This window comes from Paenibacillus sp. ALE3, assembly GCF_054113405.1.
On sequence record NZ_CM134214.1, the window covers coordinates 1,852,746 to 1,910,277 of the forward strand.

Sequence of the window (57,532 nt, forward strand, 5' to 3'; positions counted from 1 at the left end):
TGATGTCAATCCGCCGGTACATCGACTGCTGGATATGTCAGGCTTATTTAAAATCATGCCCATCTATGACAACGAGGGAAATGCGCTCACGGAATTGGAGGTTGTGTCATGAGAGAAGGCACGGGGAACAATTTCATGAGCTTGCAGTTTGCCGCCAAATCGGAAAATGAAGCATTTGCCCGCGTGGCTGTGGCAGCCTTTATTTCCAGGCTTGATCCCACGATGGATGAGCTTAGCGATTTGAAGACCGTCGTGTCTGAAGCGGTGACAAACAGTATTATTCACGGTTATGACAGCGATCCGTCAGGTGTTGTAACGATTAAAGTTGGGATTGAAGCGGACGTGATCACGTTAGTCGTTGAGGATGCAGGACGGGGAATTGAGGATCTGGAGCTGGCCAAGCAGCCTCTCTATACGTCCAAGCCTGAATTGGAACGCTCCGGCATGGGCTTTACGATTATGGAAAATTTCATGGATGAGTTCGAAGCAGTCAGTGAGCCGGGCGGAGGCACGTCGGTCCGGATGAAGAAAAGGATTGAATCCAAGAAAGCTTTATATAATTAGGAGTTGATCCTATGGAAGCAGGAGGAAAAAAAACTTCGCACAGCTATTTGGAGGATACAGAGGTCAAGCGGCTTATTGCACTGAGCCAATCTGGTGATAATGATGCTCGTGAGACACTGGTCAATAGTAATATCCGGCTCGTCTGGTCTGTCGTGCAGCGCTTTATGAACCGGGGGTATGAACCTGACGATCTTTTTCAAATTGGTTGCATCGGATTGTTAAAATCGGTGGATAAATTCGATCTCAGCTACGAAGTCAAATTTTCAACATATGCGGTACCGATGATTATCGGTGAGATTCAACGGTTCCTTCGAGATGACGGTACACTCAAGGTTAGCCGTTCCTTGAAGGAAACAGCCAATAAGGTTCGCAAAATGAAGGACGAGCTATCCAAACGGCTCAATCGCCTGCCTACAGTCAAGGAGGTTGCTGATGAGCTTGGAGTGACACCGGAGGATGTTGTTTTTGCGCAGGAGGCGAATAAGCCTCCTACCTCGATTCACGAAACAGTGTTTGAAAATGACGGGGACCCGATTACACTTATGGATCAGATTGCCGATGAATCACAGGAAAGATGGTTCGACAAGCTGGCGCTTAATGAGGCTATTGACGGATTATCTGAGCGGGAGCGATTGATTGTGTACCTGCGTTATTACCGGGATCAGACTCAATCAGAGGTTGCAAGTCGTCTTGGTATTTCCCAGGTGCAGGTATCACGATTGGAAAAAAAGATTTTACAACTGATCCGCGATCAGATTGCCCAATAATAAAGGGCAGGATTTTAGTAAAACTTTATGCTTACGCATTTTGAAGGGTATTCCAAAGCCATTTTAATGGCCAGGAGTACTCTTTTTTGCGTGCGACAAAAGACAATACACAGAATAGGTTTGCTTGCTTCACTCCATACTAATCGGTAATTACGAGGATAAGGAGGGAATCGGATGAATCATAGTCCGGCTCCTATTGTCTACTTGCGGCTCCGCAGCCGTGTGCGTATGATCCAAGGGCAGGATTTACATTTGGGCGATGTAGCCCATCTGCTGACGGAGCCCGAATGGGAAAAGGATCTGCTTGAACTTGTTCTCAAGCGGCCGCAGAAGCAGGACGGTAACCTGATACTGGTGGACATGCTACAGATCATATCAAAAATTAGAGATCATATTCCGGGAGTTGTAATTGAATCTCTCGGGAAACCGCATGTACTTGTGGAACTCGTGGAGAGACCCCGTAAGCCATCCAAAATACTGTTCGTGTTGGTATGGTTGCTCCTGTTTTTTGGCTCTGCGCTGACGATTATGAACTTTCATGCTGACGTTAGCATGATGGAGGTGCAGGTTCGGATTGTAGAAATGATTACGGGACAAAAGGATGAGCACCCGTACTTGTTCCAAATTGCTTACTCGATCGGCATCGGCTTTGGTATGATCGTATTTTTTAATCACTTGTTCAAGAAAAAATGGAATGAGGAGCCGACGCCACTGGAGGTGGAAATGTATCTGTATCAGGAAAATGTGGATCAGTATGTTGTGGCAGAGGAGTATGAAAAGATGGCTCGTTTGCAGCCAAAGGATAAGAAACCATGATATTTGTACAGGCTGCACTTCAGATTATTTTGGGTATCGCTGGGGGGCTGGCGGTAGGTAGCGGTGTGATTGCTTTTTTTATTGTGCTGGATATTATGCCGCGATTAGCACAACTCACCCGGACGTATAAAAAATCACGTGCATACGAAAAGGCGATGATTTTAGGTTCAGTGGTGGGAACCGTGGCCGATTTTTGGAATATCTGCTTGCCATTACCGGGCATATTTACATGGATACCTGGGTTGTTTTGCGGAGTATTTATTGGTTTGCTCGCCGCGGCTCTAACAGAGGTGCTGAATCTCCTACCCATTCTGGCCAAGCGACTCCATATGACCGTATACATGTTCGGTCTGTTAATGGCAATGGTGCTTGGCAAGGTAACGGGTTCCTTATTTGATTGGTTTGTATACAACCGTTAATAGTGAAATAGAAGGGGGCAAGAAGTATGGATCATAGAACGGATCAGGATCAGCAGGAGCATTATCATGGAGACGGAGCAATTGGAAGGGAAAATCATACTGACGGGGAAAGTTTGGGCTCCTGGAAGCAAAAGCAGGAGCAGGAAGCCGCCCGTCTTAAGCACAAAAAAGAAAGCGAGCGTTCTGATAATGTAGAGGAATCCATTCGTTATTGGCAGATTGAGGATGATATTTCGCCAAAGATGAAGGAAAATCGTGAAACCCTTAAGATGGTATTGGGTTTGGGAGAAACCTTTGATGTTGTATTTAGGGAAATGACAACAGGTGGCCGCCATATCGGGTATTTGTTCTTGAATACCTTTGCCAAGGATCAGATCATGCTTGAGGTGCTAAAGCGGCTCACCTATCTGACGCCGGATGACATGACTTCAGCTGGACTTCAAGCGTATTTCGAAAATTTTATTCCACATATACAGGTGGAGAAGACGGATAAGATGTCCGTTGTTATAAACAAGGTACTGACGGGAATGAGTGCTCTCTTCATGGAAGGCGAGCGTTTTGCTGTTATTCTGGATACTCGTAATTACCCTGTACGGAGCCCAGAAGAACCTTCCTTGGAGAGAGTTGTGCGCGGTGCACGTGATGGTTTTACTGAAACGATGCTTACAAATGTAGGTTTAGTGCGTCGGCGTTTGCGAGACCCCGGACTTAAATTCGAGGCCATGCAGGTCGGACGCCGAACTCGAACAGATGTATGCTTGGGCTACATTGATGATATTGTGGATAAGGTTATGGTGGATACGGTACGAGACAAAATTAAAAATGTTAATCTGGATGGTATTCCACTGGCTGATAAGCAATTAGAGGAGACGATTATCAATAAAGGTTGGAATCCATATCCATTAGTACGATATTCAGAGCGACCAGATGTTGTAGCTTCGCATATTATGGAAGGAAGGCTCGTTATTTTCGTTGATACCTCACCCAGCGTAATGATTTTGCCTACCACTTTTTTTGACCTGTGCCAGCATGCAGAAGAGAATCGGCAAACCGCTTTTATGGGTAGCTATTTACGCTGGGTACGTTTTATAGGCATATTCGCCTCGATGTTTCTGCTTCCGATGTGGCTGCTAATGGTTATCAATCCCGAATTAAAACCGGCGTTTCTCGATTTTATCGGCCCTCAAAAGGAAGCGCATCTTCCGCTAATTGCCCAGTTTATCATTGTGGAACTAGGGGTCGATCTTATGCGAATGGCAGCTGTGCATACTCCGACACCATTGGCTTCCGCCATGGGGTTGATTGCAGCGATTCTGGTTGGTGATATAGCGGTTAAGACGGGGCTGTTCGTAAATGAAGTCGTATTGTACATGGCTGTTGCTGCCATAGGAATGTTCGCAACACCAAGCTATGAGCTGGGGCTCGCGAATAGACTGATTCGACTATTCCTGCTGATTGCTGTTGCTATTTTTCACGTACCAGGCTTTGTCGTGGGCACGACACTGATCATTTTGATGCTGACGCTGCATCGGTCATATAATTCTTCGTATTTGTGGCCGTTTATTCCTTTTAATGCCAAAGCGTTAGCTTCCATCTTGTTCCGTATGCCTGTACTTGATGCGCCTAACCGCCCGTCATTTAATAAAACGAGGGACAATACGCGTATGCCCCATACGGATGCCAACACCGATTCGAACTCAGGCAATGGACAGGAGCATTAATGTAAATGATCTGCATAAAAATCCATTGTTCTTAATGTTTTTTTTGCTATACTGGTGTAAACATTCGATGGAATATGACTAGCTTGTTCCAGAAAGAGAGGCGCCAGAACATGTATTTGCATGGAAGCAGTAAAATTAACAGCAATGGACATTTGGAGATTGGCGGATGTGATACCACGCTTTTGAAAGAGCGTTTTGGCACGCCGCTATATATTGTAGACGAACAGTTAGTCCGCCGGCGCTGCCGGGAATTTATAGAAGCATTCCGTGAGACCGGTTTAAAGTTTCAAGTGGCTTATGCAAGCAAAGCATTTTGTGTTATGGCCATGTGCGCTTTAGCTGCTGAAGAAGGGATGTCGCTCGACGTTGTTTCCAGCGGAGAGCTGTTCACAGCGCTGCAAGCAGGGTTCCCGGCAGAACGAATCCATTTTCATGGCAATAACAAGACGCCGGAAGAAATTGAAATGGCGTTAGAGGCGCAAATTGGCTGCTTTGTCGTTGATAGCAAGATGGAATTGCATTTGTTACAGGCTCTCGCTTCTGAAAAAGGACAACAGGTCAATATTTTACTGCGGGTTACGCCGGGGGTTGAGGCGCATACGCATGAATATATGGCCACAGGTCAAGAAGATTCAAAATTTGGTTTTGACATTGCGAATGGCACAGCCCGTCAAGCGGTGGAACAGGCTATCAAGCTGGATCATCTTAATCTGCTGGGAGTACATTCTCATATCGGCTCGCAAATCTTCGAAGTCAATGGCTTCCAAATGGCTGCCGAGCGGGTCGCAGTTTTTTGCAGGGAGATTAAGGAACAGCTTCAGTATTCCTTCAAGGTGATTAATCTCGGTGGGGGATTTGGTATCCGTTACACAGAGGAGGACACACCGCTGAAACTATCCACCTATGTACAGGCTATCGGCGAAGCGGTGAAAACTCATTTTTCAGGGCTTTACGATGAACTTCCAGAAATTTGGATTGAGCCGGGACGCAGTATTGTAGGTGATTCAGGTACAACCTTGTATACGGTAGGAAGCATCAAGGATATTCCGCAGGTTCGTAAATACGTTTCTGTAGACGGCGGAATGACAGATAATCCACGTCCTGCACTGTATCAGGCTAAGTATGAAGCAATGCTGGCTAATCGAGCGCAAGATGCGAACGAAGAGACAGTGTCCATTGCAGGCAAATGCTGTGAAAGCGGCGATATGCTTATTTGGGATGTAGAACTGCCTCGCCCGAATAGCGGAGACTTGCTCGCTGTTGCCTCAACCGGAGCTTATAATTACTCCATGGCGAGCAATTATAACCGGATACGCCGACCAGCAGTTGTATTTGTCAACAACGGTGAGGCCGAGCTGGTAGTGCGTCGGGAAACCTACGAGGATATCGTTCGCAATGATGTTTTGCCACAGCGCTTGGTTCGTGATCAAGCCAGTTCAGTGATTCAGCCCAATGCAAAGATTACGGTTTCGTCCTGATTGTGGAATTCTAAAATCAAGCAGGCCATTGCGTCGGTAATAATAGACCGGGGACAATGGCCCCTTTTTTTGGACAAGGCTTTGCTAAGCGCGCCAATTCATAGTAAACTGGAACTTGATGTTATTTAGTTCTCAAAACAGGTTGAAAAGGAGATACAAACAATGAAAAAAGGTAGAATAGATCTTGAAAACGGCGGTATCGTCGAAATTGACTTTTTCCCAGAAGAAGCTCCAAACACCGTTGCTAACTTTGAAAAGCTGGCAAACAGCGGTTACTACAATGGTTTGAGCTTCCACCGTGTCATCCCGGGCTTTGTTGCTCAAGGGGGTTGTCCGATCGGTAATGGTACTGGCGGTCCTGGCTACACCATTGACTGTGAAACAGCTACGAATACAACAAAGCATGCCAAAGGCGTTCTGTCCATGGCTCATGCAGGTCGCAACACAGGTGGCAGTCAATTCTTTATTTGCTACGCTCCACAGCCGCATTTAGATGGAGTACATACTGTATTTGGTAAAGTAACCAAAGGTATGGAATTCATTGATGCTGTAAAACAAGGCGACAAAATGAAAGAGGTTAAAGTATTTGATGTGTAATTTACACATTACATGCATGATTTGAATTCCTTTAAATAGCGTTGCACCTAAGCCGTTCTGTCTTTGGACAGGGCGGCTTTTGTTGTCTTTTGTTTGACGGTTTGCTGATTTTTACAATCACGTAGGTATTACAGTGCGTAAGATCACATTCGAAAAGTAAGTGTTGTGATAGCCTTTTCATAAGAATGCATTTTCCATTTATTTTATATGAGTATTCAAGCTCAGTAAGAGTTGGAAAAGAAGGGGGCTTATCACATTGTCTATTTTAACGCGCACAAATCGACTCGGATTTTTTGAAATCCGGCTGGAATCCATTGGTGGACTCGGCGCAAATCTGGCTGGCAAAATGTTGGCCGAAACCGGGGTACTTGGTCTGGGACTGAATGCTTCAAATTTCTCATCCTACGGTTCGGAAAAGAAGGGATCTCCAGTTAAAAGCTTTGTTCGCTTCTGTGAGCCGGAGGTGGATATTCGCGATCACAGTCCGATCGAGCAACCGCATGTGGTAGGCATTTTCCATGAAACGTTATACAAAACGGTAAATGTAATCAGCGGCCTGCCAGCAGATGGGATTGTAGTGGTAAATTCCACACGTCCGGCAGAAGAAATACGGGCTGATTTGGGACTGGTATCCGGTACATTAGCAGTGGTGGATGCGATGGGTATCGCACTGGAAGAGCGGACCAAACTAAATACGTCCATGCTAGGTGCCTTGTTCCGTGTCTGTGATTTCCTGGACCCGGAAGCAATGAGATCGGTTATTCGCAGTACTTTTGAAAAGAAAAATCCACAATTAGTGGAACCTAATCTGCGTACGTTTAATCGTGGTTTTGAAGAAATGCAACTACATGTATATCCGGTTACTGCTGACGCGCAGGATCGGGTTTTTGAACGTCCGCAGCCTTTGCTAGGGTACGAAACTCAATTGCTGGGGGGCGTTATTGCAACTCAGGGCAACAGCATGACGAAAGATGTTAGTGGTTCACGTCAGGGTTACGTACCTGAGTATGAAGCTGATAAATGTACTCATTGTGCCAAGTGTGATTCGATTTGCCCGGATTACTGCTTTGTATGGGAAGAGCAAGCAGACAAACGCGGAAGAATGATGCCGTTTTTGCAAGGGATTGATTACCAGTATTGCAAAGGGTGTCTGAAGTGTGTAGATATTTGCCCGTCAGGGGCATTAAGCTCGCGTCGCGAACAATGGGGCTGGGCGGAGCAGAATCGCGTTGCCCACCAATTTCCAGTATATGAAGGAGGGCGTGCGTAATGGCAAAGCTGGAGGAAGAACTCAAACAGACGGGCGCCGCACAAGTGACAACATTCGAATCCGGTAATGAAATGGCAGCTACAGCGGCTGCGCAGATCAATTATCATATGATGGGATATTTCCCGATTACGCCGTCGACTGAGGTAGCACAGTATCTGGATCAAATGAAAACGCGTGGTCAGCATAATATTAAGCTGGTTGCAGCAGATGGAGAACACGGATCGGCAGGGATTTGTTATGGAGCTGCGGCGGCCGGAGCACGGGTTGTCAATGCCACCAGTTCGCAAGGTTTCCTGTACATGCTGGAGCAGTTGCCTGTCCAGTCGGGTACCCGTTTTCCTATGGTTATGAATCTGGTGACAAGAGCTGTCAGTGGTCCCTTGGATATTCGGGGGGATCATTCGGACCTGTATTACGGTTTGAATACAGGCTGGGTCATTTTGACGGCAAGTACGCCACAGGCTGTGTATGATATGAACATTATGGCCCTGAAAATTGCAGAGCATAGCGATGTACGGTTGCCTGTAATGGTCGCATACGACGGTTTTTATACGTCCCATCAAAAACGTAAAGTGCAATATTTTGCCGATGCAGAGACCGTGCGCGATTTTGTAGGCCCCAACCCGAACCTAAATTATCCGAATATTACGGATTTTGATCATCCTGTCACTGTGGGTGCGCATATGAACGGCGATGATCTGACGAATAATCACGTTCAACTGTCCGAAGCGTTGAAGCTTTCAGAAGGAGTATATGAGCAGGTAGCAGCAGAATATGCCGCTTTATCCGGTCGGGAATATCCGATTTTGGATCTGTATCATATGGAGGATGCTGAGGTTGCGGTATTTTTGCTGAATTCGGCGGCTGAATCGGCCAAGGATGTGGCAGATCAACTCCGCACGCGCGGCATTAAAGCCGGTGTGATTCGTCCGAATATCATCCGGCCATTCCCAGCTGCACAACTGCGGGAGGCGTTGCGCCATGTCAAGGCGCTGTTGGTGGGTGAACGTGCAGATTCGTACGGGTCAGATGGTGGTAATTTGACGCATGAAATCAAGGCGGCGTTACAAGAGGACCCACTGAACCAAACCATCGTGATAAGCCGTATCTTTGGCTTGGGTGGTAAGGACTTTTATGCGGAAGATGCAGAGGCCTTCTTCCAGCTTGCGATTCAGGCGGCAGAGGCTGGACGCGCGGAGAAGCCTTTTGATTATTACGGGGTTAATCCAGGCTCTCCAGACAAGGTGATGCCGCAAGTCATGCAGCCACCACGTGGCAATGCATACCGTACGGGGCTGATTCAGGTTACGCCGGACGAGGCGACTGGGAAGCTCAAAGTCAAGGTACCACCTCTGCGTTCGTTGACAACCAAACCACGCCGTCTTACACCAGGGCATGGGGCTTGTCCTGGTTGTGGAGCCTTGTCTGCGCTTGAGCTATTTTTTAAAGGAATTGAAGGCGATATTGTCGTACTATTCCAGACTGGCTGCGTTTATGTGGTGACGACAGGGTATCCATATACATCACACAAGCAACCGATGATCCACAATCTTTTTCAAAACGGAGCCGCTACCCTTTCAGGTGCGCTGGAAGCTTACATGGAGATGAAGCGACGTAATGAAATTGAGATATCCGATGATCCAACCTTTATCATGATCAGTGGTGACGGCGGGATGGATATCGGTATGGGTTCTGCAATTGGTGCGGCTCTGCGTAACCATAAACTGATTATGCTGGAATATGACAACGAGGGGTACATGAATACAGGTTCGCAGCAATCGTACTCCACTCCAATGGGGCATATGACCAGTACATCGGGTGTAGGGAAAATGCAAAAAGGGAAGCAAGGGCATCATAAGGATACCGTACAAATCATGGCCGCCTGTAACATCCCGTATGCTTTTACCGCAGCCGAAAGCCATCCGCAGGATATGCTGCGCAAAGCGGCCAAGGCTCAATGGTATGCCAACAACGTGGGTACGGCATATGGTAAAATTCTGTGTGCCTGCCCGCTCAACTGGAAATCCGAAGACAGACTGGGTACTAGCATCGTAGGCGCCGCAGTTGAGTCTTGCTTCTTTCCTTTGTACGAAATCGAACAGGGAAGCACGACGATTACGTACAATCCGGAAGACAAGGGAAAACGGATTCCAGCCTCAGAATGGCTGAAATTAATGGGTAAAACGAAGCATCTTCTCAAAGAGGAAGCAACGCTGGCTACCTTTGAGCAGGAGATTGAGCGTCGCTGGACTATCCTGAAAAAGAAACATGAAATTTCGGAGTTATAATTCTGTTTTTTTGCATAATAATCGTGTAACATTGTTAGCCGCTGTTTCGGCACCAGTTCTATTGAGATTCCTTGCGCTTGCTGCGCAAGGAATCTTTTTTTGCGTTTATGGGTTGAAGCATAAAAAAACAGGTAATGATTTCCGATATAGGAGTGGAGGCCTATAGAAGGCATGTTATAAAGTTTTCTTTTGAATTTTAAGATGCAATGAGGTGCAGGTAATGATTAAGCTGAATACAGTTGAAATAATTGAAATTATAAAGAAGCAAATCCCCAAGATTATGAATATCACGCCAGTGGAACTCAAGTTTACGGATGATTTTGGCCGGGCATCGCTGGCGGCAACTGAACACAAATTCACGCTGACGAACCAGCATTATTCTGCCAAGGTGATGGATTGCGTGTTAGAAACACAAGTGCGCCCTATTTTAATGTGTGAAATTATTTATTTTTTAAAATGCGAGTTTATTGATGGGCATGTGGATGTACGACTGGATTATGAAGCATGTTCTGAGGGAGAGCGAGGACCTGTCGCTTCGGCCGTTATTACCTTTGACCATGATACACAGCTTGGAGTCGACGAACTGGCCGATCTGATTGATCTGGCACTTCATATGAATGATAAAGCCTGGTTTGAAGAACTCTCCAGCCAATATGTCAAAACCAAAGCAGGAGCTTCTATTAGATAACTTGCTTTTTTTTGAAGTCGGTGCTAATATACGTAACAAGTTTAATGTTAATTCAATTAAATAAGAGCAAGATCCTTCGGGGCGGGGCGAAATTCCCCACCGGCGGTGATGACATGTTTGTGAATCGCTTCTGCGAACACAGCATGGCTTAGTCCGTGACCCGGATGCTGAACAATCAGCAGAAGGTGGACCTGGTGTAATTCCGGGACCGACAGTATAGTCTGGATGGGAGAAGGATACGAAGCGCATGTGCATGACGTGGCATGTGCCAATTTTTAGCATACGTAAAAATGCGTACGGCTTATTTCGTTGTAGGACAGTATCGGACGACAGCTTTGATTAAGCTTTCTTTTTGATAACGTTCTGAGCGTAATTGCTGTATCTTCGATCATGCTTTCTTTTGGCAAACCTATGATTTCATGTCATTTTAAGACATACATGAACTGCGCTTGTATACTACATATGTGACTCTCATCACCCCCATGACGGATTGAATCCCGACTGGGGGTTATTTGCGCTTACAGCAGATGAATTAGGGATAAACTGAAATGTAGTGGAAAGGAGTGAAAGCATGTTTACCGGATTGGTCGAGGAAGTGGGTCGCATTCAAAGTATTTCCAAAAGCGGTGAAGCGATGGTGCTGGGGATTTCGGGTTCTGTGGTATTGGGCGATTTGAAAATCGGCGATAGTGTCTCGGTAAATGGTGTTTGCCTGACGGCAATACAGATTGGTACTAAAGATTTTAAGGTTGATGTGATGCCAGAGACTTTTCGCAGCAGTAATCTAAGGGAACTCAGATCCGGCAGCCGAGTCAATCTAGAGCGGGCGATGGCGGCGAATGGAAGGTTCGGAGGACATATCGTACAGGGACATGTGGACGGGACGGGTACGATTCGCGGAGTAACATCAGACCAGAATGCAGTTGTGTTCGAAGTTGAGCCTTCTGATCAAGCATTATTTAAATATGTTCTCATCAAAGGGTCAATTACAATTGATGGTATCAGCCTCACAGTCGCGCAGCGGAAGAGAGATAGCTTTGCCGTATCTATTATCCCCCATACCTTAGCCGAAACAGCCTTACAAGCCAAACGTGAGGGAGACACTGTGAATATTGAATGCGACATATTGGGCAAATATGTGGAGCAGCTTTTACATTACAGAGGTTCAGTACCGATGGAGAGAGCAGATCAAGCTCCTCTTAGTTTGGACTATTTGGCGAAACACGGCTTTGCTTGATACAGCCTGATACAGAATGATAGAAAATTTGGTTCAGGAGCATTCGTGACATAAGACATAAGGAGGAGAGGGTTATGGATAGAGGCATCCAAACAAGTGCGACGACAAATATCATGGAGCAGGGCGAGTTGCACTATGACGAAGAGATTCGATTGGATTCCATCGAAGAAGCATTGGAGGATTTAAAGAACGGCAAAGTCGTTATTGTAGTGGATGATGAACAGCGGGAAAATGAAGGCGACTTTATCGCTTTGGCTGAGAAAGCATCGCCTGAGGTCATCAACTTCATGATTACAGAAGGTCGCGGGTTGGTCTGCGTGCCGATCACACAGCACAGAGCCGAGGCATTGGAATTGCATCCTATGGTAGAGCAAAACACAGATTTTCACGGTACCGCCTTTACGGTATCGGTAGATCATATGAAGACAACAACGGGGATTTCAGCGGCCGAGCGCTCTTTGACTGTTCGCGCCTTAGCCGACGAAGCAATCACGGGCAGCGATTTCCGCAAACCTGGTCACATGTTCCCGCTAATTGCTCGCGATGGTGGGGTCTTGCAACGCGCTGGTCATACTGAAGCGGCTGTCGACCTGGCCCGACTCAGCGGCTTCAAGCCCGTCGGGGTCATTTGCGAAATTATAAAGGAAGATGGCTCAATGGCCCGCTTGCCTGATTTGGCCGTGATCGCCAAGCGACATCAACTGAAGCTGATTAGCATTCAACATTTAATTGAATACCGTCGTCGTTTGTCATTGTAAAAAATTCAAAAAAAAGAGAGGTTGATAAGCATGGCACGTTTTCTGGAAGGTAATCTTGTATCAAGTGGTTTAAAGTATGGTATTGTGGTGGGCAGATTTAATGAGTTTATTACAAGCAAACTGTTAAGTGGTGCGCTTGACGCACTTCAACGACATGGTGCACAGGAAGATGAAATTGATGTAGCATGGGTGCCGGGAGCATTTGAAATCTCACTTATTGCACAAAAAATGGCTGCAAGCGGAAAATATGATGCCGTCATTACGCTTGGCACGGTTATCCGTGGCTCTACTTCACACTATGATATCGTCTGCAATGAAGTGGCCAAGGGTGTGGCGGCAAGCAGTCTGAAAACGGGTGTACCCATTATTTTTGGTGTAGTGACTACGGAAAATATTGAGCAGGCTATTGAACGAGCAGGTACGAAGGCTGGTAATAAAGGTTGGGATTCTGCGCTGGCTGCGATTGAAATGGCCAATCTCGGTAAGCAGTTCTAATGATATAAATGGCTGAAAGAACGGCATAAACTGCAAAGTGGAAAAGGGATTGGATTGTTAAGCAAGGCGATGACGTATATACTACAGAAAGAGGGATTGATAACGTAGAGCATAAGTGCTAATGGGGAAAGGTATTGTTGAATGATGATTGGAGTAAGGCAGGGGGAAGCACATTGACAGTCGTAAATTACAAGCTGGAAACATTCGAGGGTCCGCTGGATCTACTGTTGCATCTGATTGATAAAGCCGAGATCGACATTCAGGATATCCCGATTAGCGATATTACTGATCAGTACATGGCTTTTTTGCACAGTATGCAGGAGCTGGAACTGGACATTACAAGCGAGTTTCTAGTGATGGCGGCGACGCTCTTATCCATTAAGAGTAAATTGTTGCTTCCCAAGCCACCTGTGATGGAATATGACGATTTGGATTATTATGAAGAAGAGGACTATGATCCACGCGAGGAACTGGTTCGCAAGCTGGTGGAGTATCGCAAATACAAAGGGATTGCTCGCCACTTGAGTGAACGTGAGTGGGAACGGAGTCTGATTTATGGCAAGGAGCCGGAAGATTTGAGCGCATTCTTGCCAACCGAACCCGCGAATCCGGTGCATGGGCTGCATGCAAGTGATTTGGTCGCGGCCTTTCAGCGTGCATTGCGCAAAGCTGAACGACGTACGACGGTAACCCGTGTTCATCGGGACGAAATTTCAGTCAAGGACCGTATCCGGCAAGTTATCGGGGCGTTAGAGATGGTGGGGACTGGAGGACGGCTGCTGTTCTCCAAGCTGATGCATGAGGACATGTATCGGCATGAGGTGGTTGTAACCTTTTTGGCTATCCTTGAATTGATGAAAATGAAGCAAATCTTCTGTTATCAGGAGAAGCTTTTCGATGATATTGTAATGGAGTGGAGAGGGGATTTACGGGTTAATGGATTATCTGAAGCTGAAATCAATTATTGAGGGGCTGCTGTTTCTTGCGGGAGAGGAAGGGTTGTCCACCAAGCAGATCGCCGACATTGTAGAGCAGCAGCAAGAGCTGGTTGAAAAGTGTCTGGAGGATATGAAACAGGACATGGAGCAGGGAGGAAGAGGCCTGCAGCTTGTCCGTATTGCTGGTCATTATCAGCTTGCAACCTTATCCGAACATGCACCCTATTTTGAAAAGCTCGCCTACTCTCCGGCACGTGCCTCACTGTCTCAAGCTGCTTTGGAGACACTGGCTATTGTGGCCTATCGCCAGCCCATTACAAGAGTTGAAATCGAAGAAATTCGGGGAGTCAAATCCGAGCGGGCCATACATACACTGGTCAACAAGGAGCTCATTGAAGAGAAAGGTCGAGCTGAAGCCATCGGACGACCAATATTGTATGGAACGACGAAATCATTCTTGGATTATTTCGGTCTAGGCTCTCTCGAAGATCTACCGCAACCGGAGCAGTTCGAGGATTCAGACAATTTGGAAGAAGAGACACAGCTATTGTTCGAGCGTCTGGAGAGCAGCCAGCCTGCGGAGAACGATTCGGATCTGGAATCCTAAGTTCATAAAATTTAAAAGACAGCCAGTCCTTACGTTGTTGAGGGCTGGCTGTTTGGCATTTTAAGATGCATGATTTTCCGCCGAAGGGTCATACTATTTTTGCCATGATATTCTATAGCAAAAGGGTAGGGAGGACTCGCCAGTGTGGAAATGGATCAGTATCGCCACCATCATCGTTATATTCATCGTACTGGCTATTCTGCTCTCTCGTATTCGATTGAAGCTGGAAATTGCCAAGCATGACAATGATGATCGGGCGCATCTAGAGATCAGAATTCTATACGGGTTGGTCAAAATGGATTACGATATTCCAGCCATTCTCATAACAGGTTTGAAAAAAGGGCTTCTCTATCGGCTTGACCGCAATAAAAACATACATAAAACGGATGCTTCTGTGGATAGCGGAAATATTGATATCGAAAAAATCAAGCAATTTATACATGATATACGGGTTTTGCTCAAGGGAACACAATCTTTACAGCGATGGCTGCGACATACATTGGCCCATGTAACAGTGTCCAAAATGGAGTGGTCTACCAATATTAGTCTGGCTGACGCAGCTTATACAGCGACCTCAACTGGTATGTTATGGGGGCTAAAAACGACCTTGATCGGTTTTGCTTCCAGCATTGTGCGCATGGACTGTACCCCAAAGGTGTTTGTTGTGCCTTATTGGGTGGACCGACTACGTTTTACTACCATCTTGAACTGTGAAGCAAAAATATCGCTCGGTTATTTAATCTTTTCCATGCTCAGATTAGCTTTCCGCATATGGCGTGTTCCGGGAGGACCAGAGGCATGGAAGCGGGTTATTTCCAAAAATCCTGAGAATCAACAAGCCAGCAGTGAGGAATAAACAGTGTAGAGGATTGACATACATATTTCCCTGAACCTTTGCGCACAATAGCTAAAGAAAAGCAGTCTACGCTTGAGATAAGCAGAGGAGGAATAAAACATGTCAGATCATCCGATTCAAGGGCTCATGCAAACCGCGATGGAGAACATCAAGGCCATGGTGGACGTGAATACGATTGTGGGAGACGCGGTGGAAACACCCGATGGTTCCGTTATTTTGCCAATCAGTAAGGTAGGATTTGGGTTCGCAGCCGGGGGAAGTGATTTTAACGTAGATGAAGAGGCGCTCCATACTTCCTCAGCATCCGGTAATCATAGTGGGAAGGAAGTACATCCTTTTGGTGGCGGTAGCGGTGGTGGTGTATCTATTCATCCCATTGCCTTTCTAGTTGTCGGCAAACAGGGAGCACAAATCGTTCCGCTGGACAATCAAACGCATCTGTTTGAGAAAATCATCGACTCCACACCATACCTGATCGATAAGGTTCAGTCTATCTTCCAGAATTCAGGCAGCAACATGCAGACTCCACCTCCACAGGTACCTGCAAATGCTAATACTGACCAAAGTCAATCTGGACCGGCTTACTTGTAAAAGTTATTGAAATTAAAAGTGTGCTCTCAAGAAGGTATCCCCAAGCCGAGCGTGGCCTAGGAATACCTTCTTTTTAGTATCAACTCGGCCTCTATTCCTGAATATACTGCCTTCCACCAATGACAGCATGTATACAGTGACTGAATTCTTGGTAATAAAATGTATTCACTGATAGTTCATTTTTTCGGTTTTCTTCGGGTGCGAACTGGGATAGGTAAACGAAGTCAGGGTAGATCACTTCATTCGTCATATAAGCAGATACCGTGGCATCCGGGCGACGATGTCGATTAAGAGAATCAATAATACCTTGAGCCGGCAAGATGCCAATCCCATGGCCATAGAAAGAATCTTCCTTCAGTTTGACGACATTTTCTCCCTTCCATTCCAATGCATCGGACGACACATCTGGATTGTTAAAATACAGAATGTCCCCAGGAACCGCTTTATGGCTGCCTTGCTGTTGTATAAGCCTGAGATCACTGTCATAGTGCCAATCATACAACAGCATATCTGCAAAAATCTGATTAAACTCACTTTCTAGAATGGAATCCAGTACTCCTTTGTACAACACAATAACCATTGCTGTTGCACATTCAAAAGCGTATTGTTGACCGTTTATAAAGATATCTCTGATCCCTTGCGCCGGAGTGACACCTGCTTTGATCCGAAAACCGCCTTTTTCCGTTAACTCCCAAAATTGTGGGTTGCAACGCGCGGTAGCAAAAGTGGCGAAGGATACACCACTTTGATGCAATGCTTGTGCGGACTCTACAATCCGCGATCTTAAAATCATTTCAAACTGTAATCGCTGCATGTTGTAACCCCCGGATTCATATTTAACGTTTAGTAACTAATATTATATGTGTTCAGGAGTGCAAGTTGCTTGGTTAACATAGAAAGAAAGCAAAAGAGGAGCGGCTAATGACTGTCCTGTACAAGGAATTTTCTGTTATAAAGCTGGACATACTTTGAACAGCTTGGACATAGAATGGTACAAGACTTGCTCAAAACCGGAGGAATCCAAATGTTTAAAAAAAAACAACATATCCATGCGGACCACAGCCATTTTAAGAATAAGGCACGCGCATTTGTTTTGCCGCTAGCGCTTATGCTTGTTTTGTCATTGCCGCTTACATTGCTGAGTCCACAGCCTGTTCTGGGAGCGGTGACAACAGAAGCAACACCGCCCGCGTTAGGAACTCATGCACAGGCTGCTTCTTTAATTGATGTCACATCAGGACGGATCATATATTCAGCCGAAGGTGACCGGGAGCTCCGAATAGCTAGCCTAACCAAAATTATGACTGCGATTGTAGCCATTGAACATGGACGCTTGCAGGACCGAGTAAAAGTGAGTTCAACGGCGTATGCCAAAGAAGGATCATCGCTTTTTTTGCAGATGGGTGAACAAATGACGCTGGAAAATATGCTGTATGGCTTAATGCTCCGTTCTGGTAATGATGCAGCTTCTGCCATTGCCGAGCATGTGGGTGGAACAGAAGAGGGATTTGTCCATTTAATGAATGACAAGGCGGTTCAGCTTGGGCTAAACCATACACATTTTGCTAATCCTCATGGGCTGGATGCCGACGGACATTATTCCTCAGCCAACGATATGGCCCGGCTCACCGCTTATGCGCTGCATAATCCAACTTTTGCCCGTATCGTAAAAACAGAACTGAAAAAAGCACCGAACCCCAACGATTCCTGGGACTACTCATGGCATAATAAAAACAAAATGCTGCGGCTGTATGAGGGAGCTGACGGTGTAAAAACAGGCTATACTAAAAAAGCGTTTCGCTGTCTGGTCAGCTCGGCCACACGCGAGGGGCGTCAGCTGGCTGCTGTTACCTTGAATGACGGGGACGATTGGAATGATCATGCCCGTATGCTTGATTACGGCTTCCGCTATTATCCCCTCATTCCGATTACGGACAAGCAGCAGCCTATTGAGGGTTACCCCCTCTTGACAGGTGCGAGTTTTTCTTATCCTTTACATGAGGGTGAGAAGACTCAATTGCACAAAAGACTGGTATTGTTTAAAAATTCCGCTTCGGCAGATAGAGCTGACGTGTCTTTTGGTTTACGAGGACGGATCGAATTTTTACTGGAAGGTAAATTGATCGGTTCCGTTCCTGTATATGAAAAAGGTAGTAAGCTGCCTGCTCAAACTACTGTGCAGCCACAGCAGGAGGCTCCGACTGCACAAGTTCCTGCAAACCATACTCAACAACGAGGTTGGACGAGCAAATGGAATGAAATTCTTGAAAATCTGTTCGGAGCATAAGGCAAGTAGGCTTGATGTTATAAAGCTGCGGTGTCACATCATTGGGAAAAGGGGGAATCAGTCATGATTCATCTCATATGGGTGGCTTTGATTTGTATAGGATTTGTATTTGCAGCCGCACAGGGGAATATAGAGGTGGTGACGAAGGCAGCTTTTGACGGGGCAACTACGGGTGTTACAGTATGCTTTGGACTGATAAGTGTGCTGGTATTCTGGATGGGTATGATGCGGCTGGCTGAAGACGGTGGGCTCTTACAGAAAATATCTAAGCTGCTTTCTCCTTTGGTCGCCTTTCTCTTTCCTGATGTTCCTCGTAATCATCCCGCTATGGGCTACATTTTGTCCAATATGAGCGCCAATCTGCTCGGACTGGGGAATGCAGCAACGCCCATGGGGATCAAAGCGATGCAAGAGTTACAAACACTCAATCCTGATAAGCAAACTGCTACACCTGCCATGTGTACGCTACTCGCGCTGAATACAGCCAGCATTACGCTTATTCCTACTACGTTGATCGCCATTCGGCTAAATTTTCATTCCGCACACCCAGCAGAAATCGTCGGAACGACACTGGTGGCGACCGCAATAGCCACCTTTGCTGCCATTGCGGCGGATCGTTGGTATCGTAGTCGAGAATTGCGCCGCCGTCCTCCAGCGAATCCGCCATCCCAGACCTCCTTGGCGCCACGTACCTCGCAAGCACCAACATCTGTGGCTTCTTCACATGTACCGCCCATATCTTCACCTGCCGTGCCGCGAACAGGAATCACAGCTACCAAGGGCAGGGACACCACTTGGAAAGGATGAGGGAGGCATGCTGAATTTTATTAACCTCGTATCGACTTGGGCCATCCCGGTTATTCTTGCTTTTATTCCTTTATATGCATATGCCAAAAAGGTCCCTGTCTACGATTCTTTTGTAGATGGAGCCAAAGACGGCTTTTCTACCGCCATCAGCATTATTCCTCATCTTGTAGGCATGATGGTGGCGATTAGCATTTTTCGAGCATCCGGCGCTTTGGACTATGTAATATCCTGGGTAACCCCGTGGATTAAAAACTGGGGCGTACCTGGCGAGGTGCTGCCTTTAGGCTTGCTCCGTCCATTGACGGGCACTGGTTCACTTGCGTTCACGACGGATCTAATTCGCACTTATGGTCCCGATTCCATGATCGGTCGGATTGCTTCAACGATTCAGGGCAGCACAGATACGACGCTGTATGTATTAACTGTATATTTTGGTGCGGTAGGTATCCGCAATGGACGATATGCCTTGAAGGTGGGACTATTTTCAGATGTGGTTGGTTTTGTGGCGGCTATTGCCATTTGTTTGCTTGTATTTTGAATTTTGCATCGTTTTTTGAACGGGGGTTGTGATTTTGCTCATGGATGGGTATCATTAGCATGAGGTGAATTAGCGAACATGGAAAGATTGCAGAAAATATTGGCCCAAGCCGGTGTAGCTTCCAGACGTAAATGTGAGGAGCTTATTCAGGCGGGCAGTGTGGAAGTAAACGGGGTTACCGTAACTGAGCTGGGAACGAAAGCAGACCCTGATCAAGATATGATTACAGTAAAGGGACGCCCGATCAAAACTGAGAAAAAAATCTATTTGATGATGAACAAACCCAAAGGGGTCATTACAAGCGCTTCCGATCCGGAAGGTCGCAAAATTGTGTCTGACTATCTGAAAGGCGTCAAGGAACGCGTATATCCGGTCGGACGTCTTGATTACGACACCGAAGGGCTGCTGTTGCTTACCAATGACGGAGAGTTCGCCAATCTGCTCACCCATCCCAAGCATCATGTGCCAAAGACGTATGTGGCTACAGTCAAAGGCGTTCCGCACGGTACTGAGCTGGACAAGCTGAAAAAAGGAATCGTGCTGGAGGATGGCATTACTGCACCGGCCGAGGTAGAATATAAGGATGTAGATCCGGACGGTAAGGAATCTGTGATTCAGATTACCATTTATGAAGGCAGAAATCGCCAGGTAAGACGGATGTTTGAGGCCATTTCGCACCCAGTCATCAGACTCAAGCGGATTGCTTTTGGGGATCTATTGCTGCAAAACTTGAAGCGTGGTCTCACCAGACCCCTAACCAAGGACGAAATCAACCGTCTCATTCAACTTGCCAAATCAGACAACACGAAAAAGAAACGGACAGGACGGGGGTCATAACCCCGGCCTTTTTGGCGTAAAGAGACTATTGGATGAGAGTAAAGTTTGACCAAGCACGGGAAAATAGTAAAATAGAGAGAATGCTTTTTTTAGCGAAGGGGCTGGGAATATGTCAGAACAAAGCAACCGCATATTAATTGTAGATGATGAAGAACGCATTCGCCGCCTTCTGCGGATGTATCTAGAAAAAGAAGGATACGAGATTGAAGAAGCTGAGGATGGCGAGATTGCTCTCCAAAAAGCGACTGCAAGCGATTACAGTATTATTTTGCTCGATGTGATGCTTCCGGGTATGGACGGGATTGAAGTGTGTACACGGCTGCGCCAAACCAAATCTACACCTGTGATTATGCTGACAGCCAAAGGCGAGGAAGTGAACCGCGTGCAAGGCTTCGAAGTCGGAGCTGATGATTACGTGGTCAAGCCCTTCAGCCCGCGAGAGGTCATTTATCGGGTAAAGGCAATTTTACGACGGTCGTCGGAGACTGCTTTTTTAACGAAAGAGGCTGTGCCAAGCAATAGTATTGTTTTTCCAAATCTTATTATTGAGCATGATGCACACCGGGTAACTGCAGGCGGAATTGAAATCAGTCTAACGCCTAAAGAGTACGAGCTGTTGCATTATTTGGCGGTGTCGCCAGATAAAGTCTTCTCACGCGAAGAACTGCTGAAAGATGTTTGGAATTACGAATTTTTTGGTGATCTACGCACCGTGGACACGCATGTGAAACGGCTTCGTGAAAAGCTGAATAAGGTATCGCCAGAGGCAGCGGCTATGATTACGACCGTATGGGGCGTAGGTTATAAGCTGGAGGTTCCAAAATAACGTGAACTTCTGGAGATCGCTGGTAGGCAAGCTGTGGATCACCATCATTTGTCTTGTAGGTTCTGTGCTTATTTTTCTGGGGCTTTTTTTATTGCCGTACATCAACAGAAATTTTGCAGCACATGAATCGACGGAGATCAAGCATTTATTCACCTATACATGTATTGTCGGATTTTTATTGACGACCTTTTTTGCTCTATTTCTTTTTACTAAAATCACACAGCCTATGCAGCTGTTGATTCAGGCGGCGAATGCCATCCGTGAGGGAAGGTATGATACTCGGCTTTCGCTGGTGACCAGCGATGAAATTGGAGAGCTGGCGAAAACTTTTAACCATATGTCTACGGAACTGGAAGCGACGATCCGCAGTCTGAATGAGGAGAAAAACCACTTATCCAGTGTGCTGCGAAGTATGTCTGATGCCGTATTTACCTTCGACAGAAGTGGACAAATCATCTTGACGAATCCGCCTGCACAAAGTTTGCTGGATATTTGGGAAAAGCTGGAGTGGCAGGGGCGTGATCTGGAGGAATTCGGAGCTTCTGTGCCTGAGCCTTTGCTGCCTTTGTTCCATACGGTTATGGACAGAGGCGAGGATGTCGGAGACTACATCCATGTCAAGAAAGGCTCGTGGTCAGTGCAAATGGCGCCGCTGTATACAGATAACGCTATTCGTGGTGCAGTAGCTGTACTTAGAGATATTACGGAAGAAGTAAAACTTGAGAAGATGCGTAGCGATTTTGTAGCCAACGTATCCCATGAAATCCGTACACCCTTATCTATGATGCAGGGATACAGTGAGGCTTTGCTGGACGGCATGGCGGGTTCACCGGAAGAGTCTGAGGAGCTAGTACAGGTTATCCATGATGAATCATTGCGTATGGGAAGATTAGTCAAGGATCTGCTGGATCTGGCCCGAATGGAGGCAGGTCATACAGACATGTACCGTCAGGAAGTGGATGTGAATGAACTGATCGAGCGTGTTCACCGGAAATTTACGGTTCGTTCCAAGGAACGGGGACTGACACTCGATTATTATGAGTCAGATCAACACTTGCTGTTGCCTGAGGCAGATGAAGACCGACTGGAGCAGGTGTTGACCAATTTGCTGGATAATGCGTTCAGACATACACCCTCTGGGAAAAAAGTTACCATTGCGGCGGATCAAATTCGGGGAGAACGGAATGAGTTAATCCGCATTCGTATTAAAGATGAAGGTGTGGGCATTGCCAGTGAGGACCTACCTTATATTTTTGACCGCTTCTACAAGGCAGACAAGGCTAGAGTACGTGGTGAGGACAAAGGGACTGGGCTGGGGCTTGCCATTGTTAGAAACATCGTAGAGGCTCACGGAGGCTCTGTCTCAGCTGCTAGCGTACTGGGAGAAGGGACGGAATTTACTATTTTGCTGCCAATCTCCATCAAAACAAGACAGGGCTCTGTAACAAGCTTATAACGACGGCTCATATGTCCCAGTTTGCAGGCATCCTCGGAAGAGGGTGCTTTTTGTTGAAAAATCAACATTTATCTTGTTCAACGTGGAACATTCAGTTTCAAGATGGATGCTTCTATGTTAGATAAGGGTATAAGAAAAGGCGCCTCGGTAGCCGGGCGCCTCTCTTTATAAATAAAACCAAGGAAGTTTTCACACTGACTGGAACTAATCCAGCACTACTTCTTGGGCAGTATTCAGTTCTGGCAAGCCTACGAGTTGAATCAGCACGTCTTTAGGCACAGCTTTGTCAACGGTCAGGATCATGATAGCTTCACCGCCAACAATTTTACGACCTACTTGCATAGAAGCGATGTTGACGCTGTTCTCCCCAAGCAAGGTGCCGACACGGCCGATAATGCCGGGTTTATCATTGTGTGAGATGAGCAGGAAATGAGCCTCCGGTGCCACATCTACTGGGAACTGGTTCAACCGAACAATACGTTCACCATAGCCTGCGAGCAGGGTGCCGGAAACACGTTGTTCTTCACCGCTTTGCGTTTTGAGCGTAACGGTGATCAGATTGGTAAAGCCCTTGGTGGCAGGCGCCTGAGAGACGATGAGATGAACGTCACGTGTTTTGGCAAGATGCACAGAGTTTACGATGTTCACATCGCTGCCCAGATGACGGCTAAGTACGCCTTTCAAAATATAACGTGTGAGCGGCTGTGTATCCACAGAAGACAAATCGCCAGCGTAATCCACCTGGATTTCACGTACAGCCTGGTTGGTGATCTGAGCGGCAAAGCTGCCCAGCTTCTCTCCGAGTGAGAAATATGGCTGCAATTGCGTCATGACATTGGATGGTACTGGAGGCATGTTGACCGCATTTTTAAACGGCTCATCCCGTAAAATATGCAGCACCTGCTCAGACACGTCGATCGCCACGTTCTCCTGAGCTTCGACAGTCGATGCACCCAGATGTGGTGTAACGATAATTTTTGGATGGCTCAGGAACGGATGATCCTGTGCTGGTGGTTCCGACTCGAATACGTCAAAGGCTGCACCGGCAACGATACCTTCATCAATAGCTTCAACAAGTGCCATTTCATCGATAACTCCGCCTCGGGCACAGTTGATGATGCGCATTCCTTTCTTCATCACTTCAAACTGCGGGCGTGCGATCATATGCTTGGTTTCTGGTGTTAATGGCGTGTGTACGGTCATGAAATCTGCGTTGCGGATAATTTCGTCCACGCTGGCTAGCTTGATGCCCAGCTTCTCAGCGCGTTCTTCAGTCAGAAACGGATCATAACCGAGGATGCTCATGCCAAATGCTTTGGCGCGTTTAGCTACCTCACTGCCGATACGTCCCATGCCGAGGACTCCAAGTGTTTTGTTACGCAGTTCGACACCGAGGAATGTTTTACGATCCCATGTACCACCGATGGTTTTAGCGTAAGCCTGTGGAATATGGCGAGCCAGTGCCATCATCATGGCAAAAGTGTGCTCACATGTCGTAATTGTATTGCCGTCAGGAGCATTAATAACGATAATCCCGCGTTGTGTTGCTGCTTCAAGGTCGATGTTGTCCACTCCGACCCCAGCACGTCCGACAACCTTGAGGTTTTTACCTGCCGCCATGATGCGTTCGGTTACCCGGGTTTGACTTCGGACGAGTAATGCGTCATAGTCACCAATAATTTGAACCAATTCATCCTCGCTGAGACCTGTGTTCTTGTCCACCGTGACATCGTCTGCATCCATCAGCTGCTGAATGCCCAGGTCACTGATTGGATCGGATACTAACACTTTAAACATTTGGTTTCCTCCTCAAAGTTAACTTCTTTTATGGACAGGATGTACTTCAAACTGAAATACATTCCATAAAGAACATGAAAAAACTTGAAATGCTTCTAAAAAGTACAGGAGAGCGGTCGAAACACTAGTGTGATAACGCATTGACGCAGAAAAGGAATAAAATAGTATTTTGCACCAAACTGACAACCAAAGGCCTTATGCGGAGTCGCTTTATGGTTTTCGGGCATCAAAAAAACTCCCGAATCACATACTATCTCCATAGTAAGGGACGAGAGTTATCGTGGTACCACCCTAATTCGCAGCCATTTCGCAATGGACTGCCTTCAGCGGTCATATAATGACCGAAAGGATAACGGTTTTCTGCCGATTGCATCTAATGTCGGAAAATGATTCCCTAGACCTCGATGCAATAACTCAGGAGCGCTGAAAGTAGTTACTTCGCCACCGGCTTCCACCCAAGCACCGGTTCTCTGAGGACGAAATCAATACCTTTTCTCCATCATTGTTGTTGTCGCTAATAATTTTTTCATAATGTATCATGGCTTACATGGGCATGTCAATAGGACATGCGACATGTGTGGATAGACGACTAGATACATAGCTACAGAATGCGGAAAAATTAAGATTTAAGTCTTCTTGAATCCGCCCGACTTTTTGGCTATGATGCTAAAGAAGACTAAGCAGAGGACTAACTAACTATGAAAAAGCTTAAAGTGAAATGGAAAAGAGCGCAAATTCATCAATTGAACGACCGCTTGCTGCTTTACAATTTGTATCTAACTCAGGGTCTGACCCTGCTGATTGGCGTAATCTGGATTATATTTCAGAAAAGAAATGTGTTTGAACTGTTTGCATTGCCCAACACTGTACACGTCTTATGGTGGGGATTGGGACTGGCGGCCGCTATGCTATTAGTGGATCTGCTGCTATCTCGGATCATGCCTGAGGATGCCATGGATGACGGTGGTATTAATCAAATGCTGTTTCAAAATCGACCGGTTTGGCATATTATTTGTATAGCTGCTATCGTTTCCATCTGTGAGGAAATTTTGTTTAGAGGTGCGATTCAGTACAGTTTTGGTCCTTATTGGACAAGCATTTTGTTTGCGGTTATTCATATCCGATATTTACGGCATTGGATTCCCACGGGCTGGGTTTTCCTTAGCAGTTATGGATTGGGATATATATATGTGCAGACAGGCAGCCTGTGGGCACCAATCATTTGTCATTTTGTGATTGACCTTATATCTGGCTTAGCGTTACGTTTTCGGAGGTATGAAGAATGAATCAGGAACTTAGCAGAGTGCAGACCTATGGTAGCCGCCGAAATGGTCGCAAAGGCAAGGAGGAGGACAGGTCAAAGCCCAAACCGGTTCGCTCCCGTGCTTCACGGCCCATGCCAGAATTGGCTAACGTTGCCGCTGCACCAGAAGTTGCTGTGACAATGGAGGAAGACATTCCTGCCAGTGAGTACCGAACACGGACAGAAATGTTTCCGTCCCGCCGTATTCGGGTAAGTAAGTGGTTTTTAAATTTTTTGAGCACTCTTTTTGTGCTTATTACAGCAGCGTTACTATGGTGGGGAATTAAGGGTGCACCACCCATTAGTGAAATGCTGTGGTGATATAAAGGCATTGTGACAGCGTGCGTCTAGTACGTGCGTGCAACGTTACGCTAAAAAGGCTTTCATCTCCCACAAGTTATGTGGAGATGGAAGCCTTTTTACATTATTTATTTTTACGTCATCTACATTTGACCATACGAGGATATGCACAAGTGACTATTAACTGGCAGGAATCTCAATGCTTTGTGGATCGACAAATTGATAACCCTTCTGCTCAAGGCGCGTCAATAGACTGTCCAGTGCCTCCGCTGTCCATGGCAGTTCATGCATCAAAATATTGCTGCCAGGATGAAGTTGTTCTGTTACGTTTTTGAGAAGTGTCTCCGTTTTATGAGGTTGATTTTTTTTCATGGTCCAGTCCAGAGAACCTACGGACCATGTCATATACAAGAGCCCATTTTCCTTCGCCACCTTGCGACCTACGTCTCCACCAGCACCATGAGGCGGACGAAAGAATACGGGTGCTTGGCCTGTAGTATCTTTAACGATTTTTTGTACCGTTTCAATCTGTTTTTTGACCTCAGCCTCAGACTTGTTCTTGAGAACGATGTGGTCCCAGCTATGGTTGCCAATGGGCTGTCCGCGATCATGGATAAGCTTGAGCAAATCAGGATGTTCTTTTACACGATAACCGTTTACGAAGAAAATCGCCTTTGCCTTGTGCTTATCCAATGTATCTATGATTTTGTTAATCATGACGGCTTCCTTCGGACCATCATCAAAAGTCAGCAACACCACTTTTTTTTCGGCACCTTGTTGGTTAGGAATTACATTATAAGCTTTGTCCAAGTGATACATTTTGTTAGTGGTAACCGCAGTTGTCGAAACTGTAGTTCCGTTGCTCCCAACGGCGGTTTTGTCATTTTGTGTATTTGTTGTATTCACTGATTTTTGCTCATCACTGTCTGCTTGCTTACTGCTTCCTTTTGGGGAAGATATACTGCTCTGATCTTTGGCACTGTTACTTGAATCAGAAGTTACTGAATCCTGATGGTTATTGGAATCCGCAGATTCCGGCTTCGTCGCAGTGCAAGCACTAAGCAGCAGACATGCTGTTAGCAAAATGACTGCTGTTTTTGTACCCATTAATTCATCTCACCTTCCTATATTTATACCGTATGAGTTTGTCTCTGCTGACGAACACTATGCTTGATTCTACCACAAAGGGAGGTTCTAATTGTGAAAACATCTTCATTTTTCCTGGGAATCGTCTTGGGGGCTGTCGCAAGCTCTCTGATCTCTCGTAACCGCAATGGTTTGGGCTTATCCATGGACATGGGCGGAAAAAAAGGCGGAAATTTGGTGCAGAAAGCTCGTACAAAAATGATGGACGCCGCTTTTCCAGGCATGGGTGATATTGCGCTGAATACACAAGACACCCACAAGGATCATGATCATCGTTCACAAGCAGATAAAACCGTGCATAACGCCCAAACTGCCAAGAGCAAGGAAGAGAATATGAAGTTGATTAAAGAGTTTATTAGCACAAGTCCCGATGTTAAACGTGAGGTCGAGCAAATACTGAAAGAAACTCATACAGCCGTACCGGGATTGTAACCCGAAACCTCTATTCCGAATCATTTTGCGGCTTTTTTGTTAAAGCCGTTCAAATGATTCTTTTTTTTATCATTTTTATTCGTGCATTTACGATTATAAAATGATAACATGATTACATAGAACCATTTTCATCACAGGCATCATATTTGAATCATAATCTGCTAATAACACTCGGCTGCCAGGAGGAGGGTCCAGTATGAAAATAGAAAGATTAAGTCAGGACAAGATACGGATTTTCCTTACCTTTGACGATTTGAGCGAACGGGGTATCCAAAAGGATGATATGTGGCAAGAAATTCCAAGGGTTCATGAGCTGTTTACTGAAATGATGGATCAGGCATACAGCGAACTGGGCTTCGATGCCACGGGACCGTTAGCTGTTGAAGTCTTTGCGCTTCCTGCTCAGGGAATGGTTGTTATCGTCACTCGGGGAAAATACGATCACCAGCAGTACGGTTCGGGTCCCGATGAGGAGCTTCCAGAGGAAGTCTACGAAATGGAAGTCACAATGGAGCACAGTGATTCCATCGTTTACGCGTTTAGCGATTTCGAAGTACTCATAGAAGCGGCTCATATGCTCCGCAGCAACACTACGGAAGCAGGTAAGCTGTATCATTATAGAGGAAAATGGATTTTGCATTTGGAGCCAGAAGAAGTAGAAGAGTCCAAGCTTGCAGCCTTAATCGCGATTTTGGCTGAATTTGGAGAAGGTTCATCCGTAACACCAGCTATGCTGGAAGAGTATGGAAAGTTGGTCATTCCTGAACAGGCAGTTGCTGTCATCTGCACCCATTTTGACAGCCGTTCTTGATTTGGTTTAGAAAGTGATAATGAAGTTAATTTGTCGGCTCTGCGCTGAAAGCAGGGCCGACTCATTTTTATGGAGGGATGATCGGTGCTTCTGTTTTCTGTTTTAGCGGCAGCTACAGCGCCGGGTCTCGCCTTATTGATGTACTTTTACTTAAAGGATCGCTATGATTCGGAGCCCCTGCACATGGTTATTAAAGTATTTTTGCTCGGTTTTTTAGTGGTGCTACCGGTTATGATTTTTCAACGTGGGCTATTGCTTTGGCTAGGAGATGACACTTTAATTCAGGTGTTCGGTATTTCCGCTGGAGTGGAAGAGTTTTTTAAATGGTTCCTGCTGTATCACATCATCTATAACCATACGGAGTTCGACGAGCCTTATGATGGGATATTGTATGCAGCTGCAGTCTCACTCGGGTTTGCCACGGTTGAAAATCTGCTATATGCCTGGGCGGGGCATGCTTCGATCAGCATGATGTTAATGAGATCATTGCTACCGGTATCCGGTCATGCGATGTTTGGCGTTATGATGGGCTACTATATGGGGAAAGCCAAGTTTTCGGTAGACCTGAAGAGTAAATATATGCTGCTTCTGTCATTAGTGCTTCCATGGTTTTGGCACGGAGTATATGATTTAATTTTAACGAAATTTTCACACGACTGGATATGGTTTATCATTCCACTGATGGCATTTCTATGGTATGGAGGGATGGCAAAAATCAGTCGAGCGAATAATCGTTCTCCTTTTCGAATGTTAAAACGGGAAGAAAAGGTTAATATGTAACGAAATGGGACACACTGATCTGACAAACCTGTTAGAGAAAGAGGTGTCTTTTTTGCGTATAAAAGTAAGAATTCATTGTAAAAGATGCGGAGAACGCTTTGTGCTGAGAGGGCGAATGGAGCAAGGGCAGATTCAGACCGGCTTTAAACGCTGCATTTGCGATAACTGTGAGTTTATTGTTGAAGTCATGGAAAACCATGCATAAGAGAGCTTTCTTCTTGTCACACTATCGGTAGTGTATTTGAAGAAAGGAGACTCCCAATATGTATAAGCGACTTAGTGCCGTATTGTTCCCGGTGGTTACCCTGATTATGATAGGAGCATTTGTGTGGGGTTATCAGCAAAGCCAGATGAGAAGAGAGGTGTCTTCTCAGGCAAATAGAATGTCAATTAAAGCGGAAAATCAATACCAGCGTGCGTTTCACGATTTGTCGTTTCATATGGATCAGCTGCATTCCCAACTCGGTAACGCGGTTGCTGTCCATACTACTTCACACGCGATGCACCGCAAATGCTTGATGAACGTGTGGAGAATTGCAAGTGAAGCCCAAAATGAGGTTAATCAGTTGCCTCTCAATGTAATGCCTTTTAATCATGCTAAAGATTTGCTGTCACATCTATCTGCATTTTCGTATCAAACCGCTGTTCGTGATCTGGATCACGAGCCTTTAAACGAGAAAGAAATTTCGAATCTGAAAACGTTATATAACAATTCCAAAGAAATTTCGAAAAACATGCATGAGGTGCAGCAAAAGGTCATTAGCAAAAACTTGCGTTGGATGGATGTCGATATGGCGGCAGGTTCTCAAACTGGACCGAAGGATAACACCATTATTGATGGCTTCAAAACCGTGGACAAAAAAGTAGAGAACTACAAAGAACTGGATTGGGGACCGTCTGTTGCGAGCATCTATGATAAGCGCTCAGTGAAAAAGTTGAGTCTCCCGGCGGTGGATGCTGGACAAATTAAGCGGAATGCCGCTGAATTTACAGGAAAACCAGAAAGTCAGATTCGTGTGAACGAAAATGGTAAAGGAACAGAATGGGCGTCTTATACGGCTACGTTGTTAAATAAGCAGCAGCCTGTGGCCACGATGGATTTTACGAAAAAGGGCGGCAAGCTCATTTCTTATCATGACATGAGATCAGTAGGTCCTAAAAAAGCAACTCGTAATGAAGCGGTTCGCTATGCAAGTGATTATCTTGAACAAAGGGGCTACAAAGGAATGAAGCCCGTAGCATATGATGAAAGCGGGAATTTAGCTAACATTACATTTGCGAGCCAACAAGGGGATGTGATTATCTATCCAGAAAAAATCACAGTCAGATCAGGCTTAGATAACGGACAAGTGATTGGTTTTCAATGCAGCGATTATGTATATGAGCACAGTCACCTCCGTCGTATTCCTCAGGCAAAACTGAATTTGAATGAAGCACGAGCGAAGTTGAATCCTGAGTTTCGTGAAACCTACCACCGCAAAGCACTAATTGAAAATGAACTGTCGAATGAAGTTCTGTGCTATGAATTTGGCGGTAAAATTAACGGTTCCATTTATCGAATTTACATTAACGCGAACACGGGAATGGAAGAAACGATTGAACAAGTAAAAGATTCAGATGAAGCACAAGTTACGGCAAGTAATGCCTAGTTGATTATACTGAAATGAATCTATAGTCACTCTAAGCCTCCTTTATTAAGGAGGTTTTTTGTGCTTTAGTCATGGTTCTAGCAAATATAATGCTTAATATAGGCACAAAGTCGTGGTATTATATACCTTAATTATAGTCTTGAATGGACAAGGATGGTGAATCGTTTGTTTCCAAAAATTAATGATGTGTTATACATACAACTTGCCGGTACCGATCAGAAGGAGGAATCTTTTGAATATAAGTCGCGTATTGCGGAAGAGGACTCACAGAACTTTCTAATTGAAATTCCCATGTCACAAACAAGCGGACACTTGAAAAAGCTGTTTCTTGGGGAAGAGCTGTCTATATTTTTTATGAGTGAGGGTGGAATTAAAAACTATTTTAATACTCACGTTACGGGCTTTAAAGATGACGTCCTCCGGATGGTTCGTATTCACAAGCCTGCTCCGGACAGCATCAGCAAAATTCAGCGTCGAAACTTTCTTAGAGTAAAGGCCAACTTGGAAATTGCGGTTAAGCATGGTGCAAACGAATCTAGATTTGTAGCAGAGACGCATGATGTGGGAGGTGGAGGCGTATCTTTTCAGACTCAGGGCTCACATCATCTTGAAGAAGGAGAATCATTGTCTTGCTGGATTTTGGTTCCATATAAAAACGGCACTCAAGAGCATGTTCCGTTCCAATCTGAAATTGTACGCATTCAGCAGATGGAAAATGGCCGCGAACTCATTATGCTGAAATATGAGAAAATCGCTGATCAGGAGCGCCAAAAACTGATTAAATATTGTTTTGAAAGACAGTTGGAGTTCCGGGGGAAATCGTAATCATGCGAAGCTTTTCTTTTTTAGTAAACCTGTCGCTTATTTTGCATCGCCTATAAATGTGTGGTATAATTTTCACGTCGCAGGCAATGCCTGCTTTTTTCTTGAGGTTAGGTTAGGAGGAATTCCCTGTTGGCAAGGCAACATGCATCTTCAATTAACAAAATAAATGTAGCCATTGATGGTCCTGCTGGCGCAGGGAAAAGTACAGTGGCCCGCCTGGTGGCGAAAGCACTTTCCTATGTATATGTAGATACCGGAGCCATGTATCGAGCAGCAACGTGGTACATGATGTGCAAAGAAATTCCTGCAGAAAATGTACAAAAAGTGCTTCAGCATGTACCTGAGCTGGTGATTGAATTAGTACCGGACCCCACAGGCCAAAAGGTTTATTGTAACGGGGAAGATGTAACCACTGTGATTCGTTCGATGGAAGTGACTAGCAATGTGTCACAGTATTCGAGTATTGCTGGTTTACGTACACGCTTGACCGAAAACCAGCGTGAAATGGCTGCGCGTAAGGGTGTCGTTATGGACGGACGCGATATTGGAACAACTGTGCTTCCCGATGCGGAAGTTAAAGTGTTCATGACCGCAAGTGTTCAGGAACGTGCCTCACGTCGTTTTAAAGAACTGAGCGAAACTGATGATATCACTCTGGAACAGCTTGAACGTGACATTGCGGCACGTGATAAGTTTGATGAGGAGAGGGAGGTATCCCCGCTTCGTTGCAGTGAGGACGCCATTGTGCTTGATACGACCCATATGGGCATTCAGGATGTCGTTGATACGATCGTATCTTATTGCTTAACGGAGAAGGATGGAGAGATCAGCCAATGATATATACTGTATGCGCCAGTATTTTGCGTCTTATTTACCGCGTTCTGTTTAGGCTTGAGGCGGTAGGCAGGGAAAATGTTCCTGCTGAGGGTGGAGTGCTGTTGTGTTCTAATCATATTAGTAATCTTGACCCTCCTACAGTGGGCATTTTGCTGAAGCGAAAGGTTCACTTTATGGCCAAAGCAGAGCTGTTTAATGTTCCTGTGCTGGGACCACTGATCGACAAACTGGGAGCTTTTCCAGTCAAACGTGGTGGTGTGAGTAAGGAATCCATTAAGCTGGCATTGAACATTTTGCGTGACGGTAAGGTTATGGGGATTTTTCCCGAAGGCTCCAGAGGAGCTGGGGGAATTGGTAAAAAGGGTGCTGCCAGTTTTGCACTGCGTAGTGGAGCGGCTGCCGTTCCGGTCGCCATTATTGGTGATTACAAGCTTTTCCGTAAAACGAAAGTGATATACGGTAAACCTGTTAATTTGGACGCTTACCAAAAGGGTGCCGATGTCGAAGGAGATCCTCTTGAACTGGCAACAGAAGCAATTATGTCACGTATTCGCACAATGAAGGAAACTGGTAAGCCTACGAATGATTGAAAGGCTTGCATGAATTGTGTCTAAGCTTGGAAAACTAGAGCAAAAATGTATTTTGTTTTGAACTCTGCTATGCGCAGGTTTAAATAAATGGTTTTTTTGAATTGAGGAGGGTATTGACATGTCGGAAGAAATTAAAAATCAAGAAGCTGCTGAAGCGGCAAATCAAGACGAGCTCGATCAAATCGTTTCCCTGAAAAAAGGTGACACCGTTAAGGGTACAATTGTGAAATTGGAAGATAACCAAGCGGTAGTAAGCATTGGATATAAATACGATGGAGTTATTCCAATTCGCGAATTGTCTTCTGGTCTGGATAATGCAGAAGAAGCAGTACAAGTAGGCCAAGAGGTTGAAGCTAGAATTATCAGCATCGACGACGGCAAGGAAAAACTTGTTCTGTCCAAACGTGCAATCGACAGTGAAAATGCTTGGGAAAAGTTGGAGCAACTGTTCGAAAGCAAAGAAGTATTTGAAGTTGTTGTGAATGATGTTGTTAAAGGCGGCATCGTAGTAGACGTGGGTCTGCGCGGATTCATCCCTGCATCCATGGTAGAACGCCATTTTGTTGAAGATTTCAGTGATTACAAAGGCCGCACATTGCGTGTTGTTGTAAAAGAACTGGATCGTGAAAACAACAAAGTGATCCTTTCCCAAAAAGACGTTCTGGAAGCAGAATTCGAAGCTAACAAGCTTAAAGTAATGGCTGAGCTGAAAGAAGGACAAGAAATCGTTGGTACGGTTCAACGTCTTACTCAGTTTGGTGCTTTCGTAGATGTTGGCGGAGTGGACGGTCTGGTTCACGTATCTGAAATTGCTTGGACTCATGTTGATAAGCCTTCTGACGCTGTTTCCGAAGGAGATCAAGTGAAAGTAAAAGTCTTGAAAGTAGATCCTGAAAAAGGAAAAATCAGCCTGAGCATGAAAGCTGCACAGCCTGGTCCTTGGGAATCGGCTGCTGGACAATTCAATAACAATGACATCGTAACTGGTGTTGTTAAACGTTTGGTTAACTTCGGTGCATTCGTTGAGATTGCTCCTGGTGTGGAAGGTTTGGTTCATATTTCTCAAATTTCCCACAAACACATTGGTACTCCACAAGAAGTTCTGGAAGAAGGACAAGAAGTTAAAGTTAAAATTCTTGAAATGAATCCTTCTGAAAAACGTGTTAGCCTGAGCATTAAAGAAACTGAGGAAGCTCCTGAAGCCGCTCCAAAAGCAGAAAGAGCACCACGTGCATCTCGCGCGCCTCGTGAGGAACTGAATAATCCTAACGTTTCCCTCAACAATTCCGGACTGAGCATTACGCTTGGCGAGCGTTTTGGCGATAAGCTGAACAAATTTAAATGAGTTTAAATCAATACATTTTATTATAAGCATAACGTACACCATCGGCGGACCCAGAGGGTTCGCCGATTGTTGTTACGTCACTATATCGCCAATAGGTATGTTTTTTGCTATGATGATAGCGGAAGAATTGACAGGAGGAGTGAATTTATGGCAAGACCCGTTGTGGCTATCGTTGGTCGTCCGAATGTGGGTAAGTCCACGATTTTTAATCGGATTATCGGGGATCGTTTGTCCATCGTGGAAGATAAACCGGGAATCACTCGTGACCGTATTTACGGTATATCGGAGTGGAATGGTAAATCCTTCAGTATTATTGACACCGGCGGCATTGAGATTGATGGTGAGGATGTTATCTTGAAGTCCATCCGTATGCAGGCCGAACTTGCAATAGAAGAAGCAGATGTTATTGTGTTCATGAGCGATGCAAAAGCAGGAATAACGCAAGCGGATGAAGAGGTAGCTCAAATGCTATATCGTTCGGGTAAACCGATCATCGTAGCAGTAAACAAGGTGGACAACCTCAGTCGCGCCGATCTGATCTATGAGTTTTATTCTTATGGATTTGGTGACCCAATTGCTGTTTCTGGTAGTCATGGCACAGGGATCGGTGATTTGTTGGATGCAATTACGTCCAATTTACCTGAGCTAGAAGAAGATCATTATGACGAAGACGTTATACGTGTCGCTTTGATCGGACGTCCGAATGTAGGTAAATCTTCACTCGTTAATGCCATTCTAGGTGAAGAACGGGTTATCGTCAGTGACATTGCAGGCACAACACGTGATGCAATTGATACGCCTTTTGAAAAAGACGGACAAAAGTATGTACTGATTGATACGGCAGGTATGCGCAAACGTGGTAAAGTATACGAAACGACAGAAAAATATAGTGTAATGCGTGCGATGCGTGCCATTGAGCGTGCAGATGTTGTACTGGTCGTTATTAACGGCGAGGAAGGCATCATTGAGCAGGATAAACACATTGCTGGCTATGCTTATGAAGCGGGTAAAGCCTCGTTGTTTGTCGTTAATAAATGGGATGTCGTAGATAAAGACGATAAAACGATGCACCAGTTTGAGACGAAAATCCGTGACCACTTTCTGTTCATGACCTATGCTCCGATTGTGTTCTTATCTGCAAAGACAAAGCAACGTCTGCAAAAGTTGCTTCCAGTTGTGCAGCATGTGGCACAGCAGCATGTCATGCGTATTCAGACACATCTGCTGAATGATGTCATTTCCGACGCGGTTGCCATCAATCCACCACCAACAGACAAGGGCCGTCGTCTGCGTATTAACTATGTGACTCAGGTTGCTGTTAAACCGCCTACGATGGTTGTATTCGTAAATGATCCAGAGATAATGCACTTCTCTTACGAGCGTTATCTGGAGAACAAAATTCGCGCCGCCTTTAATTTTGAAGGAACTCCAATTCGTATATTTACCCGGCGCAAGTCTGACGAAAGTTAGGAGCGAATAGGTTGATTTTACAGATCGTTGCCATCGTACTCAGTTACTTGCTTGGCTCTGTCAGCTTTAGTTTGCTGTATGGAAAATTAAAAGGAATCGACATTCGCCAGCATGGAAGCGGCAATGCCGGTGCGACGAATACGCTGCGCGTGCTTGGAAAAGGCCCGGCTATTCTGGTACTGCTGCTGGACGTACTTAAAGGGGTTATTGCGGTGCTGATAGGGCACTGGTTGGGTGGTGAATCATCCTGGTTACCGGGTTTGTGTGGCATTGCGGCGATTGCGGGCCATAACTGGCCGGTATATTTTCACTTTCGCGGAGGCAAAGGGATTGCGACTGCCATTGGTGTACTGGCATCGCTTGCCTTGCTGCCGGCATTATATGCCGGAATCATTGCGATACTTGCCATCGTAATAACGCGGTATGTATCCCTGGGATCGCTAATTTTTGTTATTTTGACCCCTTGGATATTACTCGTACTTGGTTTTGCTTGGCCGTTATTTTGGACGGCTCTAATCATTTGCCTGTTTGCTGTGTGGAGACACCGTACTAATATAGTCAAGTTGGCACGGGGAAATGAGAATAAGCTTGGCTCCAAAGGAGGAGATCGTCTTGTCTGAGAAAATAGCTGTGCTGGTGGCAGGTAGTTGGGGAACAGCCCTAGCTTCCGTACTTGCGACCAATAACAACGATGTCTCTGTCTGGACGAGAAGCGAACAGCAAGCTGCTGAGATCAATGAGAAGCATACGAATGAGCACTATTTACCAGGCTCTATTTTGTCTGATCGCATTTCAGCTACAACGGATATGCAGACTGCGGTATCTGGAGCAAAAGCGGTGATCATCGTATCTCCTTCGTCTGCCGCTCGGCAGGTTGCACGTAGTCTGAAAGCTCATTTCACCAAGGATATGCTGGTAGTACATGCCATTAAGGGCTTTGAAACAGAGACACTTAAGCGTATGTCCACGGTGATCTCGGAAGAGCTGGAAATCGCGGAGGACGATATTGCCGTGCTATCAGGCCCGAGTCATGCGGAGGAAGTGGTGAAGAAATGTCCTACAACGGTTGTTGTAGCTTCTTCCAATGAGAAGGCAGCACAGGCTGCTCAGGGGCTGTTCATGAACTCCTATTTCCGCGTCTATACAAACCGGGATTTGCTCGGTGTCGAACTGTCCGGTGCTTTAAAAAACATTATCGCACTGGGTGCGGGAATGTCGGATGGACTTGGCTTCGGTGATAATGCTAAAGCGGCTTTGTTGACCCGTGGATTGGCTGAGATTACCCGTGCCGGAGTTGAGATGGGGGCTAATCCATTAACCTTTGCCGGACTTGCGGGTATAGGTGATTTAGTTGTGACGGCAACGAGTCGTCACAGCCGCAACTGGCGTGCAGGGTCATTATTGGGACAGGGCCAACAGCTTGATGCCGTACTGGAATCTATGGGTATGGTCGTAGAGGGAATTCGTACGACAAAAGCAGCATACGCTATCTCACAAAAATTAGGTGTTCAAATGCCTATTACAGAGGTGCTGTATGGAGTGTTGTTTGAAGGACGTGACGTCCGCAAAGCTGTTGAGGCATTAATGGGTCGCGATCCGAAAACCGAGATGGAAGTCATGCCGCTTCAAACTTGGGAGCAATGGCATTCATAAGAGTACAGAGGAGCTTCTAAAGTATAAAGGTTGTCTCATGAGTAGATTTTTCTACGATGAGATAGCCTTTTTTAGTTAGGCGTTTGGCATGTCTTTTGTATGCTTAATCACCTTTTGTCTCCGTCACTCATAGACTGAGTTGAGCAATGGCGGAGGAGGGGAGATTGTGAGTAAAAACTTTCCGAAAGATGCATTGAAGGCCATTAACAAAAAAGGCGGCAAAAACATATCCGAAAATGCAGTGAAAAAGCTGGCAGGCACGGTAAAGCCGGACACGCTTCAAAGTGAAACACAGTTGCGTCAGCTTATAAAACAGGTGTCTGCGATGGCTAACATTCCGGTATCGGAAGATACAGTCAGGGATATTGTCGGAGCCGTCAAAAAGAGTGGAATGAATCCTTCCAATATGGAAGCGTTAATGAAAATGATGATGAAAAAATAAAACGCTGGCCGCACGATGGTTCGTTTTTTTTACCGTGAACTGGGAAGGTTCGCGGTTTTTTTATATTTTGAGGCAGGAAAGTACTATTCCAGTACACAAAATGTCGAACTGCCATGTCGAACATGTTATAATGATGCCCATCAGGAAACGGGAGGAAAGACAGCAAAGGAGGAAACGATGTTGAAGGAGGCAATATCATCAGTGTTAGTGGACAGGCTTCCTCATGATCTGGCAGTTGCGCTGGGTAGCTTGACTGAGAGCTGGTCAGCGGTGTCGGTTCCATGGATGCTGGGGGGGAGCTGTGCACTACTTGTGCAAGAAGTTGAATTGGATCGTCTGCCTCGGGACATTGATATTTATGCGGATATTCATGCAGCAAAGCTGTTACACGCGCACTCGCCGGGTGTGAGTATAGACCAACAGCAGGTTGATCGTAGCGGATCTTACGTTTCGTTGCTAAGCCACTATGAGCTGAAGGGATTTCCAGTCGAATTGGTGGGAGGATTTGAGGTTTTATGTGATGGAGCTTTATACCGCTTAGAGGTCGAGCGCCTACTCTGGTCGGCTGGGATACAGCTTGATCTGGAAAATACCTCATTGCGTTTGATGCCTCTCAGCCACGAGTTGCTATTCAATCTGTTGCGAAATCGCCCCGACCGCTATCAAGCGATTGCAAATGTCATGAAGCGAGACCCGCAACGACACATAGGGATACTAAAACAGCTATTGGTCAGTAACATTTGGAATAAGGAGCAGTTGGGCAAGCTTGGAGAGCTTCTCCCTTGGCCAGAACTTCACTCCTTCATCCGAATGAGTAATGAAATATAAGTTGCGTGCGTATTAAGAGGAAAGGTGAATGGAGGACCGTTCATGAATGTGCAGATTACGTTCAAGCCGTCAGGCAGGTGCGTACAGGTCAGTCGGGGTACGTCATTGCTCCAGGCTGCCCGTAAAGCAGGTGTGTATATTCCCACACGTTGTGATGGAAAAGCAGCCTGTCTGATGTGTAAGGTAGAGATAGCACCGGAACGGGCTGAGCTTGCAGGTCGCCCTAATGATGCAGAGCAGCGTAAGCTGGGGCCTTTACTGAATGAAGGAATACGTTTATCCTGTCAGGCCCGAGCTCAGGGTGATATGGAGGTAACCATACCGGAGGATAGGCTCAAGGCAGCTATTAGACGGCAACTGGAGCGTCAGGGGCTGGATGACGAACTGTGGTAATATCGATTATATCAGTAGAACAAAAAACAAAGGATATTTCTCGACGGCTAGAAACGGTCAGAGAAATATCCTTTTTTTATTTAAGTCTAGCAACAAAGTCATGGGGAAATCTTGCTGTGCATATATTAAGTGAGTGGACCCAAACGTAAAATATCTTTCTGCATTGATCACTGTAACGTAATCTATTTTTAAAAAACTAAACATATTTTACGGAGGGGATACATATGATGGTATCAGTCCAAATGCATGTACGAGTTTACGCCGTTTCGCCGATTCCATCAGTCTCCTGAATCTCGGCGGCGGACGACTTCCGGGCATTTTAAAGGCTGTTCTGCCGCATCTGGGATCAAGCAGTTGGTTGAACACGAAGCGGATGCTCTTTAAGCATTTTTCCTTCGGAGACTTTTGAGGAGGGGATTTCATTGGAGAAAGTGGACATTTTTAAAGACATTGCCGAACGCACCGGAGGAGACATCTATCTTGGGGTCGTCGGCGCAGTCCGAACAGGAAAATCAACGTTTATCAAGCGGTTTATGGAAACGATTGTACTGCCCAACATTACGAGTGAGGCGGACCGTGCCCGTGCCGTAGACGAGTTGCCGCAAAGTGCGGCAGGGAAGACGATCATGACGACGGAACCTAAATTCGTACCGAATAATGCCGTCCAGATCAAAGTAACGGAAGGACTGGACGTGAATGTACGTCTGGTTGACTGTGTAGGATACGCAGTAGAAGGTGCAAAAGGATACGAGGATGAAAATGGTCCAAGAATGATCTCTACACCATGGTTTGAAGAACCCATTCCTTTTCAGGAAGCGGCAGAAATTGGTACACGTAAGGTTATTCAAGAGCATTCAACACTCGGTGTGGTCGTCACCACAGACGGCACCATTGCTGAAATCCCGCGTAGCTCTTATGTAGAGTCGGAGGAACGCGTCATTGAAGAGTTGAAGGAAGTTGGCAAGCCATTTGTTCTGGTTATCAACTCCACGCATCCACGCAGTGATGAAACACTTCAACTCCGCAGTGAACTGGCTGCCAAGTACGATATTCCAGTCATGACACTTAGCGCGGCAACCATGACGGAAGATGATGTTACGGGTGTACTTCGTGAAGTATTGTATGAATTCCCGGTGCATGAGGTGAATGTGAACCTGCCGAGCTGGGTTATGGTATTGAACGAAAATCACTGGTTGCGTAGCAACTATGAAAATTCCGTTCGTGATACGGTTAAAGATATTCGACGCCTGCGTGATGTAGATCGAGTCGTCGGCCAGTTTATGGAGTATGAGTTCATCGACAGGGCCGGATTAAGCGGAATGAATATGGGGCAGGGCGTCGCGGAAATCGATTTGTATGCGCCTGATGAGCTGTATGACCAGATTTTGGTTGAAGTCGTCGGGGTAGAGATTCGCGGCAAGGATCATTTGTTGCAAATGATGCAGGATTTTGCCCACGCTAAACGTGAATATGACCGCTTTGCCGAGGCTCTGGAAATGGTTAAGACAACAGGATATGGTATTGCTGCTCCATCACTGGCTGAGATGGCACTGGACGAACCGCAGTTGATTCGACAGGGTACAAGATTTGGAGTGAGGCTTAAAGCGACAGCCCCTTCCATTCACATGATCCGTGTCGATGTGGAATCAGAATTTGCTCCGATTATCGGAACAGAGAAGCAGAGTGAGGAACTCGTACGTTACCTGATGCAGGATTTTGAGAATGATCCAATCAAAATTTGGGAATCAGACATTTTCGGACGTTCGCTGCATTCCATTGTGCGTGAAGGTATTCAAGGCAAGATTGCCATGATGCCGGACAATGCACGCTATAAGCTGCAGGAAACGCTGGGTCGCATTATCAATGAAGGTTCTGGTGGTCTTATTGCTATAATTCTTTAAGGCTAATCCATAACCAAAAATGTGTAAGTGAAATACCGTAGAGGGCTGCTGACTGCTCTTTGCGGTATTTTTTTATGGGATTTGTAGTTTTTTGCCATGAGAGATCGTGAATTTTTCTATATTTAATAAAACCTATTTACATACTTGGTTTAACGCGATATATTAAGTATCAAATTTGAAACATATTAGTGGATGGAACGAGGGGGAAACAAATCATGTATATCCAAAAAGGGCTCCAAGAAAACAAGAAGCTAGGGCTGGGAGCCATTATGCTACTGGTGCTGATTCTGCTGGTCACAGCATGTGGCGCGCCTAAAACAGAGAGCGGCGCTCAAGGGACAAGCACTGCAGGAACGAATACAGGGGACGGAAAAACAGATAGTTCGAATCTAAAGGGTAAACGGGTTGCTTTGATCATGGAGTTTAACACAGGTACGTTTTCGCAGCAGTATGTTCAAGGTGTGGAAGATGAGGTTAAGAAATTTGGCGGTACGCTGACCAAGTTTGTTGCAAATAACGATAAGGCAAAAATGGCTTCCTTGCTAGATAGTGCAATTAATCAGCAGTTTGATGTTATTTTGACTGATCACGGTGACGCATTGCTGGAGCCAGGACTTAAAAAAGCAATTTCCCGCAATATTCCGGTTATCGTGTTCGATGCTGCGGTCAATGTTCCGGGCGCGGTAGTGCTTTCACAGGATGATCAAAGCATGGCGGAACTGACGTTGGAGCAAATGAAAAAGGACATCGGTGGCAAAGGAAATATTGTGAAAGTATGGGTTGCAGGGTTTGCGCCAATGGAGCGCCGTCAGGTTGCTTATGATGCATTTTTGAAATCCAATCCAGATATTAAAGAGATTGCAACTTTTGGTTCGGCTCAGAATCCTGCTTTGGATACGCAAGCCAAAATGGAAGCTGTGCTAAAGCAATATCCTAAGGGCGAAATTACGGCAGTTTGGGCGGCTTGGGATGAATTTGCCAAAGGTGCAGCTCGGGCGATACAACAAGCTGGGCGTACGGAAATTAAAGTTTACGGGATTGATATGAGTGATGAAGATTTGCAAATGATTCAGGACCCGAAAAACCCGTGGGTGGCTTCAGCAGCCGTAGATCCAACAGATATTGGACGTGTACAAGTGCGCTATGCATACCAAAAGTTGCATGGGGATCACCCTGAGGAGAAAGTTGTGCTGAAGGCAGTATATGTGCAGCGCGAAGAGTTGCCAGATAAGCAAATTTCCACATCCGAGTTGTCTCAATATGTGAAAGGATGGGGCAAGAGTGAGCAGGGTTACAAAGATTGGATGAAGGAATATGAAACGTCCAAATAAATTGATTCATAACGCAAATGCAATGGCGCGCTTCGGCGCGCTTTTATCATAAGCGGGAGTGAGGGGGCACCATGAGTTCACCAGTATATACATTGGAGATGAAGAACATCAGCAAACGGTTTGCTGGTGTAGATGCGCTGCGAGCCGTGAATTTTACGGTTCAGGGTGGCGAAATTCACGCTCTGCTCGGTGCCAACGGGGCAGGGAAAAGCACATTAATGAAAATCTTGTCCGGTGCGTATCGTTTCGATCAGGGAGCGATCGTTGTGGATGGCAAGGAACTGATTATTAGTTCACCGTGGGAAGCCAAAAGAGCCGGAATTCACTGTGTGTATCAAGAAGTCGATTCGGCACTTGTGCCTCAGTTAACCGTCGCTGAAAACATTGTAATGGACGATTTGTCTGCACTTGATGGTCGGTGGTGGGTTGCACCAGCGTCCATGCGCAGACGAGCACGTGAGGCATTAGCGCGTCTGGAGGTTGATATAGATGTACGACGATACGTGTCTGAATTGACGTTAGCAGAAAAGCAGCTTGTACTCATCGCACGGATTCTGACACAGCAGGCGAATACTATCATTTTTGATGAGCCAACGGCACCGCTGAGCGAGGAAGAAACGAGATGTTTGTTCCGCACGATTCATACCCTCAAGGATGAGGGAGTAGCATGTATTCTTATCACCCACCGATTGCCGGAGGTCATCGAGCACAGTGACCGTGTTACGGTAATGCGTGATGGTGAGCGCGTGTTCTCGGGACCTGCTTCTGATTTAAATGTAGGCGGCATTGTCACGTATATGCTTGGGAAAACATTTGATGAGGAATTTCCGAAAACAGAGGCGCCTATTGGTGAAACGGTATTGGAAGCAAGAGGGCTCCGGAAGGGATTGCGGGTTCACGGTGTTGATTTGCAGGTCAGACGCGGCGAAATTCTGTCTATTGTGGGTTTGGTCGGTGCGGGCAAGACGGAGCTGTCACGACTTCTTACAGGGGCAGACAAGCCAGATGTGGGGGAACTGACCTTCAAGGGGCGCTGCATTCGTTTGCATGAGCCAGCGGACGCAGTAGCTCAAGGAATTGTGTCCATACCCGAGGAGCGGCGTAAGCAGGGGGTCTTGATTGAAGAAAGCGTGGAACGAAACCTTAGCCTTCCGCTCTTGGGCAAGCTGAGTGTTCTTGGTTTCATTAGTCGGCATAGAGAACGTAATAACGGTAATGGGGTTGTCGCCTCTCTTGGTATTAAGACGCCTTCACTGCGCCAGCATGTTAAGTATTTGAGCGGTGGGAATCAACAAAAGGTTGCGATAGGAAAATGGCTTCATTCTGGAGCGGATATCTTTGTTTTTGACGAACCAACCAAGGGTGTGGATATAGGGGCAAAAAGCGATATTTTCCGTATCATTGGAGAATTGGCAGCACAAGGAAAAGCAATCATTTATCTAACCTGTGAATTTGCAGAAGGTATTGGCATTGGTGATCGGATAGCAGTCATGTATGACGGGAAAATAATAAGGGAATTTGCGCGAGGCGAAGTCGAACAGGAACAGCTTCTGTTGTACGCCAGCGGTGGTGAAGAGGTGCATTCATGAAGGAAAAATGGTTAAATGTCTCGTTTCGTTACGGTGCTGTAGTGGTCATTATAGGTGTGTTGGCGTTTTTCTCAGCCACCTTACCTTATTTTTGGACGTATGATAATTTAATGGATATTCTTGGCTCAATTGCGATTGTAACTTTTGTAGCCATTGGTGTGACATTGTCACTTATCGTGGACGGTTTTGACCTGTCGGTTGGTGCAACGGTATCTTTGACGACAGTCGTCTCAGCTTCGTTGATGGTCTGGTATGAACAGCCTGTTGCAGTGGTCATTATTGTGGCTCTGGTTGTTGGAGCTTTGGTTGGACTATTAAATTCACTTTTGATTATTAAACTGCGTATCCCCGATTTGCTCGCAACTCTAGCCATTATGTATATTGTAAGCGGGGTTCATCAAACGTACGCACAGGGCTATACCATCTACAATCATATGCAGTTTCCGGATGGCAGCAAGGCCCCAGGCGAGATATCTCCAGCATTTCTTTTACTAGGTCAAGGTAAATGGTTGGGTATCCCGATTTCGGTTATTTTACTGTTGCTAGCTGTGGCAGCGGTGCATGTTTTCTTGACCTATACGAAGCACGGGCGTCAAATGTATGTAACTGGCGGAAATGAGGAGGCTGCTCGTCTGTCGGGTATACGGGTAAAAAAAGTCCGTACACTGGCCTATATTGCTTCAGGCGTATTTGCGGCAATTGCCGGTATTTTGTATGCTTCGCGTGTAGGATCGGGTCAAATTGACGCTGGCTCTCCCTTGCTCATGGAGGCGGTAGCTGCAGTATTCGTCGGCTTTTCAGTGTTTGGAGCGGGTAAACCCAATGTTATTGGTACATTTATTGGTGCGGTGTTGATCGGCGTATTAGTTAATGGACTGACCATGATGAATGTGCAATATTTTGCTCATGACATTGTCAAAGGACTAGTGCTGGTGCTTGCGCTGGCTGTTACTTTTTACGTGCTGAACCGTCGTCGTACTTGAAATTGTCTGTCGACTGTATTACTATAAACCTTGTTCCACGCAAGAAGGGTGCCATAAAACGCCAGTTTCGGCCTATATGGCGGTGGTTAGGTATATTCTATGTATATTTAACGACGAAACGGAAACAGATGATAACATTATGGAAGGCAGTATGCCGCCCGGGTTATTTTATACAGGCGACTTCATTATCGGTGGAGAACACCGATAACCTTAATGCTGGACTACACTTGAATTGGGAGGTGAATATGTTGAATAAAACGGATTTGATCAATCAGGTTTCTGAGAGCACTGAATTGTCCAAAAAGGACGTAACCAAAGCAATCGATGCAGTATTTGAGGCGATCGCTGGTGCACTGCAAAACGGAGACAAGGTACAACTGGTAGGTTTCGGGAACTTTGAGGTTCGTGAACGTTCCGCACGTAAAGGACGTAACCCGCAAACAGGAGAAGAAATCGAAATCCCTGCGAGCAAAATTCCGGCATTCAAACCGGGTAAAGCGCTCAAAGACGGAATTAAATAAGATTTCTTACATATTCCCAATGCGCTGAAAGGACCGTGAATTTGATTCACGGCCCTTTCTTTTTGTCCTATTTACTTTGTGGTAGAGGTGCCATGGACTGAAGAAGAGGAAGTTGTCCTGCCGTTTCGCGAGGCATAAGCGATCAGCACCAGGGGTTCACCTGTCAGCTCGGCAAATTCATGTTCCATCCGTTGAAGCTGCTCAATCTGAGCAGGACTGAGATTGGCGGGACGATAGTTTTCCATCAGATCCGTTCCTTTCGTTAATAGATGGGATTGCACAGATAGTATGGCACAGGAAGCACTATTTGTTGCAGGCAGCGTGGAAAGCATGAGTTGACAAAACAATCTTAAATCTCCATCATAAAAATATAGTTTCGGCTCTCAGGGAGGAAAAGAACATGGAAGATAACGTGACGGGCAGCAGTGAGTACGTCGTAATTAAAGCAAAAAGCAACGGATGTCAGGTTTTTGGTCTGACCAGAGGTCAGGATACACGCCTGCATCATTCAGAAAAATTGGACAAGGGTGAGGTAATGATCGTCCAATTTACGGATCATACTTCTGCCATCAAAATCCGCGGCAAGGCCGTTGTGATGACCAAGCACGGGGTTGTAGATACAGAGGAGTAAAATGCAGGCATAGCCTGCTTTTTTTTGTTGTACAATGAGAGTGAGGACCTTTACCGTAGCAAACCCACATTATGGGGTAGGGGTCAGGGGAGGCTCTGATGAAACCTTGGACTGTACTCGGTGGTTCCATTCTCATAACCACCGCAGCAGCAATACTGCTGCCGTCCTTACAGATGCTGGACTCGGGTACCGCAGCAGTTCGTGAAACACAGGCGACAATTTCGCCCCAGCAACGAGTACTGCTGACGGATGACAATCTGGTAGATACACTGAATGAGCTTCCATTAACTACACCGATTGCAAGTGTAAGCTGGGAACATTCAGTCCTGACCCTGGATGTTAAGCTGTCCAAGGAAGAAACTACGCCACTGGAGATTTATCAAAACATGGCGGAGCTTGCCGCCTTTAGCTTCTACGGAACGACGAACGTACGGCAATTGCTGTTGCGGGTGGTGACAGAGGACGAATGGTCAGGAGAACGCCATTTGCTGCTAGCATCCGATATACGCCGGAACGAGTGGACGAACGAGGCACTGGAACAACTTAGAAATCGCGAAGGCGCTGAACTGCCAGAAGATTTGAAATCTCGTTTCCGCATTACAGTAACGCCCATGTGGCAAAACAGGTTTAGCGGTGTATATACAAACTAGATGTTTTCTACCGCTGGACCTACAGTACTTTAGTCGCGAATCATTTTAAATTGTGATATAATATAAGGCATTGCAATTATTTGAGTATACCAGAAAGTCATGGCTCGGAGGCTTAGGATGAAACCGTATCGCGTACCTCAATTAGCAAGGAAATATGTGGAATACGACATGATTCAACAACATACGGAAATGCCGGCTTTTCCTGACAGCCGTACCCGTTTGCTGTTTGAGTTTTTGAACCGGAATGCGCAAGGGCTGCATGCCAGTGAGGATGAACTGTACGCTTTGGTTACATCACTTGTGCAAATGGGACTGGATACGCATGATATGATTGATACTTTATCCGGTATACGAAGCCCGGAAGAGATGCGTTCCAGACAGCTGAAAGTGTTAGCCGGTGACTACTTCAGCAGCCGTTTTTATCAGCTACTTGCACTGGCAGGCCGAATCGAGGCCATTTCGAAGCTGAGTGATGCTGTATGTGAAGTGAACGCAGGGAAAATGAGCTTGTACTGGGAGATGAAGCATTTTCGTTTGGATGCTGCTCAGTATTTATCTCAGATGGTTTGCTTCAAACAGAAGCTTTTTTTATCATTGACTTCACTTATTGCAGAACAGGATCAGGAAGTCTGGAAGCAGCTTCTTAACGAATTCGCTCTCTGTGATACGCTGGTGGAGGAATGGGAGAAGCGGGCAGAACCAGACAAGTCCCGTTTCGGATATATGTTCTGGCATATTTACGGTAACGGAGACCAGCATGAGCAGGCGCTGCTTTCAGAGGGTGGTACTGAAACAGAAGTTTGGCGTAAGCTTGTGCTGAAATACAAGGCCGAGGATGCGATACTGGACAAGCTTCGCACGGCTGTTACACACATCCGGCAGACCCTGTCAGATGAACAAAACACGGGGATTGAGGAATTTGAATGCATGCTTGAGCCTTTCCTAAAGCTGCTACATAGTTCGCACCCGGTTGTGAGGGAAGGTTAGGTGAACGTCATGAGATCAAGCGACACCAAGCCGAAAGAGCAATTCGTTCATGGCGTGTTTGAAAGTATAGCCGGTAAATACGATTTGATGAACGATATACTGAGCTTTCGCAGACATAAGGCTTGGCGGAAATTTACAATGAAAAAGATGGACATGCATCGCGGCGATACGGCAATCGATCTTTGTTGTGGGACATGTGACTGGACGCTTGCGATGGCGCGTGCAAGTGAAAGTGGTCACATCGTAGGACTGGATTTTAGCCAGAACATGCTAAATGTTGGCGAGCGAAAGATTACATCAGAATCCCGTGAAAAGCAAATCAAGCTTGTTCAAGGCAACGCGATGGATCTACCTTTTGAAGACAATTCATTTGATTATGCGACGATTGGTTTCGGTCTTCGCAACGTGCCTGATCTGCGCCGCGTGTTGCAGGAAATGCAACGAGTCGTTAAGCCTGGTGGGCAGGTCGTATGTCTGGAGTTGTCCAAACCTACTTGGCAGCCGTTCAAGGGAATTTACTACGCATATTTTCAACACATCTTGCCCATGCTCGGCAAATTGTTCGCCAAACGTTATGAGCAGTACAAATGGCTCCCTGATTCGTTGGCGCTTTTTCCAGGAAGGGATGAACTGGCTGACATCTTTCGTGAAGTCGGATTAAAGGATGTTCAAGCTCATTCTCTCACCGGAGGCATTGCGGCATTGCATATTGGAATCAAGGAGAGTCTGCATGTTTAAGAAAATTGCTATTTTTTTGGAAATGATTAAAATTGAACATACCTTATTTGCGCTCCCATTTGCATTTATGGGGGCTGTATTGGGGTCAGTTGTCGTGACGGACAACCTTCCCTCATGGCCGCAGATCGGTTGGATTTTGTTGGCTATGGTTGGCGCTCGTAGCGCAGCCTTCGGCTTTAATCGTATGATTGACCGTGTAATTGACGGGAAAAATCCGCGTACAGCAGGACGCGCCATCCCGGCAGGGCTGCTCAAATCGAGCGAAGTGGTAATTTTCATCATCGTTAGCTTGTTGTTGTTATTCTGGGCCTCATTCAAGTTAAGTCCGCTGGCGTTCAAGCTGTTCCCGCTGGCCTTTTTTATGCTTGTTTTTTACTCTTACACCAAGCGTTTTACTTGGCTGTGCCATATTGTACTCGGTTTGACCATTGGTTTGGCACCATTAGGCGCATGGGTTGCAGTAACAGGACAAATGGATTTGACTGCTGTCGTACTTTATCTCACGATTGCATTTTGGACAGCTGGATTTGATGTTATTTATGCTTGTCAAGATATTGATTTTGACCAGAGTGAAGGGGTTTATTCTATTCCTGCCCGTTTTGGTGTAGCAGGTGCTCTGAACATCGCCCGGGTGTTCCATGTCATTACGGCGATCGGATTTATTGTGCTGTTCTTTATTGCAGATTTGAGCTGGTGGTATCTGGCGGGCATGATTATTTCATACATTATTTTATTTTATGAGCACTATATCGTTTCTCCAAAAGATCTAAGTCGCTTGCAGACGGCATTCTTTACGATGAACGGTGTACTTAGCATTGTCGTATTTGCTTTTACACTGATTGATTTGGTGGTGCGTTTATACTAATGAATAATCAGGTGAGCAACCATCAAGGCAAACGAATCGTTATTGGGATTACAGGTGCGAGCGGAAGCATTTATGGTGTACGACTGGTAGAGACACTGCTGGACTTGCAGTATACAGTTCACCTGATTGTTTCTAATGCTGGCTGGCGGGTATTGAAAGAGGAGCTGGGCTGGAATGTGACTGACCGGGAAGGAGCTTTGAATGAACAATTCGGAGACCGTCCCGGTTCTCTTGTATACCATCCCTTTACAGATATTGGAGCTTCTATTGCAAGCGGCTCTTATTTGGTCGATGCCATGATTATCATGCCATGCTCGATGGGGACGTTGTCAGCGGTAGCGCACGGTTCGTCTGATAATCTCATGGCACGTGCAGCAGATGTGATGATGAAGGAGGGTCGTCCGCTGATCCTTGTGCCTCGTGAGACACCATTGCATGCTATTCATCTGGAAAATATGCTTAAGCTTGCGAGACTCGGCGTCAAAATGATTCCGGCCATGCCAGCTTTTTATTTTCATCCAAAGACGCTGGATGATATTGTATTGTTCCTCGTAGGCAAAGTATTAGACAGCTTGCGTATAGAACATCAACTGTTTACGAGATGGGGGGATTCCGATGCCGATACCGGACACCAAGACAATCACAATCGGAAAAATTAAATATACAAACGCTTGGCCTATTTTTCATTACTTTAATCCTTCAGAGCTTCTCCATTCGGCGGAGATGGTTTCCAAAGTTCCGGCTGAATTGAATCGAGGCATGCTGAATGGGAGTTTGGATATGAGTGCGATGTCCTCCTTTGCGTATGCATCAGGTGCTGAGGAAATGCTGTTGTTGCCGGATTTATCCGTCAGTGCAGACGGTCCAGTCCAATCCATTTTACTATTTTCACGCAAGCCGTTAAATGAAATCATTAATGGCACCATTGCACTGACGAATACTTCAGCTACATCGGTAAACTTGTTGAAAATTTTGATGCAAAAGGCATGGGAAGGCCAGCCTACTTACTTTGACTGTGAACCAGATCTTGATTTGATGCTGGAACAGGCAGATGCAGGGCTGCTGATTGGAGATCACGCGATCAAGGCGTCTTGGCGAAGTGAAGGCCTGTATGTAACCGACCTCGGGGAAGAGTGGAAACGCTGGACGGGCTACAGCATGACATTTGCTGTATGGGCAGTTCGACGTGCTGTTGCTGCTCAGAATCCCGCTGTGGTGGCTGAAATTGCGAATGCATTCCGCGTAAGCAAGCAGCGTAGTCTGTCTGATCTGGCACCTGTTATATCTGAGGCTTGCAAGGAAATTGGAGGTTCGGAAGATTATTGGGAGCGCTACTTTACGAATCTGTGTTATGATTTTGGGGAGAAGCAACAACAAGGTTTAGAGCTTTATTTTCAGTATGCATATGAACTGGGGCTGCTTGACCGACGAGTGAAGCCGCTTCTCTGGAGTGACAATACGCTGACACGGGTGAAAGAATGAAACGATTGGATTTGTTCGGTTTATTAAAAAAGGATATGAACTTCATAGAAGAAGAGCTGTACCGCAGCATTGACAGTAGGGAGCCGTTGATTAATGATACGTCGCTTCATCTGCTTAAAGCAGGGGGCAAGCGATTGCGTCCCGTGTTTGTATTGCTGGGAGGCAAGTTTGGAGAATATGATCTGGACAAGCTCAAGCGCATAGCGGTACCTCTGGAACTGATTCATTCTGCCTCTCTCGTTCACGACGACGTGATTGACGATGCGGAAATGAGACGCGGCCAACCCACCGTGAAGTCCAAATGGGACAATCGGGTGGCTATGTACACCGGAGACTACATATATGCACGCGCACTATCTATTGCTGCTGGACTGCCGAATCCCGATATTCACCGGGTGCTGTCTAAGGCGTTGGTACAGATGTCGATTGGTGAAATGGAACAAATACGTGATTTTTTTAATGTGGATCAGAGTGTGCGCAATTATTTGCTTCGCATACGGCGCAAAACGGCTTTGTTGATTGCGGTCAGTTGCCAGTTGGGAGCTATGGCTGCTGGAGCAGGGGAAAGAGTCAACTCTCTGTTGTACACCTATGGCTATAACGTAGGTATGGCTTTTCAAATTCAGGATGATTTGCTTGATCTGTGTGGAACAGAAAAAAAGATCGGCAAGCCGCCAGGCAGCGATATGAGACAGGGTAATATTACGCTTCCGGTCATTTATGCGCTTGAACAACCCGAACTGCGGGACGATCTGCTGGCTGAAATCCGGCGGATTCAGGATGGGGACGGGCAGGGAGACGCCCGTAAAGCGGTGGATATGATCAAAAAAAGTGAAGGAATCACTAAAGCTGAAATTCTCGCCGACCGATATATTAATAAAGCGCTGAACGCGCTGGACTTACTACCAGATGTCAAAACAAAAAAGACGCTGCGCGATATTGCTCATTTTGTAACACGCCGCTCCTACTAAAGTTGTATTTTAGGTTTGCTGTGACAAAATACTTTAACCGTTTCCAATCTTTCTGTTACAATACAGATTAGTACTGTATAAATACATTAGATTGGATTGGGAGTGAGCCGATGGATCGTACGTTTTTGATGGTTAAACCGGATGGTGTACAACGCGGACTGATGGGACGTATTGTCAGTCGTTTGGAAGACAAAGGCTTCAAAATGGCGGCTGGCAAGCTTGTGCAGGTATCTAGAGAACAAGCAGAACGGCATTATGCGGAGCATGTGGGCAAGCCTTTTTTTGAAGAGCTTGTAGGATTTATCACATCAGGTCCTGTATTTGCCATGGTTTGGGAAGGGGATAACATTGTTACGCTTTCCCGCTTGCTGATTGGTAAAACACAAGTAACCGAAGCTCTTCCGGGCACCATTCGTGGAGACTTTGCTGCACATACACCGTTTAACCTCATTCATGGATCAGATTCACCGGAGAGCGCAGAGCGCGAGATTGCAAATTTTTTCACACCGGAAGAATTAGTTCGGTATGAAAAAACGGTAGCGACCTGGGTGTAAGTTTAATTACGTATGAAGAAGGATGGTAGCATGACAGATCTGGAACTGGGTCAGACGGACCCCGATTACACAGCGTTTATCCGCAAAATCAAGGACAGCACAGGTATTGATCTTGCACAATACAAAGAAGCACAGATGAAAAGGCGGTTAACGACGCTTCGCAACAAAAACGGGTTTCCCAGTTTTGTTTCTTTTTATGATGCCATGATGAAGGAAAAACCTCTATTCTATGAATTTCTGGATCGTATGACGATCAATGTTTCCGAGTTTTGGCGAAATCCCAATCGTTGGGAAGTGCTGCGGGATATCATTTTGCCACAGTTGCTTGTGGGAAAGCAGAAGCTTAAGCTGTGGAGTGCGGCCTGCTCGACTGGTGAAGAGCCCTATAGCCTAGCTATGGTTCTCGACGGTAAAGGAATTTTGGGGAATTGCTCCATTACAGCTTCCGATATTGATGATGGCGCATTGGCTAAAGCCAAGGAAGGTAAATATTTGGAGCGTTCGCTCAAGGATGTGCCTGAGCAGGTAGCTAGCAAATATTTTAAACCAGATGGTGCCATGTATCGGATTGATGACCGTTTAAAACAGGCTGTGAAATTTCAAAAGCAAAACTTGCTGCTGGATCGATTTGAGGATGGGTATGATCTCATTATCTGTCGAAATGTTATGATTTATTTTACAGAAGAGGCCAAACATGCGTTATATCAAAAGTTTGCTGCCAGCCTTCGTCCCGGCGGTGTTCTATTTGTCGGCAGTACCGAGCAAATCTTTTCTCCTAACCAATACGGGCTGGAGTCGACTGAAACCTTTTTTTATCGCAAAAAAGCATAAGCCTGTACATATCATCCATCGTTTCGTAGGAACTTATTTGTATCCTTAAGTAATGGATGGCTGGCTTATCAACAGTGCACGTCCTTTAGCTCTTCTAGCTGAGGGACGTGTTTTTTTGTTTATCTGCCTCACACGTGGCTTTTCTTGTCAAAGAAAGGTGCGTATACTATAATGAAGCACAGTTAAAGATTTTAGCGATGCACAGTTTAACAGTTTAAAGGGGGAACGCGTCATGAGTTTACGTTATTTAACCGCGGGGGAAACGCATGGTCCCCAGCTAACTGCCATTGTAGAGGGTATGCCGAGTAATTTAAAATTGGATTTTGAGGAATTGAATTTTCAGTTGCACCGTCGTCAGAAAGGATATGGACGGGGGCGGCGTATGCAGATTGAAAAAGATACGGCGAAGATTGCCGGTGGCGTACGTCACGGATATACCACAGGTGCACCAATTGCGCTAGTTGTGGAAAATAACGATTGGAAGCACTGGCAGAATATTATGAATATTGAGCCTATTGAAGGTAGTGATGAAGAGAAGCGTCGGGTTCATCGGCCACGTCCGGGCCATGCGGATTTGAATGGCGGAATGAAATACAACCTGAAGGATCTTCGTAACGTGTTGGAACGCTCCAGTGCACGTGAAACAGCAATTCGTGTGGCATGTGGCGGTTTGGCTCGTCAATTGTTGGCTGAGTTCGGAATCAAGGTGGCAGGTCAGGTCATCCGTATTGGTGAAATCGAAGCTCCTTATCGCGATTTGCCGATTGATGAACTGATTGCTGTAACAGAAGCTTCTTCGGTGAGAGTAACCGATCCGGAAACGGAGAAGAAAATGGAAGCATATATTGACCTGATCAAGCAAGAAGGCGACTCCGTCGGTGGGGTAGTGGAATGTATCGTGGAAGGTGTTCCGATTGGTCTAGGCAGTCATGTACAGTATGATCGGAAGCTGGATGCGCGTATCGCACAAGGAGTCATGTCGATCAATGCATTTAAAGGTGTGGAAATCGGCATCGGGTTTGAAGCAGGAGAATTACGCGGTTCACAGGTGCATGATGAGATTCTGTATGATGAGGAACGTGGGTATCATCGTCGTACGAATCGTTTGGGTGGTTTTGAGGGTGGCATGACCAACGGAATGCCCGTGGTGGTTCGTGGCGTAATGAAGCCAATCCCTACACTCTATAAGCCGCTGCAAAGCGTCGACATTGATACGAAGGAAGCGTTCACTGCACAGGTTGAGCGTTCGGATGCATGTGCGGTACCAGCGGCAAGCGTAGTCATGGAGCATGTGGTAGCTTGGGAAATAGCCAAAGCTTTGCTAGAGAAATTCGGCGGGGATTCAATTGAAGAAATCCGCGCGAATATTGCATCCTATGAACAACAATTGGAGCAGTACTAAGATGAGTACGCTGACGGTACAGCTTGGCGAACGTTCTTATCCTATTCATATCGGACGTGGATTGTTGCATCAGGCCGGAGAGTCGTTGAAGGAACGAGCAATTGTACAAAAAAGCCCATTATTGATTGTTTCAGACGAAAATGTAGCGGGATTTTACCTGGCAGCATTGGAGAGCAATCTTCAGGAGTCGGGATACAAAACGGTATCATTTGTCGTTAAACCAGGTGAAACATCCAAGTCGCTTGCTGTATTTGAGCAGGTTATAACAGCAGCCATTGAGGGCGGCCTGGATCGGAATTCAGCCGTTATCGCTCTTGGTGGTGGTGTGGTGGGTGATTTGGCTGGATTTGTGGCGGCATCTTTTATGAGAGGCATCAAGTTCGTACAGGTTCCAACTACAATCCTTGCCCATGACAGCAGCGTGGGCGGTAAGGTCGGCATCAATCATCCTTTGGCAAAAAATATGATAGGAGCCTTCCACCAACCGGAACTCGTACTGTATGACGTAGATACGTTGTCAACATTACCTCCTCGCGAGGTATCTGCGGGACTAGCTGAAATGATCAAGCATGGCTTGATCTGGGATGCCGATTTCGCTCAGTGGTGCCGTGAGCAAGCGACGGATTTGCTCGCACTGGATGCGGCGACACTGGAGTATGGACTGGAAAAGGGATGTTCCATTAAAGCCGAAGTCGTGTCGCGCGATGAACGAGAAAACGATTTGCGCGCTATTCTAAACTTAGGTCATACGATTGGTCATGCGATTGAAGCGATTGCGGGATATGGTGAGTTTTTACACGGGGAAGCCATTTCTATTGGTATGGTCGGCTCCGCACTTCTGGGTGTGAAGCTGGGGGCAGATCCTTCTTTGGTAAACGAAACGAAGGAGATGCTGTCTTCGCTGCGCTTACCGACTTCTCTTCCATCACATCTCGATACAGATCGACTGCTTGAAGCGATGATGCATGACAAAAAGTTCAAGGAAGGCAGCATTACTTTCGTTGTCCCACGCAGTATTGGGCGTGTGGAGGTTGTGAAGGATATTTCCGTCTCTTACATCCGGGAAGTCATTGAACAGTTAAAAGAGGAGGCGTAACGATGTACAATCGTGGTATTCGTGGCGCGACGACCGTTGCAAATAATGAAGCAAACGAAATTTTGGAAGCAACAAGCCAACTGCTGGAGGAAATTGTATCCTACAATGAAATTCAGCCAGACGATATTAGTAATGTATGGATAACGGTGACCCATGACCTGGATGCTGCCTTTCCAGCCATGGCCATCCGTCAGCTTGACGGCTGGGATATGGTTCCACTCATGTGTGCATTAGAAATTCCTGTGGCTGGCAGTTTGCCCAAGTGCATCCGTTTGATGGTACAGGTGAATACTGATAAATCTCAGCGTGAAATGAAACATGTATATTTGAACGGAGCACAGATGTTAAGACCGGATCTGGCTTCCCAAGGGAAATAAGCGCCCGTTTTTAAAGTTGATGGTTGCCAAAGTAACATTCTATGAGATATAGTGTGTGTAGCAGAGTTGAGTAGAGTAGAGTTAGCCAAAGCAGAGTTGAGATGAGAAGAGTGTAGCCTTAGCCAATTCCATATGAGATTACAGAGACCGGCGGTAGCGGGTAAGCTTTTGTCCATGAAGAGACTTTCTTCTAAAGAGAAGCTTATTTGAGGTAACCTGCGTGGTTATGCAAAGGGATGAGTATATGCTTTTGTCTATTTGCTGTAATCATTTTACATATGGAGCATTCTTATAATTTCAATAACTGACAGCCTCTACCTTACGGGTAGAGGCTTTTTTATTCTCTCCATTGGGTTCTGCGCCAATTTGGAAAGGAAGTGATCTCATGTTAACGCCGCATGTGGAGCAAGTGATAGCGATGGCGAATGAATTTAACCTGATTCCTGTGTACAAAAAAGTGCTGGCTGATATGGAGACGCCGATTCGGATATTCCGTCGGTATGCTGAGCGGGACCGTGCCTTTCTGCTGGAGAGTGTAGAGGGAGGCGAGCAGTGGGCGCGACATTCCTTCATCGGAACAGACCCGTTTCTAATGGTCTCAGGTAAAAAAGGTCGATTGATTCTGGAACAGCACGGTAAACGGCAAATATTAAGCGACAAGCCGATTGAAGCGCTCAAAGCATTGCTTCGTAAATACCGTAGTCCGAAACTGAAAGAAATGCCTCCGTTTACAGGCGGGGCTATCGGATTTTTTGGATATGACCTTCTTCAATATTACGAAAAGCTGCCGGAGCATTCGGTAGATGATTTGAATATGGATGATATTCGTTTTATGTTCTGTGATCAAGTCATTGTCTTTGATCATGTGAAACAGCAAATTTTGCTGGTTGGCAATGTTCATATAGGTGAAGGGTTCCGCGAGGAGGACATACGTGCTGCTTATGCAGATGTGGAACGCAAGTTGGAGAACACGGCGCAGTATCTGCGCAAGCAGTCCCCACCGGAGCGATTAGGATCAGCTTCCATTCCTGATGATGTGGAACTGGGTGAGATTCAATCCAATGTGACGAAGGAACAGTTTATATCAAACGTGGAGCAGGCAAAGGAGTATATCCGCTCAGGTGATATTTTTCAGGTTGTACTGTCCCAGCGTTTTCACATTGATACAGAGGCCTCTCCAC

At 46.0% G+C, this 57,532-nt stretch carries 63 protein-coding genes, 1 riboswitch and 1 other annotated feature (2 of these 65 only partly in view); of the genes, 59 read left to right on the plus strand and 4 right to left on the minus strand.

Annotated features, from left to right (window positions below):
* The 18 genes from spoIIAA to ytfJ form a co-directional block, all read left to right on the plus strand.
* Positions 1-112, plus strand: partial view of an anti-sigma F factor antagonist gene (gene spoIIAA / locus ACXHJ2_RS08250; RefSeq protein ID WP_013310782.1) — the final stretch only. The gene continues 242 nt to the left of window position 1, outside the view; only the last 112 of its 354 coding nucleotides appear in the window; its start codon lies off the left edge, out of view; its stop codon occupies positions 110-112.
* Entirely contained in the window at positions 109-564 is a 456-nt protein-coding gene (gene spoIIAB / locus ACXHJ2_RS08255) for an anti-sigma F factor (RefSeq protein ID WP_013310781.1), read from the plus strand. The genes spoIIAA and spoIIAB overlap by 4 nt, the downstream gene beginning before the upstream one ends.
* An 11-nt stretch (positions 565-575) precedes the next feature.
* Positions 576-1,331 (plus strand): RNA polymerase sporulation sigma factor SigF, encoded by a 756-nt coding sequence (gene sigF / locus ACXHJ2_RS08260; protein WP_013371734.1) that lies wholly within the window; start codon positions 576-578, stop codon positions 1,329-1,331.
* Positions 1,332-1,505: 174 nt separating this feature from the next.
* Positions 1,506-2,147: a stage V sporulation protein AA gene (locus ACXHJ2_RS08265; RefSeq protein WP_025675632.1), complete on the plus strand. Its 642-nt coding sequence runs from the start codon at positions 1,506-1,508 to the stop codon at positions 2,145-2,147.
* Positions 2,144-2,566, plus strand: a complete 423-nt coding sequence (locus ACXHJ2_RS08270; protein WP_013371732.1) for a stage V sporulation protein AB — start codon at positions 2,144-2,146, stop codon at positions 2,564-2,566. The genes ACXHJ2_RS08265 and ACXHJ2_RS08270 overlap by 4 nt, the downstream gene beginning before the upstream one ends.
* A 26-nt stretch (positions 2,567-2,592) precedes the next feature.
* On the plus strand, positions 2,593-4,287 hold the full coding sequence (locus ACXHJ2_RS08275; protein WP_165082315.1) for a spore germination protein: 1,695 nt from the start codon (positions 2,593-2,595) through the stop codon (positions 4,285-4,287).
* Between the two features lie 110 nt (positions 4,288-4,397).
* Positions 4,398-5,765: a diaminopimelate decarboxylase gene (gene lysA / locus ACXHJ2_RS08280; protein ID WP_165082317.1), complete on the plus strand. Its 1,368-nt coding sequence runs from the start codon at positions 4,398-4,400 to the stop codon at positions 5,763-5,765.
* A 162-nt stretch (positions 5,766-5,927) separates the two neighbouring features.
* The gene (locus tag ACXHJ2_RS08285) at positions 5,928-6,362 is read left to right on the plus strand and encodes a peptidylprolyl isomerase (RefSeq protein WP_013310775.1); all 435 of its coding nucleotides are present in this window, start codon (positions 5,928-5,930) and stop codon (positions 6,360-6,362) included.
* Between the two features lie 256 nt (positions 6,363-6,618).
* A complete protein-coding gene (locus tag ACXHJ2_RS08290; RefSeq protein ID WP_013371729.1) occupies positions 6,619-7,632 on the plus strand; it encodes a 2-oxoacid:acceptor oxidoreductase family protein in 1,014 nt (337 codons plus the stop codon).
* Positions 7,632-9,920 carry a thiamine pyrophosphate-dependent enzyme gene (locus tag ACXHJ2_RS08295; RefSeq protein ID WP_165082319.1) on the plus strand — a complete coding sequence of 763 codons (2,289 nt, stop codon included), beginning with the start codon at positions 7,632-7,634 and terminating at the stop codon, positions 9,918-9,920. The genes ACXHJ2_RS08290 and ACXHJ2_RS08295 overlap by 1 nt, the downstream gene beginning before the upstream one ends.
* A 220-nt stretch (positions 9,921-10,140) precedes the next feature.
* On the plus strand, positions 10,141-10,608 hold the full coding sequence (locus tag ACXHJ2_RS08300) for an IDEAL domain-containing protein (protein WP_165082321.1): 468 nt from the start codon (positions 10,141-10,143) through the stop codon (positions 10,606-10,608).
* 68 nt (positions 10,609-10,676) lie between these two features.
* A riboswitch (FMN riboswitch) is annotated at positions 10,677-10,849 on the plus strand.
* 330 nt (positions 10,850-11,179) lie between these two features.
* Positions 11,180-11,845 carry a riboflavin synthase gene (gene ribE / locus ACXHJ2_RS08305; RefSeq protein ID WP_165082323.1) on the plus strand — a complete coding sequence of 222 codons (666 nt, stop codon included), beginning with the start codon at positions 11,180-11,182 and terminating at the stop codon, positions 11,843-11,845.
* 74 nt (positions 11,846-11,919) lie between these two features.
* Positions 11,920-12,603: a 3,4-dihydroxy-2-butanone-4-phosphate synthase gene (gene ribB, locus ACXHJ2_RS08310; protein WP_185156524.1), complete on the plus strand. Its 684-nt coding sequence runs from the start codon at positions 11,920-11,922 to the stop codon at positions 12,601-12,603.
* A 30-nt stretch (positions 12,604-12,633) separates the two neighbouring features.
* The gene (gene ribH, locus ACXHJ2_RS08315; RefSeq protein WP_013371724.1) at positions 12,634-13,098 is read left to right on the plus strand and encodes a 6,7-dimethyl-8-ribityllumazine synthase; all 465 of its coding nucleotides are present in this window, start codon (positions 12,634-12,636) and stop codon (positions 13,096-13,098) included.
* Between the two features lie 173 nt (positions 13,099-13,271).
* On the plus strand, positions 13,272-14,066 hold the full coding sequence (locus tag ACXHJ2_RS08320; protein WP_040103467.1) for a segregation and condensation protein A: 795 nt from the start codon (positions 13,272-13,274) through the stop codon (positions 14,064-14,066).
* Positions 14,035-14,643 carry an SMC-Scp complex subunit ScpB gene (gene scpB, locus ACXHJ2_RS08325; protein WP_013371722.1) on the plus strand — a complete coding sequence of 203 codons (609 nt, stop codon included), beginning with the start codon at positions 14,035-14,037 and terminating at the stop codon, positions 14,641-14,643. Before ACXHJ2_RS08320 ends, scpB begins: the two co-directional genes overlap by 32 nt.
* Positions 14,644-14,785: 142 nt before the next feature.
* The gene (locus ACXHJ2_RS08330) at positions 14,786-15,499 is read left to right on the plus strand and encodes a DUF2953 domain-containing protein (protein WP_013371721.1); all 714 of its coding nucleotides are present in this window, start codon (positions 14,786-14,788) and stop codon (positions 15,497-15,499) included.
* Positions 15,500-15,598: 99 nt separating this feature from the next.
* Positions 15,599-16,090: a GerW family sporulation protein gene (ytfJ, locus tag ACXHJ2_RS08335; protein ID WP_013371720.1), complete on the plus strand. Its 492-nt coding sequence runs from the start codon at positions 15,599-15,601 to the stop codon at positions 16,088-16,090.
* Positions 16,091-16,181: 91 nt separating this feature from the next.
* Here the strand turns inward: ytfJ and ACXHJ2_RS08340 are convergent, their stop codons facing one another.
* A complete protein-coding gene (locus ACXHJ2_RS08340; protein ID WP_040103469.1) occupies positions 16,182-16,904 on the minus strand; it encodes a hypothetical protein in 723 nt (240 codons plus the stop codon).
* 210 nt (positions 16,905-17,114) lie between these two features.
* Between ACXHJ2_RS08340 and ACXHJ2_RS08345 the strand changes: the two genes are divergently transcribed.
* The 6 genes from ACXHJ2_RS08345 to ACXHJ2_RS08370 all read left to right on the plus strand — a co-directional run bounded on the left by ACXHJ2_RS08345 (position 17,115) and on the right by ACXHJ2_RS08370 (position 22,841).
* On the plus strand, positions 17,115-18,377 hold the full coding sequence (locus tag ACXHJ2_RS08345) for a D-alanyl-D-alanine carboxypeptidase family protein (RefSeq protein WP_165082325.1): 1,263 nt from the start codon (positions 17,115-17,117) through the stop codon (positions 18,375-18,377).
* 63 nt (positions 18,378-18,440) lie between these two features.
* Entirely contained in the window at positions 18,441-19,184 is a 744-nt protein-coding gene (locus tag ACXHJ2_RS08350; RefSeq protein ID WP_013371716.1) for a nucleoside recognition domain-containing protein, read from the plus strand.
* A 7-nt stretch (positions 19,185-19,191) separates the two neighbouring features.
* Positions 19,192-19,722, plus strand: coding sequence for a spore maturation protein (locus ACXHJ2_RS08355; RefSeq protein WP_014599983.1), 531 nt, complete (start codon positions 19,192-19,194; stop codon positions 19,720-19,722).
* Between the two features lie 78 nt (positions 19,723-19,800).
* On the plus strand, positions 19,801-20,559 hold the full coding sequence (locus ACXHJ2_RS08360; RefSeq protein WP_013371714.1) for a pseudouridine synthase: 759 nt from the start codon (positions 19,801-19,803) through the stop codon (positions 20,557-20,559).
* A 109-nt stretch (positions 20,560-20,668) separates the two neighbouring features.
* Positions 20,669-21,385: a response regulator transcription factor gene (locus tag ACXHJ2_RS08365; RefSeq protein WP_013371713.1), complete on the plus strand. Its 717-nt coding sequence runs from the start codon at positions 20,669-20,671 to the stop codon at positions 21,383-21,385.
* A gap of 1 nt (position 21,386) precedes the next feature.
* Positions 21,387-22,841, plus strand: a complete 1,455-nt coding sequence (locus ACXHJ2_RS08370) for a HAMP domain-containing sensor histidine kinase (protein ID WP_058711107.1) — start codon at positions 21,387-21,389, stop codon at positions 22,839-22,841.
* 204 nt (positions 22,842-23,045) lie between these two features.
* On the opposite strand, the gene serA is transcribed toward ACXHJ2_RS08370, so the two are convergent.
* The gene (serA, locus tag ACXHJ2_RS08375) at positions 23,046-24,638 is read right to left on the minus strand and encodes a phosphoglycerate dehydrogenase (protein WP_013371711.1); all 1,593 of its coding nucleotides are present in this window, start codon (positions 24,636-24,638) and stop codon (positions 23,046-23,048) included.
* Positions 24,639-24,899: 261 nt separating this feature from the next.
* Positions 24,900-25,150: a binding site (T-box leader), on the minus strand.
* Between the two features lie 186 nt (positions 25,151-25,336).
* Here serA and ACXHJ2_RS08380 point away from each other — a divergent pair.
* Positions 25,337-25,924, plus strand: a complete 588-nt coding sequence (locus ACXHJ2_RS08380) for a type II CAAX endopeptidase family protein (protein WP_165082327.1) — start codon at positions 25,337-25,339, stop codon at positions 25,922-25,924.
* On the plus strand, positions 25,921-26,262 hold the full coding sequence (locus ACXHJ2_RS08385) for a hypothetical protein (protein ID WP_165082329.1): 342 nt from the start codon (positions 25,921-25,923) through the stop codon (positions 26,260-26,262). The genes ACXHJ2_RS08380 and ACXHJ2_RS08385 overlap by 4 nt, the downstream gene beginning before the upstream one ends.
* A gap of 159 nt (positions 26,263-26,421) precedes the next feature.
* Here ACXHJ2_RS08385 and ACXHJ2_RS08390 read toward each other — a convergent pair whose 3' ends face one another.
* Positions 26,422-27,348 carry a polysaccharide deacetylase family protein gene (locus ACXHJ2_RS08390; protein ID WP_165082331.1) on the minus strand — a complete coding sequence of 309 codons (927 nt, stop codon included), beginning with the start codon at positions 27,346-27,348 and terminating at the stop codon, positions 26,422-26,424.
* Between the two features lie 93 nt (positions 27,349-27,441).
* On the opposite strand from ACXHJ2_RS08390, the gene ACXHJ2_RS08395 reads away from it, so the two are divergent.
* The 19 genes from ACXHJ2_RS08395 to ACXHJ2_RS08485 all read left to right on the plus strand — a co-directional run bounded on the left by ACXHJ2_RS08395 (position 27,442) and on the right by ACXHJ2_RS08485 (position 45,767).
* Entirely contained in the window at positions 27,442-27,819 is a 378-nt protein-coding gene (locus ACXHJ2_RS08395; protein WP_058711102.1) for a hypothetical protein, read from the plus strand.
* Positions 27,820-28,015: 196 nt separating this feature from the next.
* Positions 28,016-28,630 carry a genetic competence negative regulator gene (locus tag ACXHJ2_RS08400; protein WP_013371706.1) on the plus strand — a complete coding sequence of 205 codons (615 nt, stop codon included), beginning with the start codon at positions 28,016-28,018 and terminating at the stop codon, positions 28,628-28,630.
* A gap of 84 nt (positions 28,631-28,714) precedes the next feature.
* Positions 28,715-29,410, plus strand: a complete 696-nt coding sequence (gene prsW, locus ACXHJ2_RS08405; RefSeq protein WP_058711101.1) for a glutamic-type intramembrane protease PrsW — start codon at positions 28,715-28,717, stop codon at positions 29,408-29,410.
* Positions 29,411-29,673: 263 nt separating this feature from the next.
* Positions 29,674-31,059, plus strand: a complete 1,386-nt coding sequence (ypeB, locus tag ACXHJ2_RS08410; RefSeq protein WP_165082333.1) for a germination protein YpeB — start codon at positions 29,674-29,676, stop codon at positions 31,057-31,059.
* Positions 31,060-31,224: 165 nt separating this feature from the next.
* Positions 31,225-31,884, plus strand: coding sequence for a flagellar brake protein (locus ACXHJ2_RS08415; protein ID WP_165082335.1), 660 nt, complete (start codon positions 31,225-31,227; stop codon positions 31,882-31,884).
* A 129-nt stretch (positions 31,885-32,013) separates the two neighbouring features.
* Positions 32,014-32,721: a (d)CMP kinase gene (gene cmk, locus ACXHJ2_RS08420; RefSeq protein ID WP_040103475.1), complete on the plus strand. Its 708-nt coding sequence runs from the start codon at positions 32,014-32,016 to the stop codon at positions 32,719-32,721.
* Positions 32,718-33,311: a lysophospholipid acyltransferase family protein gene (locus ACXHJ2_RS08425; protein ID WP_165082337.1), complete on the plus strand. Its 594-nt coding sequence runs from the start codon at positions 32,718-32,720 to the stop codon at positions 33,309-33,311. Before cmk ends, ACXHJ2_RS08425 begins: the two co-directional genes overlap by 4 nt.
* A 118-nt stretch (positions 33,312-33,429) precedes the next feature.
* On the plus strand, positions 33,430-34,656 hold the full coding sequence (gene rpsA, locus ACXHJ2_RS08430) for a 30S ribosomal protein S1 (protein WP_013371699.1): 1,227 nt from the start codon (positions 33,430-33,432) through the stop codon (positions 34,654-34,656).
* A gap of 147 nt (positions 34,657-34,803) precedes the next feature.
* On the plus strand, positions 34,804-36,126 hold the full coding sequence (der, locus tag ACXHJ2_RS08435; RefSeq protein WP_013371698.1) for a ribosome biogenesis GTPase Der: 1,323 nt from the start codon (positions 34,804-34,806) through the stop codon (positions 36,124-36,126).
* A gap of 11 nt (positions 36,127-36,137) precedes the next feature.
* The gene (plsY, locus tag ACXHJ2_RS08440) at positions 36,138-36,746 is read left to right on the plus strand and encodes a glycerol-3-phosphate 1-O-acyltransferase PlsY (RefSeq protein WP_016822223.1); all 609 of its coding nucleotides are present in this window, start codon (positions 36,138-36,140) and stop codon (positions 36,744-36,746) included.
* On the plus strand, positions 36,739-37,779 hold the full coding sequence (locus ACXHJ2_RS08445) for an NAD(P)H-dependent glycerol-3-phosphate dehydrogenase (RefSeq protein WP_013371696.1): 1,041 nt from the start codon (positions 36,739-36,741) through the stop codon (positions 37,777-37,779). Before plsY ends, ACXHJ2_RS08445 begins: the two co-directional genes overlap by 8 nt.
* A 166-nt stretch (positions 37,780-37,945) precedes the next feature.
* Positions 37,946-38,221 carry a stage VI sporulation protein F gene (locus tag ACXHJ2_RS08450; RefSeq protein WP_013371695.1) on the plus strand — a complete coding sequence of 92 codons (276 nt, stop codon included), beginning with the start codon at positions 37,946-37,948 and terminating at the stop codon, positions 38,219-38,221.
* A 177-nt stretch (positions 38,222-38,398) separates the two neighbouring features.
* Positions 38,399-39,049 (plus strand): hypothetical protein, encoded by a 651-nt coding sequence (locus ACXHJ2_RS08455; RefSeq protein WP_025675648.1) that lies wholly within the window; start codon positions 38,399-38,401, stop codon positions 39,047-39,049.
* 42 nt (positions 39,050-39,091) lie between these two features.
* Positions 39,092-39,442 carry a 2Fe-2S iron-sulfur cluster-binding protein gene (locus tag ACXHJ2_RS08460; RefSeq protein WP_013371691.1) on the plus strand — a complete coding sequence of 117 codons (351 nt, stop codon included), beginning with the start codon at positions 39,092-39,094 and terminating at the stop codon, positions 39,440-39,442.
* Positions 39,443-39,864: 422 nt separating this feature from the next.
* On the plus strand, positions 39,865-41,343 hold the full coding sequence (gene spoIVA / locus ACXHJ2_RS08465) for a stage IV sporulation protein A (RefSeq protein WP_013371689.1): 1,479 nt from the start codon (positions 39,865-39,867) through the stop codon (positions 41,341-41,343).
* 215 nt (positions 41,344-41,558) lie between these two features.
* Positions 41,559-42,674 carry a sugar ABC transporter substrate-binding protein gene (locus ACXHJ2_RS08470; RefSeq protein WP_165082339.1) on the plus strand — a complete coding sequence of 372 codons (1,116 nt, stop codon included), beginning with the start codon at positions 41,559-41,561 and terminating at the stop codon, positions 42,672-42,674.
* A gap of 71 nt (positions 42,675-42,745) precedes the next feature.
* The gene (locus tag ACXHJ2_RS08475) at positions 42,746-44,263 is read left to right on the plus strand and encodes a sugar ABC transporter ATP-binding protein (protein WP_165082341.1); all 1,518 of its coding nucleotides are present in this window, start codon (positions 42,746-42,748) and stop codon (positions 44,261-44,263) included.
* Positions 44,260-45,246 (plus strand): ABC transporter permease, encoded by a 987-nt coding sequence (locus ACXHJ2_RS08480; protein WP_165082343.1) that lies wholly within the window; start codon positions 44,260-44,262, stop codon positions 45,244-45,246. Before ACXHJ2_RS08475 ends, ACXHJ2_RS08480 begins: the two co-directional genes overlap by 4 nt.
* Before the next feature lie 248 nt (positions 45,247-45,494).
* Entirely contained in the window at positions 45,495-45,767 is a 273-nt protein-coding gene (locus ACXHJ2_RS08485) for an HU family DNA-binding protein (RefSeq protein WP_014599981.1), read from the plus strand.
* Positions 45,768-45,838: 71 nt separating this feature from the next.
* Here the strand turns inward: ACXHJ2_RS08485 and ACXHJ2_RS08490 are convergent, their stop codons facing one another.
* Complete coding sequence (locus ACXHJ2_RS08490) at positions 45,839-46,099, minus strand: hypothetical protein (protein WP_238791461.1); 261 nt, start codon at positions 46,097-46,099, stop codon at positions 45,839-45,841.
* Between the two features lie 68 nt (positions 46,100-46,167).
* On the opposite strand from ACXHJ2_RS08490, the gene mtrB reads away from it, so the two are divergent.
* From mtrB to trpE, 14 genes are all read left to right on the plus strand, one after another.
* Positions 46,168-46,398, plus strand: a complete 231-nt coding sequence (gene mtrB / locus ACXHJ2_RS08495) for a trp RNA-binding attenuation protein MtrB (protein WP_013371682.1) — start codon at positions 46,168-46,170, stop codon at positions 46,396-46,398.
* A 98-nt stretch (positions 46,399-46,496) separates the two neighbouring features.
* Positions 46,497-47,048 carry a hypothetical protein gene (locus tag ACXHJ2_RS08500; RefSeq protein WP_013371681.1) on the plus strand — a complete coding sequence of 184 codons (552 nt, stop codon included), beginning with the start codon at positions 46,497-46,499 and terminating at the stop codon, positions 47,046-47,048.
* A gap of 117 nt (positions 47,049-47,165) precedes the next feature.
* Positions 47,166-48,035 carry a heptaprenyl diphosphate synthase component 1 gene (locus ACXHJ2_RS08505; RefSeq protein WP_165082345.1) on the plus strand — a complete coding sequence of 290 codons (870 nt, stop codon included), beginning with the start codon at positions 47,166-47,168 and terminating at the stop codon, positions 48,033-48,035.
* Between the two features lie 9 nt (positions 48,036-48,044).
* Positions 48,045-48,773 (plus strand): demethylmenaquinone methyltransferase, encoded by a 729-nt coding sequence (locus ACXHJ2_RS08510; protein ID WP_165082347.1) that lies wholly within the window; start codon positions 48,045-48,047, stop codon positions 48,771-48,773.
* On the plus strand, positions 48,766-49,638 hold the full coding sequence (locus ACXHJ2_RS08515) for a UbiA-like polyprenyltransferase (protein ID WP_058711587.1): 873 nt from the start codon (positions 48,766-48,768) through the stop codon (positions 49,636-49,638). Before ACXHJ2_RS08510 ends, ACXHJ2_RS08515 begins: the two co-directional genes overlap by 8 nt.
* Positions 49,638-50,297 (plus strand): UbiX family flavin prenyltransferase, encoded by a 660-nt coding sequence (locus tag ACXHJ2_RS08520; RefSeq protein WP_013371677.1) that lies wholly within the window; start codon positions 49,638-49,640, stop codon positions 50,295-50,297. Before ACXHJ2_RS08515 ends, ACXHJ2_RS08520 begins: the two co-directional genes overlap by 1 nt.
* Positions 50,254-51,120 carry a menaquinone biosynthetic enzyme MqnA/MqnD family protein gene (locus tag ACXHJ2_RS08525; protein ID WP_090738861.1) on the plus strand — a complete coding sequence of 289 codons (867 nt, stop codon included), beginning with the start codon at positions 50,254-50,256 and terminating at the stop codon, positions 51,118-51,120. The genes ACXHJ2_RS08520 and ACXHJ2_RS08525 overlap by 44 nt, the downstream gene beginning before the upstream one ends.
* Positions 51,117-52,091, plus strand: coding sequence for a polyprenyl synthetase family protein (locus tag ACXHJ2_RS08530; RefSeq protein ID WP_090738862.1), 975 nt, complete (start codon positions 51,117-51,119; stop codon positions 52,089-52,091). Before ACXHJ2_RS08525 ends, ACXHJ2_RS08530 begins: the two co-directional genes overlap by 4 nt.
* A gap of 110 nt (positions 52,092-52,201) precedes the next feature.
* Positions 52,202-52,645: a nucleoside-diphosphate kinase gene (ndk, locus tag ACXHJ2_RS08535; RefSeq protein ID WP_025675656.1), complete on the plus strand. Its 444-nt coding sequence runs from the start codon at positions 52,202-52,204 to the stop codon at positions 52,643-52,645.
* 30 nt (positions 52,646-52,675) lie between these two features.
* On the plus strand, positions 52,676-53,476 hold the full coding sequence (locus tag ACXHJ2_RS08540) for a CheR family methyltransferase (protein ID WP_013371673.1): 801 nt from the start codon (positions 52,676-52,678) through the stop codon (positions 53,474-53,476).
* A 232-nt stretch (positions 53,477-53,708) separates the two neighbouring features.
* Complete coding sequence (gene aroC / locus ACXHJ2_RS08545) at positions 53,709-54,878, plus strand: chorismate synthase (protein WP_019687864.1); 1,170 nt, start codon at positions 53,709-53,711, stop codon at positions 54,876-54,878.
* 1 nt (position 54,879) lies between these two features.
* Positions 54,880-55,974 (plus strand): 3-dehydroquinate synthase, encoded by a 1,095-nt coding sequence (aroB, locus tag ACXHJ2_RS08550; RefSeq protein WP_165082349.1) that lies wholly within the window; start codon positions 54,880-54,882, stop codon positions 55,972-55,974.
* A 2-nt stretch (positions 55,975-55,976) separates the two neighbouring features.
* Positions 55,977-56,351, plus strand: coding sequence for a chorismate mutase (aroH, locus tag ACXHJ2_RS08555; protein WP_013371670.1), 375 nt, complete (start codon positions 55,977-55,979; stop codon positions 56,349-56,351).
* 385 nt (positions 56,352-56,736) lie between these two features.
* On the plus strand, positions 56,737-57,532 hold the 5' portion of the coding sequence (trpE, locus tag ACXHJ2_RS08560) for an anthranilate synthase component I (RefSeq protein ID WP_013371669.1). It continues 755 nt past the right edge of the window; 796 of the gene's 1,551 nt are visible here — the first part of the coding sequence; the start codon lies at positions 56,737-56,739; the stop codon falls past the right edge of the window.

Coding starts and splice junctions, on each gene's coding strand:
- spoIIAB (WP_013310781.1), top strand. CDS start 109: ATGAGAGAAGGCACGGGGAACAATTTCATGAGCTTGCAGTTTGCCGCC.
- sigF (WP_013371734.1), top strand. CDS start 576: ATGGAAGCAGGAGGAAAAAAAACTTCGCACAGCTATTTGGAGGATACA.
- ACXHJ2_RS08265 (WP_025675632.1), top strand. CDS start 1,506: ATGAATCATAGTCCGGCTCCTATTGTCTACTTGCGGCTCCGCAGCCGT.
- ACXHJ2_RS08270 (WP_013371732.1), top strand. CDS start 2,144: ATGATATTTGTACAGGCTGCACTTCAGATTATTTTGGGTATCGCTGGG.
- ACXHJ2_RS08275 (WP_165082315.1), top strand. CDS start 2,593: ATGGATCATAGAACGGATCAGGATCAGCAGGAGCATTATCATGGAGAC.
- lysA (WP_165082317.1), top strand. CDS start 4,398: ATGTATTTGCATGGAAGCAGTAAAATTAACAGCAATGGACATTTGGAG.
- ACXHJ2_RS08285 (WP_013310775.1), top strand. CDS start 5,928: ATGAAAAAAGGTAGAATAGATCTTGAAAACGGCGGTATCGTCGAAATT.
- ACXHJ2_RS08295 (WP_165082319.1), top strand. CDS start 7,632: ATGGCAAAGCTGGAGGAAGAACTCAAACAGACGGGCGCCGCACAAGTG.
- ACXHJ2_RS08300 (WP_165082321.1), top strand. CDS start 10,141: ATGATTAAGCTGAATACAGTTGAAATAATTGAAATTATAAAGAAGCAA.
- ribE (WP_165082323.1), top strand. CDS start 11,180: ATGTTTACCGGATTGGTCGAGGAAGTGGGTCGCATTCAAAGTATTTCC.
- ribB (WP_185156524.1), top strand. CDS start 11,920: ATGGATAGAGGCATCCAAACAAGTGCGACGACAAATATCATGGAGCAG.
- ribH (WP_013371724.1), top strand. CDS start 12,634: ATGGCACGTTTTCTGGAAGGTAATCTTGTATCAAGTGGTTTAAAGTAT.
- scpB (WP_013371722.1), top strand. CDS start 14,035: ATGGATTATCTGAAGCTGAAATCAATTATTGAGGGGCTGCTGTTTCTT.
- ytfJ (WP_013371720.1), top strand. CDS start 15,599: ATGTCAGATCATCCGATTCAAGGGCTCATGCAAACCGCGATGGAGAAC.
- ACXHJ2_RS08340 (WP_040103469.1), bottom strand. CDS start 16,904: ATGCAGCGATTACAGTTTGAAATGATTTTAAGATCGCGGATTGTAGAG.
- ACXHJ2_RS08345 (WP_165082325.1), top strand. CDS start 17,115: ATGTTTAAAAAAAAACAACATATCCATGCGGACCACAGCCATTTTAAG.
- ACXHJ2_RS08350 (WP_013371716.1), top strand. CDS start 18,441: ATGATTCATCTCATATGGGTGGCTTTGATTTGTATAGGATTTGTATTT.
- ACXHJ2_RS08355 (WP_014599983.1), top strand. CDS start 19,192: ATGCTGAATTTTATTAACCTCGTATCGACTTGGGCCATCCCGGTTATT.
- ACXHJ2_RS08360 (WP_013371714.1), top strand. CDS start 19,801: ATGGAAAGATTGCAGAAAATATTGGCCCAAGCCGGTGTAGCTTCCAGA.
- ACXHJ2_RS08365 (WP_013371713.1), top strand. CDS start 20,669: ATGTCAGAACAAAGCAACCGCATATTAATTGTAGATGATGAAGAACGC.
- serA (WP_013371711.1), bottom strand. CDS start 24,638: ATGTTTAAAGTGTTAGTATCCGATCCAATCAGTGACCTGGGCATTCAG.
- ACXHJ2_RS08380 (WP_165082327.1), top strand. CDS start 25,337: ATGAAAAAGCTTAAAGTGAAATGGAAAAGAGCGCAAATTCATCAATTG.
- ACXHJ2_RS08385 (WP_165082329.1), top strand. CDS start 25,921: ATGAATCAGGAACTTAGCAGAGTGCAGACCTATGGTAGCCGCCGAAAT.
- ACXHJ2_RS08390 (WP_165082331.1), bottom strand. CDS start 27,348: ATGGGTACAAAAACAGCAGTCATTTTGCTAACAGCATGTCTGCTGCTT.
- ACXHJ2_RS08400 (WP_013371706.1), top strand. CDS start 28,016: ATGAAAATAGAAAGATTAAGTCAGGACAAGATACGGATTTTCCTTACC.
- ypeB (WP_165082333.1), top strand. CDS start 29,674: ATGTATAAGCGACTTAGTGCCGTATTGTTCCCGGTGGTTACCCTGATT.
- ACXHJ2_RS08425 (WP_165082337.1), top strand. CDS start 32,718: ATGATATATACTGTATGCGCCAGTATTTTGCGTCTTATTTACCGCGTT.
- rpsA (WP_013371699.1), top strand. CDS start 33,430: ATGTCGGAAGAAATTAAAAATCAAGAAGCTGCTGAAGCGGCAAATCAA.
- der (WP_013371698.1), top strand. CDS start 34,804: ATGGCAAGACCCGTTGTGGCTATCGTTGGTCGTCCGAATGTGGGTAAG.
- ACXHJ2_RS08455 (WP_025675648.1), top strand. CDS start 38,399: ATGTTGAAGGAGGCAATATCATCAGTGTTAGTGGACAGGCTTCCTCAT.
- ACXHJ2_RS08460 (WP_013371691.1), top strand. CDS start 39,092: ATGAATGTGCAGATTACGTTCAAGCCGTCAGGCAGGTGCGTACAGGTC.
- ACXHJ2_RS08470 (WP_165082339.1), top strand. CDS start 41,559: ATGTATATCCAAAAAGGGCTCCAAGAAAACAAGAAGCTAGGGCTGGGA.
- ACXHJ2_RS08475 (WP_165082341.1), top strand. CDS start 42,746: ATGAGTTCACCAGTATATACATTGGAGATGAAGAACATCAGCAAACGG.
- ACXHJ2_RS08480 (WP_165082343.1), top strand. CDS start 44,260: ATGAAGGAAAAATGGTTAAATGTCTCGTTTCGTTACGGTGCTGTAGTG.
- ACXHJ2_RS08490 (WP_238791461.1), bottom strand. CDS start 46,099: ATGCTTTCCACGCTGCCTGCAACAAATAGTGCTTCCTGTGCCATACTA.
- mtrB (WP_013371682.1), top strand. CDS start 46,168: ATGGAAGATAACGTGACGGGCAGCAGTGAGTACGTCGTAATTAAAGCA.
- ACXHJ2_RS08500 (WP_013371681.1), top strand. CDS start 46,497: ATGAAACCTTGGACTGTACTCGGTGGTTCCATTCTCATAACCACCGCA.
- ACXHJ2_RS08505 (WP_165082345.1), top strand. CDS start 47,166: ATGAAACCGTATCGCGTACCTCAATTAGCAAGGAAATATGTGGAATAC.
- ACXHJ2_RS08510 (WP_165082347.1), top strand. CDS start 48,045: ATGAGATCAAGCGACACCAAGCCGAAAGAGCAATTCGTTCATGGCGTG.
- ACXHJ2_RS08515 (WP_058711587.1), top strand. CDS start 48,766: ATGTTTAAGAAAATTGCTATTTTTTTGGAAATGATTAAAATTGAACAT.
- ACXHJ2_RS08520 (WP_013371677.1), top strand. CDS start 49,638: ATGAATAATCAGGTGAGCAACCATCAAGGCAAACGAATCGTTATTGGG.
- ACXHJ2_RS08525 (WP_090738861.1), top strand. CDS start 50,254: ATGCCGATACCGGACACCAAGACAATCACAATCGGAAAAATTAAATAT.
- ACXHJ2_RS08530 (WP_090738862.1), top strand. CDS start 51,117: ATGAAACGATTGGATTTGTTCGGTTTATTAAAAAAGGATATGAACTTC.
- ndk (WP_025675656.1), top strand. CDS start 52,202: ATGGATCGTACGTTTTTGATGGTTAAACCGGATGGTGTACAACGCGGA.
- ACXHJ2_RS08540 (WP_013371673.1), top strand. CDS start 52,676: ATGACAGATCTGGAACTGGGTCAGACGGACCCCGATTACACAGCGTTT.
- aroC (WP_019687864.1), top strand. CDS start 53,709: ATGAGTTTACGTTATTTAACCGCGGGGGAAACGCATGGTCCCCAGCTA.
- aroB (WP_165082349.1), top strand. CDS start 54,880: ATGAGTACGCTGACGGTACAGCTTGGCGAACGTTCTTATCCTATTCAT.
- aroH (WP_013371670.1), top strand. CDS start 55,977: ATGTACAATCGTGGTATTCGTGGCGCGACGACCGTTGCAAATAATGAA.